Annotated in this window: 56 protein-coding genes, 1 tRNA gene, 2 pseudogenes and 3 other annotated features (2 of these 62 running past the window's edge); of the genes and pseudogenes, 13 read left to right on the top strand and 46 right to left on the bottom strand. The window is 43.6% G+C overall.

All coding sequences use genetic code 11. From position 1 onward, the window contains the following. The 21 genes from IGI77_RS07115 to IGI77_RS07015 form a co-directional block, all read right to left on the bottom strand. On the bottom strand, positions 1-850 hold the 5' portion of the coding sequence (locus tag IGI77_RS07115; RefSeq protein ID WP_081116532.1) for a polyprenyl synthetase family protein. The gene continues 47 nt to the left of window position 1, outside the view; 850 of the gene's 897 nt are visible here — the first part of the coding sequence; its start codon is at positions 848-850; the stop codon falls past the left edge of the window. Then, complete coding sequence (locus tag IGI77_RS07110) at positions 847-1,068, bottom strand: exodeoxyribonuclease VII small subunit (RefSeq protein WP_005225774.1); 222 nt, start codon at positions 1,066-1,068, stop codon at positions 847-849. Before IGI77_RS07110 ends, IGI77_RS07115 begins: the two co-directional genes overlap by 4 nt. Beyond that, a complete protein-coding gene (gene xseA / locus IGI77_RS07105) occupies positions 1,049-2,401 on the bottom strand; it encodes an exodeoxyribonuclease VII large subunit (RefSeq protein ID WP_438769775.1) in 1,353 nt (450 codons plus the stop codon). The genes IGI77_RS07110 and xseA overlap by 20 nt, the downstream gene beginning before the upstream one ends. After that, positions 2,402-3,253: a bifunctional methylenetetrahydrofolate dehydrogenase/methenyltetrahydrofolate cyclohydrolase gene (locus IGI77_RS07100; RefSeq protein WP_438769774.1), complete on the bottom strand. Its 852-nt coding sequence runs from the start codon at positions 3,251-3,253 to the stop codon at positions 2,402-2,404. A 293-nt stretch (positions 3,254-3,546) separates the two neighbouring features. Next, the gene (nusB, locus tag IGI77_RS07095; protein WP_034858046.1) at positions 3,547-4,011 is read right to left on the bottom strand and encodes a transcription antitermination factor NusB; all 465 of its coding nucleotides are present in this window, start codon (positions 4,009-4,011) and stop codon (positions 3,547-3,549) included. After that, the gene (locus IGI77_RS07090; protein WP_005225770.1) at positions 4,004-4,429 is read right to left on the bottom strand and encodes an Asp23/Gls24 family envelope stress response protein; all 426 of its coding nucleotides are present in this window, start codon (positions 4,427-4,429) and stop codon (positions 4,004-4,006) included. The genes nusB and IGI77_RS07090 overlap by 8 nt, the downstream gene beginning before the upstream one ends. Positions 4,430-4,638: 209 nt before the next feature. Continuing rightward, a complete protein-coding gene (locus IGI77_RS07085) occupies positions 4,639-5,703 on the bottom strand; it encodes a M24 family metallopeptidase (protein WP_005225769.1) in 1,065 nt (354 codons plus the stop codon). A 217-nt stretch (positions 5,704-5,920) separates the two neighbouring features. Next, on the bottom strand, positions 5,921-6,160 hold the full coding sequence (locus IGI77_RS07080; protein ID WP_005225767.1) for a GlsB/YeaQ/YmgE family stress response membrane protein: 240 nt from the start codon (positions 6,158-6,160) through the stop codon (positions 5,921-5,923). A 74-nt stretch (positions 6,161-6,234) separates the two neighbouring features. After that, on the bottom strand, positions 6,235-6,600 hold the full coding sequence (locus IGI77_RS07075; protein ID WP_005225766.1) for a DUF956 family protein: 366 nt from the start codon (positions 6,598-6,600) through the stop codon (positions 6,235-6,237). Between the two features lie 114 nt (positions 6,601-6,714). Next, positions 6,715-7,626, bottom strand: coding sequence for a PTS system mannose/fructose/sorbose family transporter subunit IID (locus IGI77_RS07070; RefSeq protein ID WP_005225765.1), 912 nt, complete (start codon positions 7,624-7,626; stop codon positions 6,715-6,717). A gap of 20 nt (positions 7,627-7,646) precedes the next feature. Further along, entirely contained in the window at positions 7,647-8,450 is an 804-nt protein-coding gene (locus tag IGI77_RS07065; protein WP_005225764.1) for a PTS mannose/fructose/sorbose transporter subunit IIC, read from the bottom strand. 30 nt (positions 8,451-8,480) lie between these two features. Further along, on the bottom strand, positions 8,481-9,473 hold the full coding sequence (locus tag IGI77_RS07060; protein ID WP_005225763.1) for a mannose/fructose/sorbose PTS transporter subunit IIA: 993 nt from the start codon (positions 9,471-9,473) through the stop codon (positions 8,481-8,483). A gap of 69 nt (positions 9,474-9,542) precedes the next feature. After that, positions 9,543-10,037, bottom strand: coding sequence for a PTS system mannose/fructose/N-acetylgalactosamine-transporter subunit IIB (locus IGI77_RS07055; protein WP_026008065.1), 495 nt, complete (start codon positions 10,035-10,037; stop codon positions 9,543-9,545). A gap of 230 nt (positions 10,038-10,267) precedes the next feature. Next, a complete protein-coding gene (locus IGI77_RS07050) occupies positions 10,268-13,042 on the bottom strand; it encodes a sigma-54-dependent transcriptional regulator (protein WP_438770516.1) in 2,775 nt (924 codons plus the stop codon). A 230-nt stretch (positions 13,043-13,272) separates the two neighbouring features. Next, the gene (locus IGI77_RS07045; protein WP_005225759.1) at positions 13,273-13,806 is read right to left on the bottom strand and encodes a GNAT family N-acetyltransferase; all 534 of its coding nucleotides are present in this window, start codon (positions 13,804-13,806) and stop codon (positions 13,273-13,275) included. Positions 13,807-13,902: 96 nt separating this feature from the next. Further along, on the bottom strand, positions 13,903-14,811 hold the full coding sequence (locus IGI77_RS07040) for a diacylglycerol/lipid kinase family protein (protein WP_005225758.1): 909 nt from the start codon (positions 14,809-14,811) through the stop codon (positions 13,903-13,905). Positions 14,812-14,957: 146 nt separating this feature from the next. Continuing rightward, entirely contained in the window at positions 14,958-15,749 is a 792-nt protein-coding gene (phnE, locus tag IGI77_RS07035; RefSeq protein WP_010747988.1) for a phosphonate ABC transporter, permease protein PhnE, read from the bottom strand. Continuing rightward, positions 15,746-16,528, bottom strand: coding sequence for a phosphonate ABC transporter, permease protein PhnE (phnE, locus tag IGI77_RS07030; RefSeq protein ID WP_005235330.1), 783 nt, complete (start codon positions 16,526-16,528; stop codon positions 15,746-15,748). Before phnE (IGI77_RS07030) ends, phnE (IGI77_RS07035) begins: the two co-directional genes overlap by 4 nt. Continuing rightward, positions 16,525-17,313 (bottom strand): phosphonate ABC transporter ATP-binding protein, encoded by a 789-nt coding sequence (gene phnC / locus IGI77_RS07025; RefSeq protein WP_311953504.1) that lies wholly within the window; start codon positions 17,311-17,313, stop codon positions 16,525-16,527. Before phnC ends, phnE (IGI77_RS07030) begins: the two co-directional genes overlap by 4 nt. Positions 17,314-17,408: 95 nt before the next feature. Beyond that, entirely contained in the window at positions 17,409-18,344 is a 936-nt protein-coding gene (gene phnD, locus IGI77_RS07020) for a phosphate/phosphite/phosphonate ABC transporter substrate-binding protein (RefSeq protein WP_015509497.1), read from the bottom strand. A 460-nt stretch (positions 18,345-18,804) separates the two neighbouring features. After that, entirely contained in the window at positions 18,805-19,269 is a 465-nt protein-coding gene (locus tag IGI77_RS07015) for a GNAT family N-acetyltransferase (RefSeq protein WP_325815656.1), read from the bottom strand. Positions 19,270-19,703: 434 nt separating this feature from the next. Here IGI77_RS07015 and IGI77_RS07010 point away from each other — a divergent pair, with 434 nt between their 5' ends. Continuing rightward, the gene (locus tag IGI77_RS07010) at positions 19,704-21,191 is read left to right on the top strand and encodes a glucosyltransferase domain-containing protein (protein ID WP_192416033.1); all 1,488 of its coding nucleotides are present in this window, start codon (positions 19,704-19,706) and stop codon (positions 21,189-21,191) included. 246 nt (positions 21,192-21,437) lie between these two features. On the opposite strand, the gene IGI77_RS07005 is transcribed toward IGI77_RS07010, so the two are convergent. Both IGI77_RS07005 and IGI77_RS07000 read right to left on the bottom strand, forming a co-directional pair. Further along, entirely contained in the window at positions 21,438-22,313 is an 876-nt protein-coding gene (locus IGI77_RS07005; protein WP_238696183.1) for an IS3 family transposase, read from the bottom strand. Continuing rightward, the gene (locus IGI77_RS07000) at positions 22,283-22,849 is read right to left on the bottom strand and encodes a transposase (RefSeq protein WP_428214501.1); all 567 of its coding nucleotides are present in this window, start codon (positions 22,847-22,849) and stop codon (positions 22,283-22,285) included. Before IGI77_RS07000 ends, IGI77_RS07005 begins: the two co-directional genes overlap by 31 nt. A 156-nt stretch (positions 22,850-23,005) precedes the next feature. Between IGI77_RS07000 and IGI77_RS06995 the strand changes: the two are divergent. Further along, a pseudogene (locus tag IGI77_RS06995) lies at positions 23,006-24,150 on the top strand (tyrosine-type recombinase/integrase); the annotation flags it as partial. A gap of 107 nt (positions 24,151-24,257) precedes the next feature. Here the strand turns inward: IGI77_RS06995 and rpmA are convergent. The 3 genes from rpmA to rplU are packed head-to-tail and all read right to left on the bottom strand — an operon-like array spanning position 24,258 to position 25,243. Then, positions 24,258-24,551: a 50S ribosomal protein L27 gene (gene rpmA / locus IGI77_RS06990; protein ID WP_003126181.1), complete on the bottom strand. Its 294-nt coding sequence runs from the start codon at positions 24,549-24,551 to the stop codon at positions 24,258-24,260. Between the two features lie 12 nt (positions 24,552-24,563). After that, the gene (locus IGI77_RS06985) at positions 24,564-24,908 is read right to left on the bottom strand and encodes a ribosomal-processing cysteine protease Prp (protein WP_005225752.1); all 345 of its coding nucleotides are present in this window, start codon (positions 24,906-24,908) and stop codon (positions 24,564-24,566) included. A 26-nt stretch (positions 24,909-24,934) separates the two neighbouring features. Continuing rightward, positions 24,935-25,243, bottom strand: a complete 309-nt coding sequence (gene rplU / locus IGI77_RS06980; protein ID WP_005225751.1) for a 50S ribosomal protein L21 — start codon at positions 25,241-25,243, stop codon at positions 24,935-24,937. Between the two features lie 19 nt (positions 25,244-25,262). After that, positions 25,263-25,333: a sequence feature (ribosomal protein L21 leader region), on the bottom strand. Between the two features lie 169 nt (positions 25,334-25,502). On the opposite strand from rplU, the gene IGI77_RS06975 reads away from it, so the two are divergent. Beyond that, on the top strand, positions 25,503-26,156 hold the full coding sequence (locus IGI77_RS06975) for a uracil-DNA glycosylase (RefSeq protein WP_010747984.1): 654 nt from the start codon (positions 25,503-25,505) through the stop codon (positions 26,154-26,156). 17 nt (positions 26,157-26,173) lie between these two features. On the opposite strand, the gene leuD is transcribed toward IGI77_RS06975, so the two are convergent. Genes leuD through IGI77_RS06955 form a run of 4 tightly spaced genes read right to left on the bottom strand, consistent with a single transcriptional unit; the run spans position 26,174 to position 30,705 of the window. Beyond that, on the bottom strand, positions 26,174-26,761 hold the full coding sequence (gene leuD, locus IGI77_RS06970) for a 3-isopropylmalate dehydratase small subunit (protein ID WP_087627315.1): 588 nt from the start codon (positions 26,759-26,761) through the stop codon (positions 26,174-26,176). Continuing rightward, positions 26,761-28,143 (bottom strand): 3-isopropylmalate dehydratase large subunit, encoded by a 1,383-nt coding sequence (leuC, locus tag IGI77_RS06965; protein WP_438769773.1) that lies wholly within the window; start codon positions 28,141-28,143, stop codon positions 26,761-26,763. The genes leuD and leuC overlap by 1 nt, the downstream gene beginning before the upstream one ends. Continuing rightward, a complete protein-coding gene (leuB, locus tag IGI77_RS06960) occupies positions 28,124-29,188 on the bottom strand; it encodes a 3-isopropylmalate dehydrogenase (RefSeq protein ID WP_438769772.1) in 1,065 nt (354 codons plus the stop codon). The genes leuC and leuB overlap by 20 nt, the downstream gene beginning before the upstream one ends. Next, complete coding sequence (locus IGI77_RS06955; protein ID WP_438769771.1) at positions 29,185-30,705, bottom strand: 2-isopropylmalate synthase; 1,521 nt, start codon at positions 30,703-30,705, stop codon at positions 29,185-29,187. The genes leuB and IGI77_RS06955 overlap by 4 nt, the downstream gene beginning before the upstream one ends. Before the next feature lie 574 nt (positions 30,706-31,279). Here IGI77_RS06955 and IGI77_RS06950 point away from each other — a divergent pair. From IGI77_RS06950 to IGI77_RS06940, 3 genes and pseudogenes are all read left to right on the top strand, one after another. Then, the gene (locus IGI77_RS06950; protein WP_438769770.1) at positions 31,280-31,978 is read left to right on the top strand and encodes an O-methyltransferase; all 699 of its coding nucleotides are present in this window, start codon (positions 31,280-31,282) and stop codon (positions 31,976-31,978) included. Between the two features lie 145 nt (positions 31,979-32,123). After that, positions 32,124-32,197: transfer RNA gene (locus IGI77_RS06945), tRNA-Arg, on the top strand. A gap of 223 nt (positions 32,198-32,420) precedes the next feature. Then, positions 32,421-32,666 (top strand): annotated as a pseudogene (locus IGI77_RS06940) (PhzF family phenazine biosynthesis protein); the annotation flags it as partial. A gap of 148 nt (positions 32,667-32,814) precedes the next feature. On the opposite strand, the gene trpA reads toward IGI77_RS06940, so the two are convergent. Genes trpA through trpE form a run of 7 tightly spaced genes read right to left on the bottom strand, consistent with a single transcriptional unit; the run spans position 32,815 to position 39,223 of the window. Continuing rightward, positions 32,815-33,591 (bottom strand): tryptophan synthase subunit alpha, encoded by a 777-nt coding sequence (trpA, locus tag IGI77_RS06935; protein WP_438769769.1) that lies wholly within the window; start codon positions 33,589-33,591, stop codon positions 32,815-32,817. Beyond that, a complete protein-coding gene (trpB, locus tag IGI77_RS06930; protein WP_438769768.1) occupies positions 33,588-34,781 on the bottom strand; it encodes a tryptophan synthase subunit beta in 1,194 nt (397 codons plus the stop codon). Before trpB ends, trpA begins: the two co-directional genes overlap by 4 nt. Continuing rightward, the gene (locus tag IGI77_RS06925) at positions 34,778-35,425 is read right to left on the bottom strand and encodes a phosphoribosylanthranilate isomerase (RefSeq protein ID WP_422704388.1); all 648 of its coding nucleotides are present in this window, start codon (positions 35,423-35,425) and stop codon (positions 34,778-34,780) included. The genes trpB and IGI77_RS06925 overlap by 4 nt, the downstream gene beginning before the upstream one ends. After that, the gene (gene trpC, locus IGI77_RS06920; RefSeq protein ID WP_438712901.1) at positions 35,422-36,180 is read right to left on the bottom strand and encodes an indole-3-glycerol phosphate synthase TrpC; all 759 of its coding nucleotides are present in this window, start codon (positions 36,178-36,180) and stop codon (positions 35,422-35,424) included. The genes IGI77_RS06925 and trpC overlap by 4 nt, the downstream gene beginning before the upstream one ends. A gap of 26 nt (positions 36,181-36,206) precedes the next feature. Then, a complete protein-coding gene (trpD, locus tag IGI77_RS06915) occupies positions 36,207-37,241 on the bottom strand; it encodes an anthranilate phosphoribosyltransferase (RefSeq protein WP_270787575.1) in 1,035 nt (344 codons plus the stop codon). A 16-nt stretch (positions 37,242-37,257) separates the two neighbouring features. Next, positions 37,258-37,836, bottom strand: coding sequence for an aminodeoxychorismate/anthranilate synthase component II (locus IGI77_RS06910; RefSeq protein ID WP_422704389.1), 579 nt, complete (start codon positions 37,834-37,836; stop codon positions 37,258-37,260). Next, positions 37,817-39,223 (bottom strand): anthranilate synthase component I, encoded by a 1,407-nt coding sequence (gene trpE / locus IGI77_RS06905; protein ID WP_438769767.1) that lies wholly within the window; start codon positions 39,221-39,223, stop codon positions 37,817-37,819. Before trpE ends, IGI77_RS06910 begins: the two co-directional genes overlap by 20 nt. 58 nt (positions 39,224-39,281) lie before the next feature. Then, positions 39,282-39,528 (bottom strand) — a binding site (T-box leader). A gap of 66 nt (positions 39,529-39,594) precedes the next feature. After that, positions 39,595-39,807, bottom strand: a binding site (T-box leader). A gap of 862 nt (positions 39,808-40,669) precedes the next feature. Here trpE and IGI77_RS06900 point away from each other — a divergent pair. After that, positions 40,670-42,121, top strand: coding sequence for a helix-turn-helix domain-containing protein (locus IGI77_RS06900; RefSeq protein ID WP_438769766.1), 1,452 nt, complete (start codon positions 40,670-40,672; stop codon positions 42,119-42,121). A 16-nt stretch (positions 42,122-42,137) separates the two neighbouring features. On the opposite strand, the gene IGI77_RS06895 is transcribed toward IGI77_RS06900, so the two are convergent. Next, on the bottom strand, positions 42,138-44,702 hold the full coding sequence (locus IGI77_RS06895; RefSeq protein ID WP_123833876.1) for an HAD-IC family P-type ATPase: 2,565 nt from the start codon (positions 44,700-44,702) through the stop codon (positions 42,138-42,140). Between the two features lie 267 nt (positions 44,703-44,969). Between IGI77_RS06895 and IGI77_RS06890 the strand changes: the two genes are divergently transcribed. Then, positions 44,970-45,308 carry a RidA family protein gene (locus tag IGI77_RS06890; protein ID WP_373192088.1) on the top strand — a complete coding sequence of 113 codons (339 nt, stop codon included), beginning with the start codon at positions 44,970-44,972 and terminating at the stop codon, positions 45,306-45,308. A gap of 74 nt (positions 45,309-45,382) precedes the next feature. Here the strand turns inward: IGI77_RS06890 and IGI77_RS06885 are convergent, their stop codons facing one another. Beyond that, complete coding sequence (locus IGI77_RS06885) at positions 45,383-46,534, bottom strand: glycerate kinase family protein (protein WP_218213058.1); 1,152 nt, start codon at positions 46,532-46,534, stop codon at positions 45,383-45,385. Between the two features lie 170 nt (positions 46,535-46,704). Here IGI77_RS06885 and IGI77_RS06880 point away from each other — a divergent pair, with 170 nt between their 5' ends. Genes IGI77_RS06880 through IGI77_RS06865 form a run of 4 tightly spaced genes read left to right on the top strand, consistent with a single transcriptional unit; the run spans position 46,705 to position 49,784 of the window. After that, positions 46,705-47,895, top strand: a complete 1,191-nt coding sequence (locus IGI77_RS06880; protein WP_159160443.1) for a helix-turn-helix domain-containing protein — start codon at positions 46,705-46,707, stop codon at positions 47,893-47,895. After that, the gene (locus tag IGI77_RS06875; protein WP_431394861.1) at positions 47,888-48,115 is read left to right on the top strand and encodes a PLDc N-terminal domain-containing protein; all 228 of its coding nucleotides are present in this window, start codon (positions 47,888-47,890) and stop codon (positions 48,113-48,115) included. Before IGI77_RS06880 ends, IGI77_RS06875 begins: the two co-directional genes overlap by 8 nt. After that, positions 48,112-49,023 carry an ATP-binding cassette domain-containing protein gene (locus IGI77_RS06870; protein WP_438769765.1) on the top strand — a complete coding sequence of 304 codons (912 nt, stop codon included), beginning with the start codon at positions 48,112-48,114 and terminating at the stop codon, positions 49,021-49,023. The genes IGI77_RS06875 and IGI77_RS06870 overlap by 4 nt, the downstream gene beginning before the upstream one ends. Continuing rightward, complete coding sequence (locus tag IGI77_RS06865; protein WP_438769764.1) at positions 49,020-49,784, top strand: ABC transporter permease subunit; 765 nt, start codon at positions 49,020-49,022, stop codon at positions 49,782-49,784. The genes IGI77_RS06870 and IGI77_RS06865 overlap by 4 nt, the downstream gene beginning before the upstream one ends. Before the next feature lie 102 nt (positions 49,785-49,886). On the opposite strand, the gene IGI77_RS06860 is transcribed toward IGI77_RS06865, so the two are convergent. The 4 genes from IGI77_RS06860 to IGI77_RS06845 form a co-directional block, all read right to left on the bottom strand. Continuing rightward, a complete protein-coding gene (locus IGI77_RS06860; RefSeq protein WP_438769763.1) occupies positions 49,887-50,510 on the bottom strand; it encodes a YitT family protein in 624 nt (207 codons plus the stop codon). Positions 50,511-50,674: 164 nt separating this feature from the next. Then, on the bottom strand, positions 50,675-51,235 hold the full coding sequence (locus tag IGI77_RS06855) for an NAD(P)H-binding protein (RefSeq protein ID WP_086295033.1): 561 nt from the start codon (positions 51,233-51,235) through the stop codon (positions 50,675-50,677). 60 nt (positions 51,236-51,295) lie between these two features. Beyond that, the gene (locus IGI77_RS06850; RefSeq protein WP_034868481.1) at positions 51,296-51,703 is read right to left on the bottom strand and encodes a MerR family transcriptional regulator; all 408 of its coding nucleotides are present in this window, start codon (positions 51,701-51,703) and stop codon (positions 51,296-51,298) included. Between the two features lie 87 nt (positions 51,704-51,790). Continuing rightward, entirely contained in the window at positions 51,791-52,771 is a 981-nt protein-coding gene (locus IGI77_RS06845) for an aldo/keto reductase (protein WP_438769762.1), read from the bottom strand. 211 nt (positions 52,772-52,982) lie between these two features. On the opposite strand from IGI77_RS06845, the gene IGI77_RS06840 reads away from it, so the two are divergent. Then, complete coding sequence (locus IGI77_RS06840) at positions 52,983-53,348, top strand: HIT family protein (protein ID WP_438769761.1); 366 nt, start codon at positions 52,983-52,985, stop codon at positions 53,346-53,348. Between the two features lie 65 nt (positions 53,349-53,413). On the opposite strand, the gene IGI77_RS06835 is transcribed toward IGI77_RS06840, so the two are convergent. The 3 genes in view from IGI77_RS06835 to IGI77_RS06825 are tightly spaced (at most 46 nt apart) and all read right to left on the bottom strand, a layout consistent with a single transcriptional unit that may run on beyond the window. Further along, positions 53,414-54,262, bottom strand: a complete 849-nt coding sequence (locus IGI77_RS06835) for a PRD domain-containing protein (protein WP_438769760.1) — start codon at positions 54,260-54,262, stop codon at positions 53,414-53,416. A gap of 20 nt (positions 54,263-54,282) precedes the next feature. Next, complete coding sequence (locus tag IGI77_RS06830) at positions 54,283-55,746, bottom strand: glycoside hydrolase family 1 protein (RefSeq protein ID WP_438769759.1); 1,464 nt, start codon at positions 55,744-55,746, stop codon at positions 54,283-54,285. A gap of 46 nt (positions 55,747-55,792) precedes the next feature. Continuing rightward, a protein-coding gene (locus IGI77_RS06825; RefSeq protein WP_266166836.1) for a beta-glucoside-specific PTS transporter subunit IIABC crosses the window boundary here: on the bottom strand, positions 55,793-56,906 show its 3' portion. The gene runs 719 nt beyond the window's last position; only the last 1,114 of its 1,833 coding nucleotides appear in the window; its start codon lies off the right edge, out of view — the gene reads right to left on this strand; the stop codon is at positions 55,793-55,795.

The following is a 56,906-nucleotide window of genomic DNA, read 5'->3' as shown; positions in this document are numbered from 1 at the left end:
CATCCTGCGTAAATTGACCGTATTGGCTTAACTGTGCCAGAATTTCTTTGGCTTTGCCCAATTCTTCAGTCAAGGCTTGCTGCGCGCCTGCTAAGCCAAGTAAAGCAGGATAGGTACTTTTCGCCAACTCGTCATCTCGGCGGACAACTTTGCCTAGCTCTTCGGTCGTACTAGTGGCATCTAACAGATCGTCGCGAATTTGAAAGGCTAACCCAATATGCTGGGCAAAGCGATCCAATTCATGCAGAACCTCTTCCGTCTGGTCGGCTAAGACACCACCAGCAATCACCGCAAAGCGGATCAATTCTCCAGTCTTTCGTTCATGGATTGACATCAGCTCCTCAAGACGAAGCGCTTGGTTCTCCCCTTGAATATCAGCTGCTTGGCCGGCAACCATCCCTTGCGTGCCCGCTGCTTTACTCAACTGCTGCAGCAGCAAGACTTTTTGATTGGCTTCGATTTCCGCCATAGCGACTAATTGAAACGCAGCCGTCAAAAGACCATCTCCAGCTAAAATCGCTAAAGCTTCACCAAAAACCTTATGGTTGGTGGGTTTGCCTCGACGCAGATCATCGTTGTCCATTGCTGGCAGATCATCATGGATCAGCGAATACGTATGCACCATTTCTAGGGCTGCTGCACACTGGTACACCGCGGTATTGATGGGTTTGTGAAAAGCGGCGACTGTTGCTGCCAATAAAAGCGGGCGAATGCGTTTGCCGCCAGCTTGGATCGAATACTGCATGCTTTCAAATAGTCGTTGATCAGAAGTGTGTTCTTTGACAAAACGTTCCATAACTTCTTCGATCAATGGGGCGTGTTCTTTCGTAAATTCCTTCAAAGCACTCATTGGCTTTCCTCTTCAAAGGGAACTTCTTCATTGGATTCAGTCATCATTTTTGTTAAGGATTTTTCCGCTTTACTCAAGGTGTCCTTGCATTGCTTGCTCAAAACCATGCCTTTTTGAAAAGCATCTAACGCTTCTTCCAATGGAACATCACCTTGTTCCAAACGGGTTACGATTTGTTCTAATTCTTGTAATGATTCTTCAAATGTTGGATTTGCCATGATTAACTCCTTCTGTACTAATAACTTCGACCAGTGCTTGGCCATCTTGGTAATGGATCGTCAGCTGATCTTCTGGCTCGATCGCATCAATCGATTTGATCACCTGCTCATTTTTCGTGGTATAGCTGTAGCCGCGTCCCATGATTTTTAGTGGGCTTAACAAATCAAGGGATTGGACTGCATTTGCAAATTGATTTTCTTTTGCCGCATAAATATCTTTCATGGCTTTCGTTAAGCGTTGAGAAAGATAGCTGACCTCTTGATTGCTGGCTTGTAATCGCGCTTTTGGTTGTTGCTGGGCCAACCGTGAAATCAATTGCTGTGCCTGGCGATCCTTGTCATAAAGCAAGGTTTGCAAGCCTTGCTGCATCCGCTGCTGCAACTGATCGAGTTTGATCGACTGTGCCTCATACAAGCGCTCTGGTTGTCGAAAAACATACGATCCAATCACTCGCTGATAGCGTTCTTGTTTGTACTGGATCTGGTGCATAAATGCTTGCTCTAATCGGGCTTGTCTTTCTTCGATCCGCAAAATCTCCTCCGACAGCACTGGCACCGCTAATTCGGCAGCGGCGGTCGGAGTTGCCGCCCGTACATCCGCCACTAAATCGGCAATCGTCGTATCGGTTTCATGCCCCACTGAAGAAATAATGGGGGTTTTTGCATCAAAAATGGCTCTTGCCACTCGTTCTTCATTGAAAGGCCAGAGGTCCTCGATCGATCCACCCCCACGTCCGATGATCATAGTATTAAAGGTCCCATCGGCTTCGACTCGTTGGATATTTTTCACCACATCATCCGCAGCTTTATTGCCTTGTACCACGGTTGGATACAAAACGATCTGAGCAATGGGGTAACGCCGCTGTGTCGTCGTGATGATATCTCTGATCACCGCCCCACTAGGACTGGTCAAAACTGCGATGCGTTTCGGGTATTTCGGCAAGGACTGCTTCGGTGCAGAAAATAAACCTTCTGCTGCCAATTTCTGCTTTAATTGTTCATAGGCTTGATAAAGAGCGCCGACACCGTCTGGTTCCATATGATCGATCACCATCTGGTAATTTCCGCTTGCCTCATACAGAGTGATACGCCCAACCGCCATGACTTTCATGCCCTCTTCTGGTTGAAAGCGCAACTTGTCAAAAGCGCCTTTGAACATGACGGTCGAAATTTTTGCACCATCATCCTTCAAACTAAAGTATTGGTGATTGGGGCGACGACGAAAATTGGAGATCTCCCCCGTCAAATAAACCCGCTCTAGATACGGATCGACGTCAAACTTACGCTTGATATATTTTGTTAATGCGGTTACCGTTAAATATTCTTGCGCCATTTAGTTTTTCATTGTCTCCTTTGCTGCCTCGATCGTTTGGGCCATCAACATCGTGATCGTCATTGGACCTACACCTCTAGGTACCGGTGTGATATAGCTAGCGATCGGTTCGACTTCATCAAATTTCACATCGCCGATCAACTTGCCGTTGGCATCACGATTCATCCCAACATCAATCACCACAGCCCCTTCTTTTACGAAGTCTTTTGTGACAAAATGACCGCGGCCGATCGCCACGACTAAAATGTCCGCTTGTTTTGCCAACTCGGGCAGATTTTTGGTTTTTGAATGAGCAATAGTCACGGTGGCATTTGCCCCCAAGAGTAAGTGCGCCATTGGTTTTCCGACAATGTTGCTGCGACCGATCACTAAGGCATTTTTTCCTTCCAATTCGATCCCATACGCAGCAAACATTTTCATGATGCCATAAGGGGTACAAGGAATTCGGTCAGGTACACCTGCGAATAATTTTCCTAAATTGATTGGATGAAAGCCGTCGACATCTTTTTCAGGTTTGATGGCTAACAGTACTTTTTCTTCATTGATATGTTTTGGCAAAGGAAGTTGAACCAAAATTCCATGAAAGGCATCATCGTTATTGAACTGTTCGATTTCTGCTAATAATTCTGCCTCAGTAATGGATTCAGGGTAGCGGGCAACACGGGAATTGATGCCGATTTTCGTCGCAGCTAGTTCTTTATTTTTCACATAAGTCTGACTTGCTTTGTCTTCTCCAACAAGCAAAACAACTAATCCCGGTGTCACACCCTGCTCTTTTAGTGTTGCTGTCTCTGAAAGAAACGCTGCTTGCATTTTTTCAGCCAATTCTTTTCCATTGATTAATGTACCCATTCTGACAACTCCTCCAACCTGATTATACGGACTTATTTTGTAAAAAGAAACGCACCAATCGTTTATCGATATGCTTCTTCATGTTTTCTATCATAGCATTTTCTGAAAAGAAAAACACCGTCTAAGGCTCCCTTTTTTCGGAAAAAACGAGGGTAAACCGACAAAGTGCGTGCAAAAAAACCGAACGATCAAGCAGGACCGTCAAAACAAGGCGGTTGCTCATAAATCGTTCGGTTTCTGACTCGATCGAAAAAAAGCTGATCTCTTTTGATCGATCGTGTTAGGGCTGAAAATTACTCACTTACTTGGTTGGTTTTTGTTTCTAGCTCTTGATTGACTGTCGATAAAATACCGTTGACAAACTTTCTGGACTGATCATCACTAAAAGTTTTCGCTAACTCGATCGCTTCATTCAAAGCCACACGATTCGGCACATTATCCACATAGATCATTTCATACAAAGCAATTCGTAAAATCGTCACGTCCATTTTTGATAAACGCTGGATTTTCCAACCAGCTTTTAAATGATTTTGAATGACTTCATCCAAGGCTTCTTTGTAATGACAGACACCTGCCACTAATTGATCTAAATAAACAGGCACAAAATGCTCTTGTTCTTCATCGATCAATTCATGGTGTTCCAACTCGATGGCATGCATGATGGCATCTTGTTTCGTTAAATCTTTATTAAAGTCTAGTGGAAATAAAGCTTGTAACGCCATTTTCCGTATTTCATGCCGTGATAATTCTTTACTCATTTTCTTCCTCATCGTTTCCAAATAATTCTTCGATGTCTGGTAAATCTACTTTTTCTGGCACGACTGCCACAACATGAACATTTACTTCAGCCAGTTGTACATCTGTCATAAATAAGACTTGCTGTTTGACCCGTTCTTGGATCTCCATTGCCACTTTAGGCACTGACATCCCATAAGTGATATAGCAATAGATGTCCACTTTGATCCCTGTTTCATCGATCGTTAAGTAGACCCCTTTGCCATGAGCTGCGCGACCTAATAATTCAGTGACACTGTTTGCCAGTGTTCCTCGCATCCCATAGACACCTTCCACTTTAGAAGCAGCGATCCCAATAATGATCTCGATCACTTCTGGTGCTATGACGATCTCGCCTAATTCAGGACTTGCATTTAATACAAGGTTTTTATCTTCATTCATACGTTTTTGCCTCCATTCTAAACAGCTGTACCGTATTGTTTGTAAAAAAACCGCTCGTTTTTTCCGTTTGAAGCAAACCAACGCTTGATTCAATCAATAACATCCATGGCACAGTGTTTCTTCTCGCTCTAAGTTTATCATTTTCTGCACTGAGAATCTATAATAACCCACTATTCTCAATGAATTTTCTGAAAAACAAGGTCGATGAATCAGAGAATGATCAATTCTTTCGGTGAATGTGTCAACACTTTATTACCAGTTTCGGTGATCAAAAGATCATCTTCGATACGAACGCCGCCAATTCCTGGAAGATAGATCCCTGGTTCATCTGTAATGACGTTTCCGACAACAAATGCTTTATCAGCGCGGAAGGATACATTTGGTCCTTCGTGGATCTCTAAACCAATCCCATGGCCTGTTGAATGACCAAAGGCATCTCCGTAGCCAAAGGAAGCAATATGATCCCGAGCGATCGCATCTAGTTCAATTCCGGTCATTCCAGGTTTTGCTGCGGCCAAGACTTTTTCTTGCGCTTCAAGTACGATTTGATAGATTTCCTTCAATTTATCGCCAGGATCTCCTACTGCAAAGGTTCTAGTCATATCAGATACATAGCCTTGATAGTAACAGCCAAAGTCTAACGTGATCAGATCGCCTTGTTCGATCACTTTTTCACTGGCAACCCCATGGGGCATTGCTGAACGCAGCCCACTAGCAACGATCGTTTCAAAAGATACGCTTGTGGCACCTAATGAACGCATAAAGAAATCTAACTGATTCGCTACTTCGATTTCTGTCATTCCTGGGCGGACCATTTTCAAAATATGTTCGAATCCTTGATCGGCGATATGACAGGCTTGTTGGATCAATGCGATCTCTTCCTCATCTTTGACTTCCCGCAAAGCCTCGATCATCCCCGATACAGGGGCAAGGGATGATTCCTCGATCAAGTCTTCTAAGACGGAGTATTCAGCAAAGCTGACGAAACTTTCTTCAAAAGCTAAGACATTGATTTCTTCCTTTTGGCAGATGGTTGCAACTTCTTCAAAAATCGGTCCACTATTTTTTACGATCTCAAATCCTTGAGCTTGGGCAGCTGCTTGCTCTGTATATCGGAAATCTGTTACAAAAAAAGCTTTGTCCAACGTAATGACTGCTAAACCAGTTGTCCCAGTAAAGTTTGTCAAGTAACGCAAATTGTATGGGCTGGTGATCAAGAACCCATCAATCGAATCTTTTCTCATTGCTTCACGTAATTTTTCAACTCTTAACATGTATCGTTCCCTACTTTCTTGTTCTATACGATAGTATTATAACAAACTTCCAGAAAAAGCGGAAAGCAAGCGAAAAGTTTTCTAAAAAATCAAGCAATATGAATAAACGATAGAGTACTTTAAAAAGACTGCCGTGTGATCTTTCGTTGTTCTCTTCTAAATGATGGCTTCCGTGCACAAAAAAAGCAATTCAATCAATGAATTGCTTTTTTGATAATTATCTTTTACGTCCCAAAAAGAACGATACGACTGCCACGAAAATGACCGCACCGATAATCGCTGGCACGATGGCCATTCCTGCTACTTGCGGTCCCCAAGTGCCAAAAAGGCCTTGACCAATCGATGCGCCTACAAGTCCTGCAACGATATCAAAAATACAACCGCGTTTTTCGCCTGCAATGGCACCACCGATTGAACCGATGACCGCTCCTACGATCAATGTCCATAAAAAGTGCATACTAACCCCTCCTAAACTTTCTTATAAAAAGGGTACCATATTGAGAATCAATTGGAAAAATATATGCTCTCTTGTTATTTTCTGCGAGTGAAGGCTCGTTTCAATACATCAAAAAAGCCTAATGAATGCACCATATGGTCTGGATCGACGTATTCACGAATCGCTCGCAAGACTTTTTTTGGTTCTTTTGAGGAGAAGGTATACGTGCCATTCTTTTTGGTGCGGATCGCATAGCGTGGTATCCAACGGCCTTTGAACATGACCGAAGCGATCACATAGTCGACATCTTCCCATGGGATCTGAATAAACTTGCGTTTGTCACGGTCATTGTAAAACTCAAAGGCTTTATCGCCGATCATGATTTTGCCGTACTCATTGATCCCTAAAAAAGACGTAGCATCGATCGTCAAATCCACTTTTGTATTAAGAGATTGTACCATTTGCGCTTACTCCATTCTATATCGTCTTATTATCTTATTATACGTGTTTGCAGCAGGTTTGGCGAATAAATAAAAAGGTACTTGGGTTGCCCCAAGCACCTTTCATTGAAAAGATTATAACAATCCGATCAAGTGTCCACCGATACCGACTAAGAATAGACCGATAATAATGATGATTGGAGAAACTTTTTTCTTCAATAACCACATACATAATAAAGTAAGCAATAGTGCAGCTAGACCAGGAATCAATTGATCCAAGTTGTTTTGCAATGTTGTTACTTTTGTATCAGTCAACGCACGGCCTTCAGCAACTTGTTGGAAGGCTTGTTGCAAACCAGCAGAGCCAGAAGGCAAGTTCGCCCAATCGACATAAGCACCTTCATCAAGCGGTACGCTTGAGACAACTGGCGCAAATGAGATCGATACCCAACGCTGAACGAGTGACCCTAATACGAACATTCCTAAAATTGAAGCACCTTTTGTTACATCTTGCAACAATCCGCCTGAAAGGTCATCAGTGATTTTTGAACCAGCACGATAGCCGAATTCTTGTGTGTACCACATAAATGCCCAACGGATGATGTTCCATGCAACGAAGAAGATGATTGGACCTAAGATGTTTCCAGCTAAAGCAAGAGAAGCACCTAGAGCACCTAACATCGGACGTACAGTAAACCAGAACACAGGGTCACCGACACCGGCTAAAGGACCCATCATCCCAACTTTCACCCCTTGGATCGCTACGTCATCAACAGGCGCGCCATTGGCACGTTCTTCTTCTAAGGCTAATGTTACCCCTAAGATTGGCGATGCGATATATGGGTGAGTGTTAAAGAATTCTAAGTGACGCTTCAATGCAGCGGCACGGTCTTCTTTTGTTTTGTATAATTTTTTGATTGCTGGAATCATTGAGAATGCCCAACCACCATTTTGCATACGTTCATAGTTCCATGAACCTTGAATGAAGGTAGAGCGCCATGCTACGGCTAAACGATCTTTTTTATTTAATTGAATTTTTTCTGCCATTTTTTTCTCCTCCTTCGATTCTAATAGTCATTCAAGATATCGCCTAGAGGGTCGCCAGTGTTGCTGCCGCCGCCTCCATTTGATGATCCGCCCATTTTAGTTAGGTTCAAGTAGATCAATGCGATTGCTACTGCCAAAGCACCGATAGCGATCAATGTCAATTGAGAAATAGCTGCGATAACGAAACCGATAATGAAGAATGGCCATACTTCACGAGTTGCCATCATATTGATAACCATTGCATAACCAACGGCAACAACCATACCACCACCGATAGCCATACCATCAGTTAACCATGCAGGCATTGATTCTAAGAAGTTTTGAACAGTTGCAGCAGGAATTGCCAATAATGCAGCTGCAGGAATCGCAATACGAACCCCTTGCATACATACAGCGATCACATGCCACATTTCGATTTTACGAATGTTGCCTTCTTCAGCAGCAGCATCCATAAAGTGAACGATTGGCACAGCCAATGTACGAACGATCATTGTCAAGAACAAACCAGCAACAGCTAGAGGGATCGCAACGGCAATCGCTGTATCAACACCAGCAGTTCCTTGTCCACCTAAAACTAAAATAATTGCAGATGCAACAGACGCCAATGCAGCATCAGGTGCAACAGCGGCACCGATATTTGCCCATCCAAGTGCGATCATTTGTAATGATCCGCCCAAAATGATACATGCTTCCAAATTACCGGTCACTAAACCGATCAAAGTACACGCGACTAGCGGTTGATGGAATTGGAATTCATCCAAGATTCCTTCCATACCAGCTAAAAAGGCAACGAGTACTACTAATACCATAGATATAATAGTCATGATAGACCTCCTATTTAGTTGAATACGTTTCTATTTATTCGCCAATTCATTTTTGGCTTTGCGTAAGATTTCGTCCATGTTGTCTCGAGAGTCATTTGGCACTTTACGAACATCGAATTTGATGCCGCGTCCTTTTAGATCTTCAAATGTCTTCACATCGTCCGTACCCATCGACAATACTTTACTTACAACAACTTTCCCAACAGAGTGAGCCATTGAACCAACGTTCACCTCAGTGATGTCAACGCCACCTTCAACTGCACGCAACACATCTTGTGGGTTTTCAAATAATAGTAAAGCTTTCGTATTCCCGAAACGAGGGTCTTTAGAAACTTCGATCATTTTATCCACTGGGATGACGTTCGCTTTTACTCCTGGAGGAGCTGCTTGTTCGATCAGTTTTTTACGCAAATCATCTTTTGCCACTGCATCAGAAACAACGATGATCCGAGATGGATTGACTGATTTTGTCCAAGCTGTAGCGACTTGACCATGTAGCAAACGAGAATCCACACGCGCAAGCACGATTTTGATTTTGCCATCGCCTAGAACAGTTCCCGGAGGAAGTGATCCTTTAGGTTGATCGTCTTGCACAGCTTTTGGTGCTGTCGCTTCTTCTGGTTCAAGCTCTTCTGGTTTGACCTTAACCCCTTCTTTAGCTGTTTCAACGATGTGCGCAGCGATTTCATGCGCAGTGTTCATTGAAAAACGTGAAGCATAGGCTTCGATCACCATTGGTAAATTCATACCAGCAACGATTGCCCATTTGTCTTTGTGATCTTCAAACAAGCTGTTTGCTTGGTTGAAAGGAGTACCACCCCAAAGATCAACTAAGAATAATACTTCTTCTTGATCGTCAAATGTAGCAATTGCTTCTTGCATTTTTGCCTTGATGTCATCTGGACCTTCACTTGGCATCAATGTAACAGCTTTAACATTTTCTTGTTCGCCGAAGATCATTGAACCAGATTGCAAAATGCCGTTAGCAAATTCTCCATGACTTGCTAGGATAATTCCTACCATCTTTTTACCTCCTATATCAAAATTGAAAAATGTGACACGAATACGAAAGAAAAAACAACATCGAAAAAATTAAGGGTGACTACCTTCTTTTTCCAAAATATCCTTCAAAAAGATTTTACGATCAGCTGGAACTTTGCGTATCTCTACTTCTATGCCTTGATTTTGCAAATAAAGCAGCGAAGCAAGATCTTGATCATTGACTGACACGAAATTAGTGATCATCCGTTTTCCCATTGAAAAGCTCATGCCGCCGATATTGACGGAACGAATGTCAATGCCTCCTTTGACCAGAGTCACGACATCTTGAGGGTTGGTAAATAATAACATGACTTTTTGCGTATTAAATAATGTGTTATGCGCCACCTCAAGCATTTTTGCTACTGTCACCACATTGGATTTGATTCCTGGTGGAGCAGCTTCTTTCAAGAGAAACTTCCGTAATTGGTCATTTGCGACCTCATCACTGACCACGATGATTCGATTGATACCAGTCATTTTCGACCAAGCTGTGGCGACCTGACCATGAATCAACCGATCGTCGATTCGGGCAAGACGTATATCCATTCCCATTGTGCAAGCCTCCTACATCCATCGATCCGCTTTTCATATTGAGGATCTGTTCTTTTTTCAATCACCTCCTGTATCCACTTATATAGAAGCAAGAAGCGTGCCAAGTTTTTTCGATACACTATTCTTGAAAAAACCTTAAGAATCAGCATTCGGACAATACACTAAAAAAGATACACTAAAAAATACTGTATCTTTTTTTAGTGTATCTGTATTATTTGCAGGATTTAAAAATACATTTCTTTTTCGTGATGGTTTTTGATCAGCTCCAACAGGTAATACTCTTCTGTCTTCGGCACTTCGATATTCATCAAGCGCGAAAATGATTGGACATGCACATGCAATTGGCCGTAAAGAGGATTCTCCTCCATCGCTGCTAAATCAATTTCAGAAACAGTCAATGGTTGACGCAATAAGATCCGCTCCAGCATACCTGCGCCATGCATCACAAAATTGATCTGAAAGCCTTGCTGCGCCCCTACCAAATCCAAATCGTGAATGATCTCTTCGCCAAATTTCCACAACGGCTCTACCACTTTTTTCGCATTGATATAGGTAAAGTTTTCCTCTAAATACCGAACACAGATTTCCTTTGCCTGCCGATCATCTAGCTGCACTTCATCTTCAAAACTCAAATCGTTTTCCAATAAGATATCATCCAACAAAAGATCAACATCTTGGTCGATAAAACGTTCTAATGAAATAAACGGTGCATCGATATGCGGATCAATGATCCCCGTTGCGGCAATCAGCTGGTAGCGCTGTTGAATCTGATCCAAGTCCGTTCTCAGATCCGCCACCGATAAGGTCACTACGTCAACATTTTGATTTTGGCGTTTTGACAATGAGCTTTGGATCAATTCTTTGATGCGCTGCGCTGTCCCTTTTCCCGAAGCGCAGACCGCTAGAATCGCTTTAGTGTGGTGGTTTTGTGTCACTGGTTCTTCCACAGTGACCGCTCCGTATCCGCGGAACTTCCGTAATGAATCATAGAGCTGATCGAGGTCCGTGCCGATCACTGATGCTTTACGGACCGTCTCAAGGACGATGGAGGTAGTCACCATATCGACTGTTCGAACAGCCACACCCGTTTCTCGCTGGATTTCATTATTAAAGGTCGCTAAGGACCCCATATCGACTAAGAGTATCACCCCACTGCCGTCATTGACTGCTCGTACACTATCCACGATTTTTTTCAACGCCACAGCCGGTGGCATATCTAATGGCATGTCCACCGCTGTCACTTGATCGACTTCCAACAGCTGCTTGACTACTTGTACCATACTACTAGCCGTACTGTTGCCGTGAGCTGCCACAACGACACCAATTTTCCCAGAGGAATGTGTCGTACGCAGTGAAACCAATAGAACTGCCAAATAATAGGATTCACTTTCAGGAATCGCCACGTGAAAGCTGTCGCCGATGAAGTCGCGGACTTCTTTGGCAACTTCGAACTCTTGGGGGTAATCCGCCACCATTTGACGAATGTTGTCGTTGGTTTGCCGTTCTTCTCCCAAATGGATCTTTTTCAAAAAAGAACTGATATGCAAACTCATCGCGTAAATAAAGTTTTGCTGGAAATCGTAATTTAACCGTTTCCGAACCATCTCATAAATTTGATTTGTTACACTGATCACTTTCTGATCGACAAATTCACTTAGTTTATTAACAGAATTAAAAGAGAAGCCGTGATCTTTATAAAAAGATTTCAAATGAACATTGATATCGGTTGAAATAAAATGATTGATTGCTTCTTGATCCAAACCATCTGCTTTTAATAAGGCTGCTTTATCCCCGATGATGTCGTAGAGATTGTAAGGCAATTCATAGGAATCTGATTGAATATTGTTTAAGTTTTGATTCGGTTGAATGCTGATCTTCGGTTCAAGGATCTTAGAAAGCTCCGCCAGCTCATTGCGGCGATTCCCCAAAACGATCAATCCCGAACGAATCCCTTCTGGCAAATCGATCAAATCGATCTCAATCTCATCTTGTTGCATATGATTCAAAAAGCCTCGGGCACAGACGAGCTGGACATTGGATTTCAATTGACCGATATTCCCAAAACTGACACTGCCGATTAACGCTTTGACTACATCTTCTGTCAAGGTGATCGTCCGCTGAATACGGGACGCCTCTTGCCCGACTAACACCCGAACGAGATCGACTTTTTCTGATGCGGGTCGTTTCTCAAAGAAGGGCAGTTGAATATTGATAGGAATGCGTCGGGTAAAGGTATCTAATAGCGTTGAGTTGGGGTCTTCGGTAGTCGCTCCAACGATTCGGACATTCGCTTGATGATTTTTGCCCGTCTCCCCTAAACGACTAAACGTTCCATGGTCCATAAAGTAAAAAATCATTTCTTGCCCTTCTGGCGGTAATCGATGGATCTCATCGAGAAACAACATACTCTCATCCGCTTGATCAATAATACCGATCTTCTCTTGATCGGCACCCGTAAAGGCCCCCCGTACATAACCAAACAAATGGCTCATCAAAAGCTCTGGGTTATTTGCATAGTCTGCACAGTTAAAGACGATCAATTCTTTGTCATCGGCAATTACTTGATTGCTTTTGGCAAACTGAAACATTGCATGGGCAAAGTAGGTTTTCCCAGAACCAGTAGGCCCTGTGATCAAGCAGTTTAGCCCTTTTGGCGGATACAAGATCGCTGCTTTCGCCTGCTCAACGGCATTTTTCATACTTCCGTTGGCACCGATGATCGTCGCAAAAATATCTCGGTCAGAGGGTTTTCCTTGTACCCGTTGAGGGAAGGCTTTTTCTCTTTGCGGGCGACTTTCTTTGTAGCTTGGCACATACTTTTCCCTACTGCTGGGATCGACCCCTGCCGCCCAGTAGCGAACAGGCCGCGAGTCGCTTTTTTCGACGCGCCCTTCTTTGACAAGCTTATTTAAATCCTTACTGGCATTACTGCGCTGAATGGCTAAATGATCGGCAACTTCTGAAGTAGACAACCCTTTCTTTTCCCCTAAGCCGCTCATCGTATTTTCGACGATATATTGATAAATCCGTTCGATTCGCTTGCCCAACAGCTTCGCCTCCTTGTTTTTTCCACTTGAATACTTTACTCATTTTTCTATAAAAAAGCAACTTTTTTTCCGCACAGAAAAAGCAAAATACTTTGTTCGAAAGAGCAATAGAACGTCCTATCACATGCTACTCTCAGCATAAAGCATTTTGCCAAAAAAAGATATTCAAAAGTCAGGATGCGTTAGGCTTTTTCATTGGGAATGAACGCTGGTACCTTTTCAGGAAACCATTGCAGTTCTTTTTGCATCCAAATCACATCGTGCCATTGATTGAACTTATAGCCGACCTGCGCAAAATCAGCAACTTTCCGATACCCAAGCTTCTCATGAAAAGCCTCGCTTTGTTGATTGCCTCCTGTAATGCAGGCAGTCAGATTGACCACGTTTTGCGCTTTTAATTTTTCTTCAAGCGCTTGATAAAGGGCGGTGCCGAGCCCTTTTGCTTTGGCATCCGGTGCTAAATAAACGGTTACTTCAACGGTCCAATCGTACGCAGCCCGTTCTTTATAAGCTGACGCATAGGCATAACCGACGATTTCACCAGCCTCTTCTGCAACGAGATACGGGTAGCGTTTCAAGGTCTTGGCGATGCGTTCCGCGAATTCTTGAACCGATGGCACCTCCGTTTCAAAGGTAATCGGTGTATTTTCTACATAATAAGCATAGATCGCTGTCAAGGCTTGGGCATCTGCAATCGTGGCAGAACGTATCGTCATAGAATCCCTTCTTTCAGTAAATTTTTTCCCAGTATACTCTTTCTGAACTAAAAAAACAATCCGCTTTTGACGGATCATTCCCTAGTGATAAATGATTTAGCGGGCTTTTTCAGCTCCGCAATACACGGTAAGATGCTGTGGCAGTACCGCTACTGTGATTGGCAATTCAGGTCCTGGATCACCATCGACATTTGTTTCGATCGTTGCCCCATCCGTCAAACGAATCGCAGCTTTATCAAAGGTTTGATAGCCAAGAACATCATTTGATTCTGTCACCCCTTTGAGAAGCTCTGGGACACTTTTGACGGTCTCCCAAAGATTCGTATCCTTCAAGTAGATCAGATGTAATTTGCCGTCATCGGTACTCGCTTTAGGCAAAAGAGATTCGAAACCGCCGATCGTATTGGATGACCCAACGATCATCGTACTGCTTTCCACAGCGATCGTCGTTTTTTCGCCATTATTTTCGGCGGTCACTTCAAACGGATGACTTTCATTTTTCCGCACTTCCCGCAGACCAGAAACAAAATAGGCCATTTTTCCCAGCTTGGTTTTTTCTTCGACCTCTACGTTGTTGATCGCTGCTGGAATCATACCGATCGCCACCACATTGGTAAAATAGTCTTGATTGACCTGACCAATATCGATTTTTCGGGTGTGATCCACTGCAAATGATTCGATGGCTTCCTTAGGATCTAGTGGAATCGCTAATGCTCTGGCTAAATCATTTACTGTTCCCAGCGGGAAGAAACCAAAATTTGGTCGTTTGTCATGAGGGGCTAAGCCATTGACCGCTTCATTGACGGTACCATCACCGCCCATTGCAAAGACACTGTCAAAATCTGCTGCCGCTTCAGAGGCAAAACGTGTGGCATCTCCTTCTTTTTCGGTATGCTTGACCACGACTTCTGAAAAAGCTTCCCGCAGCTTTTCTTCTGCCAGCTGCTCATATTCTTGGGCCTGTTCCCCACCAGAGCTTGGATTGACGATCAATAATGCTTTCATAAAACAGCCTCCTTGTTTGGGTTCATTTTCTATGAATCCAGTATAACAAGTTTCACGAAACCTGTCTTAAACGACCTCCGCCTATCCCCTACAAAAAAAACACAGCCTAATCAGACTGTGTTTTTTCGAGTACTCACTTCATTTTTTTAAACCAATCGTTTACGCAAACGCCCAGAAATAAAATCAATGATCGTGACCGTCACCACGATCCCTAATAAAATGATCCCTACACGGCTCCATGAACGCGCATTGATGGCAAAGATCATTGGTGTACCGATCCCACCTGCCCCTACGATCCCTAAGATCGAAGCTGAACGGACAGCCAGTTCAAATCGATACAAGGTAAAAGAAAGAAATTCTGGTATTAGTTGCGGCAATGTCGCAAAACCTAATACATCCCAGCGACTTCCTCCCGCACTAATGACGGATTCCGAGGGACCATGGTCCATGTTTTCGATTGCTTCGCTGTAAAGCTTTGCCAGCATCCCAATGGAATGGACACTGACCGCCAAGACACCAGCAAAGGAGCCCGGACCTACCGTTTTGATAAACATGATGGCTAAGACGATTTCTGGAAACGTTCGAATCGCCGTCAGCACGATTTTCCCAAATCCCGATAACCAGCGAGGGCTGTTTTTGCTGCGCGCCGCCCAAAAGGCAAAAGGAATACTTAAAATCGATGACAAAAAGGTCCCAACAAAGGCAATCGCGACGGTTTCGATCATCAGACTGATCAAATCTTCGCCATCACCGGTATAAACATAGCCCCAATCAGGATGAATCAGGCCATAAAAGATCGAGCCGACAATTTGACCGACATTTTCTTTAACACCAGCAAAAGGCACGCCAGCAAAAGCCCAGATATAAAGGAGGATAACGACTACTGCGATCAGCCAATTCCGTATTTTTTTCTTTTTCGGTTCTGCTGGCAACATCATAATAATCGCTCCCTTAATCTATTACTAATGGTATCAATCACCAAAACAACTGCAAAAATCACTAAGACGATGATCGACGTCTGGTCATATCGAAATTGGCTTAAAGATCGTTGTAAGAAAACACCGATTCCGCCTGCGCCGATATACCCAAGAATCGTCGATGCCCGCACATTGATCTCAAAGGCATAAAGCAAGTAACTAAGAAAATGACTCATGACTTGCGGTACGACTGCATAGCGGATGATATCAAACTTCGATCCTCCAGAAGCCGTGATCGCTTCGATCGGACCTTCATCAATCGTTTCAATCGATTCATAAAACAATTTGGTGATCATCCCAAAAGAAAACACAGAGATGGAGATCACCCCTGCAACGGGACCAATTCCGACAATGGCAACAAATAAAGCCGCCAGCATCAAATCGGGTACCGTCCGAATGATATTCAAAACAAAACGGAAACAACCACTGATCCAATGATTGGTCATGATATTTCGTGCTGCTAAAAGTGAAAACGGAAAGGCCGCCAGCGCACCAAAGGTTGTGCCGATGATCGCCATTTGTATGGTTTGCAAAATCGGCTCAACAATGATTTTGGCATATGCCCAATCAGGATGAGCCATCTTTTGTAAGATGACATTCATTTGACTGCTATTGCTAAAGAACCGTGCCAAATCAACACCTGAAATAGAGCCGCTAACGAACAATACCACTAAAAAAATGACGAGCCAAAGAACATTTTTCCATAGTCCGCTGCGTTTCGGCAACGTATTTGTCGTCATTGTCCCGCCCCTTCCTGCTCTTCCATGATCTCGCTGCCATAAATCTGTTTCAATCGCTGATCGGTCGCTTCACTGACAGGGCCATCAAAAACCAAGCCTCCGTCTCGTAACCCGATGATCCGCGTGCCGTATTCTCTTGCCAATTGGACAGAATGTAAATTGACTACGATGGTGATCCCCAGATCTTGATTGATCCGTTTTAAGTCATTCATGACTTTTTCAGTGGTTAACGGATCCAATGAAGCAACTGGTTCATCCGCTAAAATAATCTTCGGTTCTTGCGTCAATGCCCGGGCAATCGAAACTCGCTGCTGCTGACCGCCAGACAATTCATCGGCTCGGGTATAGACTTTTTCTGCTAAATTGACCCGCTGCAGTGATTGATACGCCAACTCTTTGTCCGCTTGCGGAAACAGACCCAGCAGCATTTTGAGCGTGGGATGATAAGCCACTCGCCCCGTTAAGACGTTTCGCAAGACACTCGAACGTTTCACCAAATTGAAGCTTTGGAAAATCATGCCAATGTCTCGACGAATCAAGCGCAGCTCTCTTCCTTTTGCTTTTGTGATCGACTTTTTATCGATTAAAATCTCGCCGCTTGTGATCTCGTGCAGTCGATTGATGGAGCGCAGCATCGTCGATTTACCTGCACCGGATAAGCCCACTACGATGACAAATTCCCCTTTTTTGATATCGATGTTCAAGTCCTTCAACCCCAACACCCCATTTGGGTATTGCTTGGTCACATTCTGAAATGAAATAATCGTTTCGTTCTCTAGAGCCATGATTCTCCTACTTTCTTTCCATTAGGTAAAAATTGCTGTCCATTCGAAAAGGGTACCTCAACTACCGGTACCCTCCCGATCTATTCATCTATTAATTATTGACCGACTTGTTCCGCATACTCTCTTACGATGTCGAAATTGCTGTCTTGTGAAACAACGTATCCTTCATGAGAGTAAATATCAGAGATGATTTGTTTTCCTTCTTCATCTTTTCCGATCGCGATAAAGGCATCTTGGATTTTTTTGTCCCACTCTTCACTCATATCGCTGCGAACACTGATCGTATCGTTCGGAATCGGTTCAGTAAAGTACATTGGTTCTACCTCATCCATGATTTCTGGGTAATCATTTTTGACCGTGTTACGGGCATCTTCAAAAACGAACGCCGCATCAACGTCGCCATTCAAGACTGATAAGACCGCTTGGTCATGGCCTTTGACTTGAACAGTCGTCACATCCGTATTGATATCGATGCCTGCTTTTTTCATTTCTGCTACTGGCCAAACATAACCGGCAGAAGAAGTAACATCTTGCGTGGCAATCGTTTTGCCTTTTAAATCTTCCAACTCTTTGATGTCGCTGCCGCTTTTTACGACGATCATTGAACGATAGCTATCAACCAATTCATCCGTTGATTCGCCACCAGGCTGCTTGATGCCATAACGCTGTGCTTGCAATAACACCTTTACATTGCTTTGTTCATTTGCTAAAACATAGGCATTCGGCGGTAAAAAGCCGACATCTACTTGTTTCGAAGCCATTGCTTCGACGATTGTATTGTAGTCAGTGGAAACACTTACTGTGACTGGAATCCCCAATTCATCACTTAACAATTGCTCAAGTGGTTTTGCTTTTGCTTCTAATGTTTCTGCTGCTTGTGATGGAACAAATTGAACGGTCAACTTTTCTGGTACATATCCTGCGTCCTCAGCCGCCGAGTCAGTACTTGCTCCACCTGAGCCACATGCCGCCAGCGTAACTGCTGCCACCAAACCTAAACCAAACATTGCCGTTTTCTTCCAAACTTTCATCACTTTTTCTCCTTTTCATTAAAAAAATCGAACTCATGGAATTCCGAACTTTCCTTTTTGATTATAAAAAACCACCGAATTAAAAACAATCTTTTTCGAATTACGAACGTTTTCTTTTTTGACAATGTTCGTGTTTTGACCGAAATCATTCGTGAGCACATTCTCAATAATCAACGTTTTTCGAAAGTTTCTTTCCATTTGTTCTACTTCCTCAGAGTATCAAATGAATATAAGGTTTGTGTTGTCAACGTGTAAAGATTCTGTTAACAGCAAAAGGAACTTTGTGAACAACAAAGCATGGACATACTCGTCATTCTTACCCCGAGTGCACAAATTTTCTTGAAACGTCTAACCAGAAGATGACCGCACACTTTTTTTTACGAAACAATACAAAAAAAGCAGAGGATTCCCTTAAGAACCTCTGCTTTTGACCTCATTCTCTTACTGTAAAAAGAGTCATTTACCCTTGATCCGTTGGCATCTGCAACAAGAGTACATGCTCGTTCTCAATCATTTCACCCGTCAAAACAAAGCCATTGCGTTCGTAAAGCTTCGTTGCGATCTCGTTGCCATCCACAGCGGAGATCCTTAATTCTTGCGCTTGGATATGGGTTTTGAACCAATCTAACCCAGCAAGAAACGCCTGAGTGCCTAACCCTTGATTTTGGAAATTTTCTGCGATCATAAACCGCTCGATCCACCACGAAGCTTTTGGATAATCCTCATCCGCCTCGTAAAAACTAAATAGGATAAAGCCGACCATTTCCTCACCATTGTATAGGGCAAATGCCTGACGAGGTTCCTCATAGATCGCCTCTAACATTGAGTACCAATTGGGCGCAACAAAGTCTTCTTGCTCCTTCGTTGTCTTCAAATTCATGCACGCACGATAGTTTTCCTTCGTGATTTCTTTTAATTGAATCATTGCTTCTCTCCTTATCTAAGCCATTATAAATAACTATTTCGTTAAAACGGTTTCATCGGTGTATAAAAAAACACCCAGGTTACATTTACGTAATCTGGATGTCATTTTCTTATGCTTCTTGCGCTACTGGATAAACAGATACAATCATATAGCCAGTATTCCACAATCACCCACATTAGTTATAAGCTTATTTATCAATGTTTTGATTGTACCTGAATTGTCCTCCGTCTTCAACAATAATTCAAAAGTATGGTCAAAGTATGGTCATTTTGAAATTCATTTTAGTGTTCTGTTTTTACGGTTGGGAAAATACAGCCAAAACAAGAAGACTCTAAATTGACGACCATTTAATTTAAGGTATCTTTTTATGTCAGAATATTTTAAAATAAGAATTGAGACACTTTATATAAAACAACAGAATCGAAGGAGAAGTTATGAAAAAAACAAGTCATTCTTTTAACAATTCTAATTTTTATCGTTTTTTAAGCGAAAACAAGTATCCTTTTTTACTAATTTTATTCATCTATAGCCTCGTTGCTTCTGTAATCAGTTTGGCAAATTATCCATATATTGATGATATTGGGAGACAATTACAAGGCTATACTGGGTTTTCCGCCCATTACTCACGCTACTTAAGCGAACTATTTGCAGTGTCTATTCAAGGAAGTCGTCATTTAACAGACACCGGGTTGACCTCATCTATTATTTCAGCGAGTATTCTATCCCTGGCCAGCATTCTCGTGCTGTATATTTTTTTTGGTAAGACAAAAATCAAATGGTCAGCTGCAATCAGTTCTGTTTTTATCGGTTTAAATCCTTGGTTTTTGGAGGCATTAAGCTTTCGTTTTGATAGTCCATTTTTAAGCCTAAGTATTCTAGTTGTCGTCCTTCCCTTTTTATTCTGGAAGTCTCCACTGCTGCATTTCTACCTAGCTGGTTCTTTCGGCGTCTTTTTAATGTGCAATTCCTACCAAGCATCATCTGGGATTTTTATTTTGATGACAATGACCTTAGTGATTTTGAATGTCACCAGTCATGCCACATTGAACATGTTGTGGAATAGAATTTTTGTTTCGATGGCTGCCTTTGTTACCGGATTGCTTGTGTACTTCGTTCAAGTAAAGATTTTTCCCCCAATTTTTTCAGAATCGACTGATTTGGGAAATCTGTTCGATATTCCTAAAAATATGCTTACAAATACAGTCAGCTATCTAGGTGTCATCTGGAAGCAGAGTACAAATGTTTGGTTAGTATTATTTATACTGATATTTATATTATTAGGTGCCCTTTTCTTGACTTCCTCAACTAAAGGGAAACTTCCAACCAGCCTTTATTTTGTTCTGTATCTCATTTTAGGAGGCGTTTTAAGTTATGGGGTATACATGGTTTTCCCTATTGCTTACGCAGAAATGCGTCCTAGATATTCTTATGGTTTTGGCGTCTTCATATCCTTTGCGATGATTTTGCTTACACAAAAAGAAACTACACTGAGTTGGTTAAAAATAAAAACACCAATCGCTATGCTACTTTCTTTTTATCTTCTTTCTTTCAGCTTTATTTTTGCTAATTCACTAAAACTGGAAAACGATTATTTTATCAGTCAATCAACTATTCTAGGTTCATCTTTGAATGAGGTTTTGGATAATGAGAATCGTACGGTAAAAATGAATCGCTTCGTTGGTGATGCTCCCGTTTTTCTAAATACCATTGCGAACTATCCGATACTTCCCGCTTTGATTATTTCACAAGCGAATATCTCCTGGGACTATACGATGAGGTTTAATAGCATTACAAATCTGCAGCTGAATTTTGAAGCTTATAATCCTGCTGAGATAACATTTACAAATTCCGAACTGATTGAAGCAAGTCTGCTTTTTAATATTTATAAACGAGAGAATCAGATTTACGTTCAACTTAATTAATCACCTCGCGCTTTTGATGCACGGATAAATCAGTAGCCTCTATGAATTCTTTTGACCACTCAGGCTCATTGCTAAGCAGAAGTTTCATTATTATATTTTGGTCAAGCCTATCTATTTTTAATCTCTCTTCTAAAACAAATCGTCTCCACCTCTTTATGTACAAGCCCGCCTATGTAGTGACCCCAAAAAGTTAGACTTTTATGGAGTGGAGAAATCCACTCCTTTTTTGTACGATAAAATTAACTGTTAGACAGCTGTTTTTACAGCTTCTCGAAACTGAACCGGACTTCGCCAATTTAATTTCTTTTTGATGCGTTTATGGTTGTAATAATAGATATATTGGTCAATTTTTGTTTTCAATTCATCTAAACTCCGATAGACTTCTCCATGAAAAATCTCTTGCTTTAATAAACCAAAGAAGTTTTCCATAGGTGAGTTATCTAAACAATTCCCTTTACGAGACATACTCTGGAAGATTTTATGCTGCTTCAATTTATTCTTATAAGCATTCATTTGATAGGCCCATCCTTGATCTGAATGGAAGGTTCTACGAAATGGACAATCATTTGTCATCTGGATTGCTTCTTCTAATCCTTCCATTATGGCTAGTGCGTTTGGTTTTTCAGAAATCCGATAAGATAGAATTTCACTATTGTAGAAATCCATGAAAGGATCTAAATACAGCTTTTTCTGACGAACGACACCTGTGGTGTCTACTTCATAATACTTAAACTCTGTGGTATCAGTTGTAATTTTTTGGTGACAGATATTTGTATAAAACCGACGATGAATACGATTTTTGGCGACAGTGCCAACCTTCCCACGATAAGAATTGTACCGTCGAGATTTTCGAGTGTAAGACTTTACTTCGATACCTAGTTTTTTTATCAGACGTTGAATCTTCTTTTTATTGACATGAATCCCTTGATTCTCTAATTCTTTTTTTAGTCGCAGACAGCCATAATCTTTATGATCTTTGCGAATTTCAAGCATTTTTTCTTCAATTTCTTGGTCTGGGTTTGGTCTGTCAAACCGTTTCTGCCAATACATATAGGTTGCTTTAGGAAATTTCAATGTTTCAAGAAGCTCAACTAGTTTGAATGATCCTCGGAGGCTGGCGATGATTCGTGCGATTGATTCTTGCGTCTTTGCTGGGCTTCCTGTTTTCGCAGCTTCCTCAACTCTTTTAAAAAGGCATTCTCAATTTGAAGGGATCGGACTTGCTTTTCTAATGCCTTGATACGATCGCGTTCTTCAGTTGTTGTATTTTCTTTTTTGTTTTCTTTTTTTCTAGTCAAAGTAAGTGGTCGCCCTTTCTCTTTTGAGAGCCCCTCAATACCTGCTTCTCTGAAACTACGCATCCAATTGGCAATAAGCGCAGGGTTGTTCATTTCTAAAGTGCTAGCAACTTCTCGGTAGGACATCTCACTTGTTTGATATAACTCTAGCGCATTTAACTTAAATTGAACAGAATATTTCTGATTTTGATGTTTTCTCAATAGACCTTCCTCTCCGTATTCACGATAGGCATTCACCCAATTACTTACTTGAGACTTGCTTGAAATACCGTATTTGTTGGCAAGATACCGATATCCGCCCACGCCACTAAGATATTCTTTAACGATTTTTAGTTTTAATTCAAAAGGATATTTTGCCATACAAATAACGACCCCCAAAAGTTAGATTTTTGGTCTAACTTTTGGGGGTCGCTTCATTAGAAAGTTGTTGTACCATTATATTTTTGAGGCTATTTACGCCTAATTATTATTTTTTAATAAAAAGAGAACATACATTCGCTAGAGGAGCGACAAATTATGGCTATGATAAAACAGTACATGAAGAAAAATGGAGAAAAAGCTTGGTATTTCAAAACTTATCTTGGGATAGATCCTCTCACAAGAAAGAAGAAGTATACGACTAAGAGAGGATTCAAGACCCAAAAAGAGGCAAAACTAGCGCTGTCTCGACTAGAACTAGAAATTGAAACGAACGGCGTTTCAGATAAATCTAGTAGTGCGACATTCAAAGATGTTTACGATTTATGGATTGAGCACTATAAATCCGATGTAAAGGAAGTACATTATCGCGAACCGAACTGCTTTTTGACAAACATATTCTGCCAAAATTTGGTAATTTACCCATCAAAGAAATTACAGTTGCATATTGCCAAAAAGTTGTAACTGAATGGAGTAAAACAGGAACTTCCAAGCAATATCCTTTATTTGTAAACTATATTTCTAAAGTTTTTGAAATGGCGATTAATTTAGAAATTGTTGAAAATAATCCAGTTACCAATGTAATTATCCCTAAAAATAAATCTGCTGAAAAAAAATTAAAAATAAAATACTACACTAAAGCAGAGCTGCAAATATTTTTAAATACGATTAATAAAGAAAAAAATGAATTTTTCAAGATAAGAGATTATGCAACGTTTCGCCTACTTGCATTTAGTGGCTGTCGAATTGGTGAAGTACTTGCTTTAAATTGGAGTGATTTAGATTTTGAAAACAGAGAACTTAATATCTCCAAGACAGTTACCAAAGCAAAAGATTATTATGTATCAGAAAAGCCTAAAACTATGTCGTCAAATAGGAGGATAATATTAGACGAAAAAACTATATATAGTTTAAAGGAATGGAAACTGTTGCAGATGAAATATCTATTTAAATTAGGTTTTAATAAACCATCGTTCATTTTTACTAATGATGAAAATAATTTTACTATTAATCAGGCGGTTACGGAAAGATTTAAAATATATTCGGAACGTGCGGGCCTGCCCAATATAGGGTTGCATGGTTTTAGGCATACTCATGCCAGTTTGTTATTTGAATCAGATGCAAGCATGAAAGAAGTTCAAGAAAGGTTAGGTCACGCTAATATAAAAACAACCATGGATACCTATACTCATATGACAAAAGATAAGAAAATAGAGACTACGAATAAGTTGATAAGTTGGTTAATTATGTCAATTTTTAAAAGTATGGTCAGAAGTATGGTCAAAAAATATAAGAGCAAACAAAAAAACACCCAACCCCTTGAGTACCAAAGGATTGAGCGTTTTAATTATTATGCTTCTTGCGCTACTGGATAAACAGATACTTGTTTTTTGTCGCGGCCTTTACGTTCGAAACGAACAACGCCATCAACTTTTGCAAACAATGTATCATCTCCACCGATACCTACGTTTACCCCTGGGTAAATTTTAGTACCGCGTTGGCGATAAAGGATTGATCCGCCTGAAACGGTTTGACCGTCAGCACGTTTCGCACCTAAACGTTTTGATTGAGAGTCACGTCCGTTAGAAGTAGAACCCCCACCTTTTTTGTGAGCGAAGAATTGCAAATTCATTTTCATCAACATGAGATGCACCTCCTAGTTTTCTTTAGTAGTTTTGATTTGGATATAATCGTTGTACTCTTCTTGAACTGATTGCAAGCCGATCAACAAATTTTCTAAAAGAATTTGTGCGATATTCGACTGCTCTTGGGTTAAACGAGAAGGCAGTGTGACTAATAAGTACCCACCATTTTCGTTATCTGCTTCAACTTTTGGCGCAACGCCAGCCAAAGCATCGATCCCATTGACTGCACTGATCGCTAAAGCGGATGCTGCAGCACAGACGATGTCTTTGCCGTATTCTCCTGCTTGTGCGTGTCCAGCTAGTTCAAAAGAAACAATCCGACCAGAGTCATTTCGTTTGAATGTCCCTTTGATCATATTCGTTACCCTGCTTTTCGTAAGAATTAAGCGTTGATCGCGTCAATAACAACTTTTGTGTAAGGTTGACGGTGACCTTGTTTACGGTGTGAATGTTTTTTAGGTTTGTATTTGAAAGTTACGACTTTCTTTTGTTTGCCGTGTTTTTCAACAGTCCCTTCAACAGTTGCTCCTGCAACGATTGGGGCACCTACTTTTGTTGATTCGCCACCTACTAAGATAACTTCATCAAAAGTAACCTTTTGTCCAGCTTCAACGTCTAATTTTTCAACGTAGATTGCTTGACCCACTTCAACTTTTACTTGTTTCCCACCAGTTTTGATAATTGCGTACATGCTCTACAGCACCTCCTTATAATATACTTAGACTCGCCATCCCAAGTGACTTTCGTACTTACTACTTGTTCTGTGCGGTTGTAGCTGTGGAGTCCACAATTACAACAGATTAACTTTATCAAAATGTTTTCCTAAAGTCAATCACTAATTAAGGAAAAGACAGAATTCTTTTGCTACTAGTCATTTCCTTTTGTGCATTTTTTATTTTCTATTACTATAGAAGAAAGAGCACAAGTGAAACAGAATTGGAGGAGTTTTCATGCAATACCCCAAAGAATTAGCCACTGCCGTTCAACAGGCGTCCCGCAGTTATCCGTTGGAAGGATTTGTTCCCGGTCAAGGACCGCTGCAGCCCAAATTGATGATCGTTGGGGAAGCCCCTGGACGAACCGAAATCGAGAATTTTATTCCTTTTAGCGGACAAGCAGGAAAAGAATTGATGAAATCGTTGGCTTTAGCCGGTTTGACCCGTGAGGATGTCTACATCACCAGCGCTGTTCGCAGTCGCCCATACTCCGTCAAAGAACGGATCAACAAGCGCAGCGGTGCCCATGAGATCGTCCATCCCAATCGGACACCTACCAAAAAAGAAGTCTTGCTACACGCACCGCTGCTTGACTACGAGTTGTCCGTTGTAGATCCGCCTGTCATTGCAACTGTTGGCAATATCGGACTGCAGCGATTATTAGGCAACGCCTATTATATCAAAGATCACCATGGCGAAGTGATCCGTTCCAAAATACAAGAAAGCAATCCAACAAAAGATGGCTATCAATGGTCGGAAAAAGAATATTTGATCGTGCCGATGTATCATCCCGCTGCGATCTTTTACAATCGAACGTTGACTCCGCAAATCGAAGCCGATTGGCGAGGGTTAAGAAACATCCTCTCACAAATACCAGCCGACGAATAACGACCAGTCCCCTAGCCCTACTGCCAATACGCTGGAATCGTCTGCTCATAGGCGGTGATTTTCGCCTCTTCCTGCAACGTGATACTGATCTCATCGAGACCGTGGATCAATTTGTGTTTCCAGGTAGCATCGATTGCAAAGAAATGCTCCTCCCCGGCAACGGTCACACATTGCCTTGGCAAGTCAATGCTGATTTTTTCTGAAGCAGGCAGCGAAGCGATCCTTTGGCGAACAGTCAAAGGCAGCTCGATGGGCAGCAGCCCGTTTTTGGTGGCATTCATATAGAAAATATCACCGAAGCTGCCAGCAATCACGGCTTTAAAGCCGTAATCCAACAGCGCCCATGCCGCGTGCTCTCGAGAAGAGCCAGAACCAAAATTATCACCAGTGACGAGGACTTGAGCGGTCTGATATGCTGGATCATTCAAGATAAATGCTGGATTAGGCTTGCGTTGCGGCAAATAGCGCCAATCGTCAAATAAAAATTCGCCAAAGCCCGTTTTTTCAACGCGTTTCAAATAATTTTTCGGTAGGATTTGATCGGTATCGATATTGTCATTCATCAAAGGCAGCGTCGTACCTTCAAATTGCGTAAAAGCTTCCATTAACCAACACCTCCAACCACTTCTCGTACATCGACAAAGCGCCCATGAATCGCAGCTGCTGCCGCCATCGCTGGACTACAGAGGTGCGTCCGCGCGTTTTTCCCTTGCCGTCCAACAAAATTGCGGTTTGATGTGGAGGCACAGTGGACGCCTTCTGGTACTTTATCAGGATTCATTCCTAAGCACATGGAACAGCCAGGATCCCGCCATTCAAAACCAGCGTCAATAAAGACTTTGTCTAAACCGATCGCTTCCGCTGCTTTACGAACAGGGCGTGAACCAGGAACGATAATACCAGTGACCCCTTCTTTGATGGTCTGGCCTTTCAAAATCGCCGCTGCCTCTTGCAGATCAGACAAACGACCATTGGTACACGATCCAATAAAAATGTATTCAATGGGGATATCAGCAGCTGTCTGTCCAGGTTGCAGCGCCATATATTCATAGGCTTGCTGATCATTGTGATCCCGCACTTCAGGAAACGCTTCGCTGACTGGTACCCCCATTTCTGGATTGGTTCCCCAAGTGATATAGGGTTCTAAGGTTGTTGCGTCTAGGGTGATCAGGGCATCATAGTTAGCATCTTCATCGGTATAAAGGCTTTGCCAATCAGCCACCGCACTGGCAAATGCTTGTGGCGCAAAGCGTCGATCCTTCACATAAGCAAAGGTCGTTTCATCAGGGGCGATCAAGCCCATTTTCGCCCCACCTTCGATCGACATATTGCAAATGGTCATGCGTTCTTCCATCGTCAGGCTACGGATCGTTTCGCCAAAGAATTCTACGGCATAGCCACCACCAAAATCAGTGCCATGGGTCGCGATCAATGCCAAAATAATATCTTTGGCGTACACTCCCGGCTGCAGGTGACCGGTAATCTCAACTCCCATGCGTTTCGGTTTTGTCTGCCAAATCGTCTGTGTCGCAAAGACATGCTCTACTTCACTCGTACCGATCCCAAACGCGATCGCACCGAAAGCACCATGGGTGGCAGTGTGGGAATCCCCGCAAACGATCGTTTTCCCTGGTTGGGTCAAGCCAACTTCTGGGCCAACCATGTGGACGATTCCTTGGTTGGCAGAGCCATTGTCACACAATTCGATCCCAAAATCTCGACAGTTTTTACGTAACGTGTCCATTTGCTTTTTTGCAACCAGATCAGTGATGGTAAAAATATCTTTGGTAGGCACGTTGTGATCCATCGTTGCGAAGGTTTTTTCGGGACAACGGACGGTCCGTCCCGCTTGCCGTAATCCTTCGAAGGCTTGCGGTGTCGTCACTTCATGGATCATATGCAGATCGACATAAAGCAGCTGCGCTTGCCCTTCTTCTCCTGTGATGACATGCCGATCCCATAGTTTATCAAACAGCGTTTTCCCCATAATTGCTCACTCCTAACTGTGCAATAACCGCTTCTGTAAAGGCAGTTGTCGTTGCTGTACCACCTAGATCACGGGTCAAGATCCCCGCATTCATTACCTCGTAACAAGCACTTTCGATGGTATCCGCCAGCTCTTCCTCTTGAAAGGACTCTCTTAGCATCATGACGACAGATAAAATCATGGAAACCGGATTGGCGCAATTTTGCCCAGCGATATCAGGTGCAGAGCCATGAATCGGTTCATATAAAGAAACCCCTTCTGCGCCATGACTTGCGCTGGGCAGCACCCCTAATGACCCTGGCAAAACCGAGGCTTCATCACTTAAAATGTCGCCAAAGAGATTTTCTGTCACGATTACATCAAAGTCTTTGGGATTTTGGATGATTTTCATAGCGGCGGAATCAACATATTGATGAGTCAACTGACAATCTGGGAATTCCTGTGCCGTTTCTTCCGCTAATCGGCGCCAAAGTCGGCTAGTCGCCAACACATTTGCTTTATCGACAGAGAGAACCCGCTTCTTCCGCGTGCGGGCGATCTCAAAAGCTTTACGCAAAATCCGTCGAATCTCTGCTTGATGATAATGATTGATGTCGTAGGCTTCTTCAGTTTTTTCTGCTTTTTCGCCAAAATAAATACCGCCAGTCAACTCACGAACGATGACAAAATCTGTCCCCCGAAGGATCGCTTCTTTAATGGGAGACAAAGCAATCACCGCATCAACTACTTTGATGGGTCGAATATTGGCGTATAGCCCTAACGCTTGACGCAAATTCAAAAGTCCTTTCTCGGGTGTTATCGGTGCGTTTTCCCAAACTGGATCACCAATGGCTCCTAAAAGGATCGCATCCGCCTGCTGGCAAGCTTGTAGTGTTTCTTGCGGCAATGGCTCTCCAGTAAGTGCCAGCGCCGCACCACCAAATGGCCGCTGGTCAAAATGAAAGCGTTGGAGATGGTCTGGACAAGCCGCTTTCAATACCGCAAGCGCACTGGCCATAATTTCTGGTCCGATGCCATCTCCTGCTAAAACCACGATCTTTTTCAAACAAGGACACCTCGATTCTTTAGAGCTGCGCTAGCCTGTACATAGGCTTTGGCTGACGCCTGCAAGACATCAAAGTCTAAGCCGATCCCACTGATTTTTTCATTGGTTTCCTGGCATTCAATAACCACGTGCACTTCCGCTTGCGCATCTTCCCCACTGGTCAAGGCAGTGATCTCATAGTTCAACAACTTCGGCTGCTGCTGGAAAATCTGATCGATCGAGTTGTAGATAGCTTGGATACTGCCGGCACCGATAGCTGATGCCACTTGTTTTTCCTCGTCTTTGATGATAGAAACCACCGCTCCTTGATGGCCATTGGACACGTATTGTAGCTGAACGGCGTCCAACTCACAGCCACCTTCTTGGCTGCGGCCTTGGTCAGCCACCAACGCTAACAAATCTTGTTCGGTCACTTGCTTTTTCTTATCTGCCAACTCTTTGAAGCGTTTAAACAATTCATTGGTTTCTTCTTGGTCAAACTGGTACCCCAGCTGCTGCATTTTATCGACAAACGCATGGCGGCCAGAAAGTTTGCCAAGAGGCAGTGAGTTGGTTTGTACGCCTACCAGTTGCGGGGTAATGATTTCGTAAGTTTCAGGATTTTTCAAGACGCCATCTTGATGAATCCCAGATTCATGAGCATAGGCATTGCCGCCGACGATCGCTTTGTTTTTCGGTACCGTGATCCCAGACAAACGTGCCACCAGATCGCTGGTGCGTTTTGTTTCGTTTAACTTGATGTTGGAGGTAGCCTGATAGAAATCATTGCGAATATGCAACGCCAGCGCCACTTCTTCTAGTGCGGTATTGCCCGCTCGTTCGCCGATCCCGTTGATCGTTCCTTCCACCCGATCAGCACCATTTTCGATAGCTGCCAGCGCATTGGCTGTCGCCATTCCCAAGTCATCATGACAATGGGAAGAAAAAATGATCGGCTGCTCACTCTTGATATTGGCGATCAAATAGGCAAAAAGCGCACCATATTCCGTAGGATTGGTAAACCCTACTGTATCGGGCACATTTATGATCGTCGCGCCGGCATCAATTGCTGTTTGAACCGCCTCAAGCAAGAAGGGCTTATCGGTGCGGGTGGCATCTTCTGGCGAGAATTGGACTTTTTCAAAGCGTTCACGGGCATAAGCCACATGTTCTTTGATGGAAGCGAGTACTTCTGCTTTCGTCATATTCAGCTTGTACTGGCGATGTACCTCACTCGTTGCTAAAAAGACATGGATCTGGGGATCGACGGCTTGATGAAGAGCTTCATAGGCACGATCAATGTCTTTTTTCTGACAACGGGCAAGTCCTGCAACGGTCATTTTCGTCACCGCCCCAGCAATCGCTTGGACTGCTTGAAAGTCTCCTTCTGATGCAATCGGAAAGCCTGCTTCGATCGTATCGATCCCCCATTTTTCTAATTGCAGCGCCAGTTGAACCTTCTCTTTTGTATTGAAGTTGACTCCCGGCGTCTGTTCACCGTCTCTCAATGTGGTGTCAAAAAACTGGATTTTTCTCATCACTATTTCCTCCTTGGCAGTGGTAGGGGCACGCTTGGCGCGACCTCATTCAAACAAATTGAAAAAATGGTATAAAAAAAGCACTCCATAAAGGGTTTCCTTCATGCAATGCGAATAGGACTCTTCAAATGATGCCTTAAAAAGGCGGGTCATAGAAAAAGAGTCCTTACGATAATAATAATAAAAATGCAGCTGTTTGTTTCAATCGTTTATCCATCGTCGTCACCTATCACTTTTTTTATCTTGTTATGAAGATACCAAACAGCAGGTTCCTCTGTCAACACTTTTCCCTGAATTTTCTGAATATTTCGATAAAAAATTCGTTTTCGCCCTGATGATGGGTTGCTTTTCTTCCTTGATGAAAATTTAAGCAGAACCTGACGAGATCTTCACAGGATTTTAACCAAACCTCCACATAACACCGTTATGATAGAAATATCCCAAAAATATTTTTCACCCCTTTATCCTGCCAGTCGTATGACTGGTTTTTTTGTTGTTCCAAAGACTCGAAAAGATTGAACTTAAGGTGAGTTATTCGTATAATAAGGGGCAGCGATAAATGAGGAGGATGAAGATGCGCAACGAAATGATGCATCGTCCAGTAGTCAAACCAGAACTAGTGGCGTTTATGCGTGAAAAACAAAAACAATTACCCGGCGAACTTGGTGAAATCGAGCAAGCCGCTCATGAAAAAGAAGTGCCAATCATCCCACATGAAACTGTGGTCTTTTTGCAGTTTTTATTGGGACAGCTTCAGCCAAAAGAAATCCTTGAGATCGGCACAGCGATCGGTTTTTCTTCAAGCTTGATGGCGCAATGTGTGAAAGAGGTGCATGTCACAACGATCGATCGCTTTGACGTCATGATCCGCAAAGCCAAAGAAACCTATGCTCGCTTAGGAAATGAAGACAAAATCACGCTTTTAGAAGGACAAGCGGCAGATGTCCTGCCTACATTGAGTGGGCCTTATGATTTTATCTTCATGGACAGTGCCAAATCGAAATACATTGAATTTTTGCCAGAATGTCTACGTCTGTTACGCAAAGGTGGCGTGTTGATGGTGGATGACGTGTTCCAAGCTGGAACGATTCTACAACCCATCGAAGACATCCCTCGCAACCAGCGAGCGATCCATCGCAAGTTGAATCTTTTCTTGGATACCGTGATGAACCATCCTCAGCTGACCTCCACCCTCGTCCCTTTAGGAGATGGCGTGATTCTCATTACGAAAGAAGCAGATAGCGTAATCCTTGAGGAACCTGAGAAAGGTTGAGGGCAGCTGCGCTTCCTTTTTTCAAAGAAAAAATAAGAAAAGGGCGAAAAGAGATTGACATTGCTGCGCCCTTTTTCTATAATGTTATTTGTTGCTGATTGATTTCAACAGCTTAGGCGAAGTGAGCATTCGCTGAAAATTATTTGTTCCAGTAGCTCAGCCGGATAGAGCATTCGCCTTCTAAGCGAACGGTCGGGGGTTCGAATCCCTCCTGGAACGTTATTTAACCGTCGAGAACCCTTGTTCTTGGCGGTTTTTGTTTGTTCTTGTGCCAAATGTGTGCCAAATTGATTTAGATTTTTTGCCATAGCAATTTGGTGAATAATCAATAGCCTGTTCCCTTCCTCATCAAAAGAAATCAAACGATCGCTTCCCATCCGCTTCAATCTTCAGCAAATTTCTTTCATTGGCATCATCGTTTCCGTGTTTATTCTATTATTAGCTGTTTGACATCAATGAAGAATCTGCCACAGGTACTTCCAATGCCGCTTTGGCTTGCTTCTTGCATCAAAAATGTTCCCTTGAAAAAGAAGTGTATCGCTTTGAACAAGGCAGCAATTTAGGCGAACCTTCTGAAATCTTTGTCAAACTAGCTACGTCCTCGCGAAAGGAAATCCAACGTGTTTATGTTGGGGGCAGAGGGCATTTTTGCGAGACAGTCACCATCGACACCGATACACTGGCATAATCACAACAATTTAGGCTGATCTTCCATCAGCCTTTTTTCCTCTTCACACATCGTGTTCTTTTTCCATAGCAGCCCATCAGTATCTCGAATACTAGTTTTCTCATAAAAAAAAGAACCCAACTCGGGTTCTTTCCTTCACCTTGATTTTCTATGAAATACCAACAAGTTCTGCTAACAACTCACTGACTTTAGGCAGTGGCTCGTTCTGTAAGGCTGCTACGATTTTTGAACCGATCACTACCCCATCGCACACTTTGGCAAAACGCTGCACGTCTGCGTGGGTCGAGACCCCGAAGCCAGCTAGTACTGGAATCGGACTTTTTTCCGAAATGGCTTGCAAATGCTGATCGAGCTGTTCGTTGTATTGGCGATCTTCTCCAGTGACACCGTTCACTGTCACAGCATAAACGAATCCTTCCGCTTCTTCGATCAGCGTCTGAATTCTGTCTGGAGGACTGGTCAAAGAGACCAGTGTGAGCAGCGCGAGATCCGCCGCATCAAACGTAGGCGTTACTAGCGATCGATGTTCAAAAGGCAAATCTGGAATAATCAACCCTTTCACATTTGTCGTTTTTAACTCATTTGCTAACTGTTCAATCCCATAATGGTAGAATGAATTGGCATACCCCATCAATACCAGTGGAACCTCAGAATGGATCGTTTGCAGCGCAGCAATGATCTTTTTTAAAGTGGTGCCATTGGCTAATGCCTGCATTCCAGCTGCTTGGATGACCGCTCCATCTGCGACTGGGTCTGAAAAGGGCACGCCGATTTCAATGGCGGCTGCGCCATGTGTCGTTAACAGTTCGATTTCTGCTGGCAGGCGTTCCAGTCCGTTGGCACCCGCCATGATATAAGGTACAAACAAAGGCTTGCCTTGTTTTTGGCGCTCTTTTAGTTTCATCGTCAATGTTTTGCTGGTCATTTCGCTTCCCCTTTCCGATCTTTGATTTGTTGAACATCTTTGTCCCCTCGCCCAGACAAACAGATCACTAAGCGTTCTTCTGCTGTCATCGTTGGCGCTAACTTTAAAGCATAGGCAACGGCATGAGCACTTTCCAAAGCGGGAATAATGCCTTCGATTTGAGACAAGAGATAAAAGGCGTCAACAGCTTCTTCATCAGTGACCGCGAAATACTCCGCACGTGCAATTTCCTTCAAATAAGAATGCTCGGGACCGACCCCTGGATAATCCAAACCAGCTGAAATCGAATAGGGTTCAATCACTTGCCCATCATCGTCTTGCAGCAAATGCATTTTGGTACCATGTAAAATACCGATACTGCCTTTCGTCAAAGTCGCCGCATGCTCGGTAGTATCCACGCCTTTTCCAGCTGCTTCAACGCCAATCAAACGAACGGTTTGATCATTGACGAAAGGGTAAAACATTCCCATCGCATTGCTGCCGCCGCCAACACAAGCAACGACTGTCGTTGGCAGTTGTCCTTCTTTTTCTAATAGTTGCCGCCGTGTCTCACTCCCAATCACACTTTGAAAATCTCGAACGATCTCTGGAAAAGGATGCGGACCGAGTACCGAACCCATCACGTAATGAGTGTCCTCGACGGTTGCGACCCAGTAGCGCAGCGCTTCATTGACAGCATCTTTCAATGTCTGATTGCCTGATGTGACTGAAACCACTTTTGCTCCCAACAATTCCATTCGAAAGACGTTTAGTGCTTGCCGCTGAACATCTACCGCGCCCATAAAAATCGTGCATTCCATACCGAACAACGCGGCCGCAGTTGCTGTGGCGACGCCATGCTGCCCAGCACCGGTCTCTGCTACCACTTTCTTTTTCCCCATCCGTTTTGCTAATAAGACTTGGCCAAGTGCATTATTGATTTTATGGGCACCCGTATGATTCAAATCTTCTCGCTTCAGATAAATTTTGGCACCGCCTAAGTGTTGTGACAAGCGCTGGGCATGATAAAGGGGGGTCTCTCTTCCTACATACTCTTGTAAATATTCCTGTAATTCAGCTTGAAAATTTGCGTCCGTTTGTGCTTCACGATAGACAGTTTCCAATTGCTTGACTGCATACATCAATGTCTCTGGCACAAACTGTCCGCCAAAAGAACCATAAAATCCTGTTTTTGTGGGATACTGAGTCATCTTTTTTTCTCCTTTACTAAATGAATAAATTGTTCGATTTTCCGACTGTCTTTCTTGCCCTGGGTTTCAACGCCTGAAGAAACATCGACAGCATAAGGCCTAAAAAGCTGGATCGCCTCTTCTACATTTTCCGCGTGCAACCCGCCAGCAATAAAAAATCGCTCAGACAACGGCAACGGTTCTCTCGCCGCTTTTTGCCAATCAAAGGACTGGCCGTTGCCGCCAGCATAAGGGTGATCTCTTACTGGAGCGTCCAATAAACCAAAATCTGCATCGCAGCTCAGGAAATCTTGCTTTAAAGTTTCTGCTTCTCCATCAAAGGCTTGGATCACTGCGATCTTTTGATGAGCAAAAACGCCCTTCTGAATGGCTGTTTGCAAAGATGGCAGAACCTTTCCATGGAGCTGAATCGCTGTTAGTTGGGCGACTTGAATTGCCGCTTGCACTTCTTCAACACTTGGAGAAACGAAAACCCCGACTTTCCCTACATTTTCGGGTACTTGCTCCGTTATCTTGCGGACTTGGGTCGGATCGATTCTCCGACGGCTTTCGGCAAAAACAAAGCCAAGGTAATCTGCTCCTGCATTGATGGCAGTTTCGACATGCAGGCGTTCGGTGAGTCCGCAAATTTTCACTTTGGTCATCGACGGCTCACCTGCAAATCTGCCGCTGTTTCAGCAATTCGATGGCTTCTCATCAACGTTTCTCCAACGAGGACTCCATGATAAAACGGTGCAAGCTGCAGCACATCTGCGGCAGTTCGAATACCAGATTCACTGATATAAACCGCCTCTGATGGCTGAGGTGCTAAAGCAACACTGATATCCAAGGAAACGTCAAAAGTTTTTAGGTCACGATTGTTGACGCCGATGATTTTGGCACCTAATGCTTGGGCTTGTTGAAATTCAGCCGCATTATGAGTCTCAACGAGTACTTCCAACCCTAGTGCTTCGGCTTCTTGATACAGCGCGACGAAACGGGCTGGCTCTAACGCAGCCACGATCAATAAAACGATACTGGCACCTGCATTCTTGGCGCGAATCAATTGTTTTTTGTCGATAATGAAGTCTTTGCATAGTATAGGCACCGAAACAGCCTTACTGACTGCTTCAAGATCTGCCAGCGAGCCTTTGAAAAATTGCTGGTCGGTCAAAACGGAAATCCCGCTGACACCCGCGGCTTCATAAGCTTGCGCTTGCGTGACTGGGTCGATCGCTTGATTAATGTCTCCTTTTGAAGGTGAAGCTCGCTTGATTTCAGCAATGAGGTGCATCTTTTGTGGTCGTTCCTTGACTTGCTGATAAAATGATGGGCGTTTCGCTACGACCTTTTCGGTTTCTTGTGGCATCGCGGCAACTTCTTTAACTTTTTTCTGGATGATCGTTTCTAAAAAATCCATGATTCTCCTCCTAACAGCTTTCGTAGTTATTGGCTATTTGACTGGCGGATCAACACCTGCAGTTTGTCATAGGCGGCACCCGAAGCGATACACGCCCGTGCCATCGCAAACCCTTCTGCTAGCGTGGTGGCTTTGCCGTTAGCGTAAAAGCCTAACCCTGCATTTAAGACCACCGTTTCTAGATAAACGGAGGGTTGATTTTTCAACACCGCAGTTAAGATCGCCGCATTTTGAGCGGCATCCCCGCCGACGATCGCCTCGATCGGCGCTGGCGTAAAGCCGTACGCTTGTGGATCCAAAGAAAAATTGGCTACCTCTCCTCCTTGATAAAAGCTGATCGCAGTTTCACCTGCCAAATTGGCTTCATCCATTCCATTGCATCCATGGATCACCATTGCTCTTTGCCGACCAAGACTGCCTAACGCCTGAGCGGTGTCGGCCAAGCTCTCGCCTGCGTAAGTCCCAATCAGTTGCGTAGTCAACGGAACAGGATTGATCAAGGGGCCTAATAGATTAAAAATCGTTGGCGTCGCTAATTCTTGCCGTATCTTCATCACTGCTTTCATGCCGGGATGCAACGAGGGAGCGAAGAGAAACGCGATGCCGACAGTCGTTAATAGCTCAGCGATTTTTTCTGGTGATGCTTGGATCGATACCCCCAAGCAGGCTAAGACATCGGCACTGCCTGAACGACTAGAGATACTGCGATTGCCGTGTTTTGCCATCGTGATTCCCCCAGCTGCTAACACGAAGGCCGCCGTAGTGGAGACATTAAAACTATTGGAGTGATCGCCGCCAGTACCGCAATTGTCCATGGCGTCTCCTCCTTCATAAGGGATCGCAACGGCATGCTCTAACATGATTTCCGCTAAAGCGGTCAATTCGGCGGCTGTGATGCCGTTGATCTTCATCGCAACTAACGCTGCCCCCAATTGACTTTCTGAAAACATCCCGCTTAAAATTCCTTGAGCAAAGTGGCGCATCTCCTGATAACTTAAATGACTGCCATTAAAAAGCTGCTGGGTGATTTGCTGCGGCTGCTGTATTTTGACTGCTTCCATAAATGTTCCTCCTTTTTCATTTGCTGCTTTTTGCTGAGTTTTCTGGAATGAGTTCAAGAAACCGTTGGATAAAAAACGCCCCTTCGTTTGTCCCCATTGATTCAGGGTGGAATTGGAGTCCTACGATCGGCTTTTGTCGATGCTGGATCGCCATGATGATCCCTTTTATTTCAGCCAATACCTCAAATTGTGCAGGAAGGGTCGCTGGCTCAATGACCAGCGAGTGATAGCGCATGACAGTCATGTCTCCTAGGTAGGTTTCGAATACGCCTTTTTTCTGATACGTAAGGCTCGATTGCTTGCCGTGCATAATGGCTGGTGCTTGGACCACTTTGGCACCAAACGCTTCTCCAATGGCTTGATGACCTAAGCAGATCCCTAAAAGCGGCTTGCTATCATGGTGTGTTTTGATCAAAGGAATCATGAATCCTGCCTCTGCGGGACGTCCTGGTCCTGGGGAAAAAATGATGGCATCTGCTTCTTCAGCAACAAGGAAAAGGTCTGGATCATCATTTCGCAAGACGACTGTTTCTTCTGGACAGAGCTGGAGAAGATTGTAAGTAAACGAATCATAGTTATCGACGAGTAAGATCATTGGCTGACACCTCCAATAGTGCTTTGGCTTTGTGTAAGGTTTCGTGGTATTCAGATGAGGGATCAGAATCATAAACGACACCCGCCCCTGCCTGGACATAAGCGATCGCGTCTTTCAAAACCATTGTCCGAATCCCGATGGCAAAATCCGCTTGATCGTTTCGAGAAAAATACCCAACAGCTCCCGCATAGACCCCTCTTCGAACAGCTTCCCATTGATAGATGCGAGTCATGGAACGAATCTTTGGTGCCCCGCTGACCGTGCCTGCTGGCAGGGTTGCTTTCAAGGCATCCATTGCCGTCACACCTGCTCTGCGCTTGGCAGCCACAACCGAAACGATATGCATGACATAGCGGTATTTCTCAATCACCATGTATAAAGGAACATGAACCGTGCCATGTTCAGCGATTCGGCCCAAATCATTGCGCCCCAGATCGATCAGCATTTGGTGCTCTGCACGTTCTTTTTCATCTGCTAATAGTTCCGCCGCCAAAGCTTCGTCTTCTGCTTTGGTTGCCCCTCGTTTGCGGGTACCAGCGATTGGATTTGTGGTGATCGTTGTTCCTTGAACCCGAATCAAGCTTTCAGGTGAACTGCCGATCACTTTGAATCCGTGATCGAAATCAAGATAATAGAGGTAGGCAGACGGATTCGTCACTCGCAGTTTTCGGTAATAGTCAAAAGGATCTTGCGTAAATGCTGCTTGCAGACGTTGGGAAGGAACCACTTGAAACATATCCCCTGCCGTAATTCGGGCTTTTGCCTCACGAACGATCATTTCATAGGCATGTTGAGTAACATTACTTGTAAAATGCAGCTTTTCATTCGATAACCCACGGGTCTCAGCTGCGACTGGTGTCCTTAATTGCTGCTGCACCGCTTGGAGTACCTGCTCCATCTCGGCGGTCCCCCTTTGGCTGTAGCAATTTTCAAGGATGATCGTCAAGGTTTCCCTTTGATGGTCCAGAACGAGAAAGGTTTCAAAAAGCCAAAAGGCCATATCAGGCACCTGCAATTCATCTGCTGGCAATTGTCCAATGTCTTCATAGCAAGCTGCGATATCATAGCCCGCATACCCGATCGCCCCACTTTGCAACGGCAGATCCGATAAAGCGGTGATTTCTTTTTTGACTACATACCGTTCCATTTCTTTTAAAGGGTCCTGACAGGGATACTTGTTGATCGTTTTTTCCAAAAGATCCTCTACTTGAAAAACACCATCCTTAAAGGTTAGTTTCTGAACAGGATCAAAGGTGAGGATCGAATAGCGTCCCGTATCTTCTTCTCTGGGAATACTTTCCAGTAAACATTTATGCGCCCCTTGAATCCGTAAAAACACTGAGACAGGTGTCAAACAATCGCTGTTGATTCGTTCCATTCGATACATAAGCTGCTCCTTTCTTTGTAAACAAAAAGCCCTCAAGCAAACATCATAAAAACGTCTGCTTGAGGGCGAATGACCGCGGTACCACCTCAATTGAAAGTTGCCTAAAAAAGCAACTTCTTCTCTATCAACCGTCTAACAACGGTCTTCCTCTATAACGGGAGTTCCCGCATTTTCCTACTGCCAAAAAAGGGTTCAAAAAATGATCGGCTAAGGCCATTTCCTTGATTTCTTGGTATCGGACTCTCATCACCGCCGACTTTCTGTAACCAAAAAGGACTCAAGTACTTCTCTTAGTTTGATTTTACGTTTATTTTTCTATTGGTTGAAGGGCAAGAAAAACAAAAAAGCCCTCATGCAAACAAATTCGTCTGCATGAGGGCGATTACTCACGGTGCCACCTCAATTGGTTCTCTAGATCGTCTATCAACGATCGTTCTCTGTAACGGGAGATCCCGAAAAAAGCCTACTGATTTCAGCCTTTCGACACAAAAGTCCATTTCTGAAGCGTCAATCTGCTGATTTACACCACCATCAGCTCTCTGCAAGACGAACGTCCTCATACTTCTCTTTTGTTTGGTCTTTACTAGTTATTGGTAGCTATATTACGTGGCTTTTGCTGATCTGTCAACAGAAAAAAGCGAATTTTCTTTTTTGTCTCCTTTTGACAATACAAGAAAACAACCTACAATGGGTTGCCTTAACCAAAATAAATAGACATTCTTTTGGACAAAAATCGCCTTCACTTCTTTCAGCGTATTTAATTATAGCTGCTACTCTATTTAAATAATATTTGTTTTTTTATAACCCTTACGTGAAGATCAAAGAGTGAAAGCTTTGCTATAATTTTGCCAAAAAATCGACATTTATCCAAAATTTTCATAACATCATGAAAAAACAGAATTGTTATTTGAAATATTCTTCTATATGATTGAACCGAATGTAAGAAAGGGTGATTAAATGCACATAGACAAATTATATTTTTCCACCTTTATTTATAAAATGAGCTGCTTAGAATTTACTTACTCTCTCATTCAATCCAATGAGAAAAAAGTCGAATTATCCGAGGAAGAACAAGCAGAAATTGAATGGATCATCAATTCTGCGCTCCATCGAAAACTCTACGCCTCTCGCAAAAAGAGTCTTTTTTCCTCAAAAATAAAATTGTCGAAAGAAAGTTATTCTATGTATTTGCGTATGAAGAAATACGAACACATGATAGACCTCTAACCGTTAAAACACATAAAACAAACGCATTCCTTTAGACAGTTACTCAGAAGGTTGCCGATCCCATCTTTTTTAATAAAAAAAAACATCATCCAGTGAATTGGAAATAGCAAAACTTGCCTTTTTCGTATAAAATCAAAAAGAACACGAAAGAGTTGTCTTTCATCAAAACAGTCAATGTGACTCTTTTGACCTTCAAGACTCGGAAAGGAAGTTTTTGTCATGGATGGGATGATGAAAAAAATCATTACGGAGAAGGATTTATTACGTCAGATCCTTCTCTTGGAACAACTGGCGAATCACAAAATGATCACTGCCAAGCAACTAGCAAAATTGATCGATACGACGGAGCGAACCGTTTTTTCCGATCTAACCTATATTCGCCAACAATTGCCTGATGGTTGGCAGATCGAAGCTGCCAGTAGTGGCTTTGCTCTGACCCATGATGGGCCATTGTTGATGAGTCAGCTCTGGGAAACGTTTTTCCCTCAATCGATCGGTGTTTCTTTGATGAAAGCATTGCTTTTTTCCAGCGAACTCCGTACGCAAGATATTCTTAACCAAACAGGGACATCCTATGAGACCTTGCGACGACATGTGACAAAATTAAACAAAAGTCTCACTGATTTTTCGTTGCGGATTCGGATCACCAATCGCATGATCCGCTTTGAAGGAAGTGAGATCAACATCCGTGTTTTTTTTCATCGCCTGTTACTGCCATACACCCATAACAATTACTTTTTTGAGGAATATACGATTCATGAGTCCCACTATTATCATTTCTTGGATCGCTTAGCAAAAGCCAAGCTGCAGATCGAAGTGGAACAAATCTACGGTACCTGCTGGTTTTTTATCAATACGATTCGCATCAAAGCCAATTGCCGTATCGATTCCTTTGAATTTCAGGGGGACGATCCCCTTTATAGCCTTTTCCAACAGCCATTAAGCCAGCTGTATCAAAAAGAAGGCGTTTATTTAGAATGCAGCGAACACTTCTTTAGCTTCTACTGCTTCTTAGAAAGTTGGAACTACAATAACGACTGGTCCGCAACGATCCAAGCAATTCTTGAATCCTACAAAACTATTTATCAGAAAACGACCCATTTTGTTGGAAAACTAGACCGCTTGTTGCAGTTGTCTTTAGCTAGTGATACACAACTGATTGAGAATCTACTGTTGCTTTTGATCAAATCGCAAGAGTCAGCCAAGCTCTCAGAACTGTTCGGGCTCGAATTTCACGAGATCCAACGGTTAAATCAACCCTATTCGCTATCGATCGAAGCGACGATCCATGACTTTTTAGAAGAGCAAACAGCCAGTCAATCGGAAATGAGTTTTCCATTATGGTCAACCACCACCTTACTGATCCAACAAGCGATTTTACAGATCAATCCCATTCGCGCAAAAGGGTATTTTGTTTTCCAAGGTGAGCCTGCTTGGAAAGCTTACCTCCTGCAAGAATTGAATGACTTCCTCGGTGCCCGCATCCTTTTATCGGCGATCGAGCCTGGTCAACTAGAAGCGTTGGCGGAAATCGAGGTTGATTTTATTCTCTCAAATTTCCCTTTAGAGGAAGTATCTGTTCCAGTTTTTTACTTATCGATGGTACCAACGAAAAATGAGCTCAATCAAGTGACTGAGCTCATCCAAACCTATTATTTAAGCTATCGCTAGAATCATCAAGCTGCCGCTACTGCTTCACTGGAGCGGCTTTTTGCCGTCCTTGCAGCTTATTCGTAATAAATTTCTCACCCTCAACGACTGCGAAAAGGAGTGCGCCGTTAGCAGCGATACTCAACTGCTGCATCAAGGTCAAAGAACCGATCCCTAAAAGCTGGTGTCCTAGAGGGGTTAGGAAAATCGCTGCCTGTAATACGATCAGCAGTGAAAGAGAAACGAATAGCGCTCGGTTGGCAAACAGTTGGCGATTCAAGGCTGGCTTGACCAGCTCCCGACAGTTCAACAAGTAGACCGCTTGGGCAAAGACGATACTTTGTAGCAGCATGCTTTGCTGAAGGACCGTTCCCTCAAATTGAACCGCTAAGACGTAAGAAGGAATCATGATCAACAGCGAGACGTAGAAGATGCGGAACAAGCTGTACCAAGACAAGATGCCTTCTTTGATTGGCCGTGGTGGTCGATTCATGACATCCGCACTTGCCTTTTCAAAACCGAGTGCGTAAGAAAGCGTGATCGTTGTCACCATATTTACCCATAAAATTTGGACAGGTGTCAGTGGCAGTGGTCGGTTCAACAAGAGTGCCGCAATAACGATCAATCCTTGAGCAACCGCAGTTGGTAAGAAGAAGTTGATGGTTTTCTTCAAATTATCGTAGATTCGACGACCCACTCGGACGGCATTGGCGATCGTATGAAAATTATCGTCTGCCAAAACCATATCGGCTGCTTGCTTGGTTACTTCACTGCCTTTGATCCCCATAGCGATCCCAATATCGGCTTTTTTCAGCGCTGGTGCATCGTTTACGCCATCACCGGTCATTCCGACGATCTCTTCATTCGCCTGCAAAGCACTAACGATCCGTAATTTATGCTCAGGGGTCGTTCGAGCAAAGATGTCTGTCTTTTGAACTGCTTGCTGCAATTCTTCCTCCGACAATAGATCGATTTCTAGCCCTTCCAACACGTGATTCGTGTGCTTCAAGCCAATTTGCTTGCCGATGGCTTGAGCGGTCTTGCCATGGTCTCCTGTGATCATTTTGACTTGGATGCCCGCTTGCAAGCACTCTTTTACCGCTTTGATGGCACTGTCTTTCGGAGGATCAATGATACCAGCGATCCCGACAAAGGTTAAATTGGTTAGCCCTTCGTGGGACAAGGACTCCTGCGCCGACAGCGTCAGATGCGCAAAGCCGATCAGCCGCTGCCCTTTCGCTGCTAATTTTGCACTTTCATCTAACCACCATTGCTTTTGATCTGAAGTCAGTTGGCTTTTCTCAAGCAACACTTCGGGCGCACCTTTGACAAAAACTACCGAGGCATTCGGCTCTTCTTGATTTTGATGGCGTGTTGCCATGTACTTGTAAGAGGAACTAAAAGGAATCTTATCGACTGTTTTACGCAATGGTTGCTGCGCTGATTCTGCGTATTGTAACAAGGCTTTTTCGGTTGGGTTCCCAACGAGATCCGCAGCCTTTTGTCCTTCGTCTTGCTTCAAGTCTTGACAATTTGCCATGATATCAAGCACCGTTGCTTTATCCACGTTTGACTCAACTAAAACATCGACGACCGTCATTTCATTTTTGGTCAAGGTTCCTGTTTTGTCTGAACAAATCACCGTCATGGCACCTAGTGTCTCCACTGATGGCATCGTTTTGATGATTGCTTGCTCCTCAGACATTTCCTTGACACCCATCGATAAAATCATGGTCAGCACGGCTGGCAAGCCCTCAGGAATCATCGCTACCACTAAGGCGATACCTGATGAGAACAAGAGATCAAGATCAAAGCCGTAGCGGAAGGTAGTAAAGAAGATCAAGAAAACCACTAATCCGATAATGCCTTTAAAGATTTGGTGATTCAATTGCTTCATTTTTTTGATCAACGGGGTTTCTTGCGCTTTCACAGACTGAATTGCTTGATTAATCTGGCCGATTTGTGTATCGTCGCCTGTTTCAACGACGATCCCGCTGGCAGTTCCGCTTTCTACATGGGTACCAGAAAACGCCATGTTCCGCTGGTCACCAATTGTACTTTCTTGAGTAATAGGCTCGGTCATTTTTTGAACAGGCTCAGATTCGCCAGTTAAAATCGACTCTTCAATCACAAGATCATGGGTTTCGATCAAGCGCATATCTGCTGGTACAACATCTCCTGGTCCTAAAACGACTAAATCTCCATTTACTAAGGAAGAAACAGCAATTTTCTTTTTGCGGCCGTGAACATAAATCGTTGCTTCTTGCCCCATGAACTGCTTCAATCCATCCAGTGATTCTTGGGCTTTGCGCTCTTGCCAGTAGCCGACGAATCCATTGATGACGACGACCGCCATAATAATGCCGCTTTCGATATAATCACCAGAAATCCCTTTTAAGACGGCTGCGACGATCAAGACCAACATCAGTAAGTCGGTAAAGTGCTTGCCGACTTTCTTCCATGTGGGGATCTGCGCTGCCTCAGTAATTTTATTTTCACCTTGCTTTGCTAAACGCTGGTTGCGTTCTTCGGAGGAAAGGCCCTGCCGTGTTGTTTGCAATGTGTGTAATAGTTCTTCTGTTGTGTTTTTGTACCAATTCATATTTTTTTCCTCCTTGTTTATTTATTTGATCTGAACATAGTATAAGACATTGAAACCATAAAATTCTGGCGATAATTTCAGCGGGGCCTGAAAAAAATGAGTGCTTTTCTTAAAGGGGAAGAGCGGCTTGGTCGCGTGGCTTCACACAACCAACTGAAAACGTCCGTTGATTGTTTTTGCAGGTGGAATCAAGTAAACTAGGACACACCCAATCAATTTCTATCTGTCCATCATCCAAAGGCAAGATAGACGAAAGGAGCCAAAGAAATGGCAATCTATACCGATACAAAAATCGCTCAAGGACCTTTTCTTTTCATTTCTGGTCAAACGCCGTCGCAAGACGGAGCCACACCTGAGGCCCCGCAAGAGCAAACAACCATCGTTTTGAAAAAGATCGAACAGCTTCTATCAGCCAATCAACTGTCCTGGTCATCAGTGGTCAAAATGACCGTCTTTTTAACAGATGCTGCCTACTTAGCTGCTGTCCGTACGGCGTTTACAACTATTTTGGCAGAAAACAAACCAGCCATGAGTCTCGTCATCGTTGCCGGCTTGGTTGCCCCTGAATTTAAAGTAGAGATTGATGCACAAGCTACCTTGGCTTAAGCACAGAGAAAAACACCAAAAAAACTTCGTACAAAAGGCAGTAGCCAATACGAAGTTTTTTTGGTGTTATCTTCTTATTCAGTCCTATTTGAAGCGTCTGATTCAGTCTTTTTTTGCCACTGTTCCACAAAACCAGCGATGGCTTGAGCAGTCTGTTGAGCATTCACTAAGGTTCGCTTTTTCTCCATCGCTTCTGTCAACGAAATCGGACCTTGCTGGATACAAAAGACGGCAGATAGTAGTTGCGGCAGTTTTCCTAGATCGTCGCTTCGGGAGCCGCAGATGGCAACAACCGGGACCTGATGTTTGTGGGCGAGCAACGCGACGCCATAGGGTACTTTTCCCCCAGCGGTTTGCCCATCGATGCGTCCTTCACCCGTGATCAACAAATCTGCTTCTTTGATTTTTTCCTCAAACCCAACCAATGAAGCGATCGTCGCAAATCCAGGAACCAATTGACCACCTGCCAAACGAACAGCACCACCAAGCCCACCTGCCGCACCAGCACCAGGGACTTCCAGATCGATCCCCGTGGTCCGCTTGATGTGCTCAGCCAAGCGCTTTGCCTGCTGATCCAACTGCTGGATCGTTTCTTGGGATGCCCCTTTTTGCGGACCAAAAACCTGCGCAAATCCCTGATTGCCAAAATAGGGATTCGTTACATCGGCCAATGCAAACAGGTCAATTTGTGCAAGCAGAGGGTTCAACTGGCTGAGCGCCAGAGATTCTGCTTGCAGCAAAGGATTGTTTTCCATCCGCTCGTTTCTTTGAATGGTTGCTCCTAGCGCAAGTAAAAAGCCTACACCCCCATCAGAAGTGCCGCTACCGCCAAGGGTCAGGTAAATTTTTTTCACACCTTGCCTGCAAGCTGCTAAGACCATTTGGCCTAAACCAAAAGAAGAGCTATTGCGGGTGGTCTCGTCACTAGGTTCCACGAGTTGCAACCCAATCACTTCTGCAGATTCAATCAGGGCAATTTTTTCTTCCTTGATTTTGGTGACCAACATACGGGCTTGCAACTTACCGCCTAATGGAGCGGTCACTGAAACCGTTTCGTAATTGCCTCCCAGCGCAGCAATGACTGCTGCCATTGACCCTTCTCCCCCATCAGCGATTGGGATACTGCGTGTTTCCCACTGGTCTGAAAACCCGCTTAAGACCGCTTGATTTAGTTCTGCGGATGTGGCACTTCCTTTGAAGGAATCGATCGCTGCTACAACTTTCATTTTTCTACCTCTCATTTACGATCATCTCTTTCCCAAAAGTTGGAATACTTCGCCTTATAATCAACTTGTAGTTAATTAAATCAACCAAAAATTAACTAGTAATCCATTGTAAGTCATCTCTTATCCTCTTATGATAGAAGTATACCAAACAAACCTATCGGAGGTGCACTATGGACTTACCAATTGGCGAGGAAATCGCTCGGAGAAGAAAACAACGAGGTATTACCCAGCAAGAATTAGCAGTGTTTATGAATGTGTCCAAAGCATCCGTTTCGAAATGGGAAACGGGGCAGTCTTATCCAGATATCACCTCGCTGCCCTTATTAGCAGCGTATTTTGATTGCAGTGTCGATGAATTATTGATTTTGGACTCGCAGCTATCTCCTAAAGAGATCCAGCGCATCTATCAATTACTAAAAGACGCCTTTCAAACAAAAACACCAAGCGAAGTCCTCGCGCTGGCACAAAGTTTTACCAAACGGTATTACTCTTGTTACCCGTTCTTATTACAGATGGGCTCCTTTTACTTAAATCATTGGGATCTTTTGCCAGATGTCCCTGTAGCAGATAGCTCAGAAGGACACCCCTCTGAAGAAGCCTTGATGGAAGCGAAGAAAACTACCTATTTGAAAGAAGCAGAAATCCTTTACCAACGGATCATTGCGCATGGTGACAATGCGTTGGCACAACAAGCGCAACAAATCGAAGCCTATTGTCTGTTGATGAGAAACAAACCCGATGAGGTCTTGGCGATCCTTGGCACGAAAACGCCGACTTTATTACCTAGCGAACCACTGATTGCTGCCGCATTTCAGCAAAAAAATCAGTTGCAACAAGCTGAGATCGTGACGCAAAGTGCGATTTACCAATACTTGATTCTTTTTATGAGCTTACTGACAAATTATTTGGCAATGCTCACACAAGACGAGGAGCAACTGGAAAAAACCTTTGCACGTGGGCTGGCACTCAGCGAGAGCTTCCAACTGGCCCAGCTGCATCCTATTTCTTTACTGAATTTTCTAGCCGCTGGGATGGTTTCTTTTGCCGCTTTGGGAAAAGAAAGCTTATTGCTGCAAGCATTAACGCTGTATGTGAAAACATTAGCAGACACGCCTGAGGAAATCGTTTTGAAAGGAGACGATTATTTCAACAGCATCGATGAGTGGATCAGCGAATTAGAATTAGGCAGTCAGATCCCGCGGAACTCAGACAATGTCAAAAAGCAATTTCTCGAAATCGCGCAGTTCACACCATTATTTGAACCTTATCTGAAGCAACCACTATTTGAAGAATTATTTCAGCAGCTGCAAAAACTGTCCGAACAAGAAAATGAGCCACAAAGGAGGGCTTCACATGAATAGTGTTTCACTAAATATACCAGAAAATATATCTGATTATTTGCCCGTACTGATCCCCTTGATTGTTTTGCAATTGGTCCTGATCATCTTGGCGGTTCGCGATATTTTAAAACAAGAACAGTTTAAATTCGGCTCCCGCCTTCTTTGGCTTTTCATCGCCTGTTTTGTTAGCCTGATCGGTCCTATCCTTTATTTTGCTTTCGGAAAAGAGGGCCAACAATGAAGATGATCGAGATCAACCATTTATCCAAGCGTTTTGGGCGCAAACAAGTGCTGCAAGACCTAACCTTTTCGGTTCCAAAGGGCAGCGTTGTGGGGTTTGTCGGGGAAAACGGCGCTGGCAAAACAACGACCATGAAGGCGATTTTAGGATTGCTCCCCATTGATGAAGGCGAAATCATCGTTTGCGGCGAGCCGGTGCAATTCGGCTCAGCCAAGACCAATCGCTGGATCGGCTATTTACCAGATGTACCGCAGTTTTACTCGTTTATGACAGCTGTAGAATATTTGACTTTTTGCGGAAAGATCCAGCCCAATCAAGAATCTTTTCAGCCTCAGCGGGTGATGGAAGTTTTAGCGTTGGTAGGCCTGGAAGCTTCGAAACAAAAAATCGCTGGCTTTTCTCGAGGCATGAAGCAGCGTCTTGGATTAGCTCAAGCATTGATCAACCGACCAGCTATCTTGATTTGTGATGAGCCGACCTCTGCACTCGATCCTTTAGGTCGCAAGGCCTTTCTTGATGTATTGGCTAAAATCAAAGAAGAAACGACAGTTCTTTTTTCATCCCATATTCTCGCAGATGTCGAGCAGCTGTCAGATTACATTGCGATTTTGCACAAAGGCCAGATCCAGGCGTTTGAACCGATGGATTCCTTAAAAAAACGTTATCGAAAAACCGCCTTTGGGATCGTCTTTACCAACGAAGGTGAGCATGTGAAATTTGCCAATCTGTTAGCATCCCACGGCATTGCGGCAGAAAGAAAGAACAATCAATTACTGATCGACGAAACTGCCGACACGAATGTTGGAAAGCAGTTGCTGCGATTGCTCAATGAACAACAGATAGTACCTGAATCCTTTCAACGGATCGAACCGACTTTAGAGGCGATTTATTTGGAGGTGATCAAATGAAGGTGTTTCTTGTTTTCTTAAAAAAAGAATTTCTCGGTGGTCTTCGCAGCAAAAAACTGCTGATTTGTTTGATTCTGTTTGCGCTGATTGGTATGCTCTCTCCCTTTACCGCGAAAATCATGCCCGATTTGATGGCCAGTATGATGCCAGAATCGATTGAGGTCACGATCGCTGATCCGACTGCGATCGATGCATGGCTGCAGTTTTACAACAATATTGGAACGATTGGTCTGTTGGTATTTGTAGTTCTTTTTACCGATACGCTCTCTGCCGAAATAGCCCAAGGGACCTTTATTCAGCTGATTACGAAAGGATTACCGAAAACGACGATCGTCTGTGCCAAAGCTGGCTATTTAACGATTCTGTGGTCTTTGAGTTACCTCCTAAGTGCCAGTGTCAGTGCTTTTTATACCTTGATCTATTTCGATGATTCCAGCGCTGCTCAAGTCCCTAGCGCATTGTTCAGCTATTGGCTGTTTGGTTTACTAGCAATCAGCATCCTGCTGCTAGGATCCAGCTTTGCTAAAAGTATCTATCAAGGTTTGTTGTTTATTGGCGTCTGTTATCTGATGGGCATGTTAGGCAACCTATGGAGTCAAGTAACAAACTGGAATCCTTATTCCCTTTCCAGCCAATTTCCTAACTACTTAACCGACCAAATCAAACTAGGGGAACTGCTGCCAGCGCTGCTGCTGAGTTGCTTATTGATCATCAGCTGCCTAGCGGGGGCTATTGCTGTTTTGAGAAAAAGAAACTATTAAAAAACCATCGGTGCAAATGTTGTACTGACCTCCTATAGGTAGACGTTTCGTCTAACTCTTGGGGGTCACTACCTGTTGCACCGATGGTTTGCTTCTGCTAGTTTATTCTAGTTCTGCTGTTTCTTGAACGTTCACTGCTTTTTTTGCCTGTGTTTTTTGCTCGATCCGCATAAAGAAGCGCATGAAGAAGGCAATCAAATAGATAGAGAAAGCGGAAATGAGGGCTTCTTGCCAAGAAAAAATCAGGAGATTCAACAAGATGATGATCAGATTGGTTAAAAAGACACCACTAGATTTTCGAATGCCATAGTATTTTTCAAAAATCAGCGGCGGAATCGTGACCCCACCATTGGAAGCACCGATTTTATAAAGTGAAAAAATACCGAAGCTAAAGAAGAAACTACCTAAAATCAAGGAAACAGAATAAAAACGCAAGAGCATGATCTCTGGTAAAAGCGCCAGAAGAACGGGAAATGCCAGACTGCCGATAACCGTATTGACAAAGACCTCTCGCTTTAAAAGCAAAAATGCCAACGCCAGCATCAATAAATTAATCCCCCAGACAACGATATGACGATTGATCGACCAGCCGGTTTCGATCAGGTAGCCGATCGACCCGACACCAGCAGAAGCAATACTGTGAGGCAAAAGGAAAAAGTTTAATGCGATGCAGATCCACAGCACCCCAAGCAATAAAGCAAGATTTTTTTTGATAAGTGATTCCATCAACGTTCTCCTTTCAATCTGGCAACTAATTTTATGGATAAAAGCTTCTGTCTATTCTATCAAAAAAAGCTCAAAAGAAAGAACCATTTTTTTCATGAAAACATGAAAAAAATGATTCTGAACTTCAAGAAAGCATGTTGGTTTTCATCACAAATGCACAGGCTTTAGGCTGTATAGCAGTGATACATCGCAAGCATTTCTTCTGCGACTGCTTCTTGCCATCCCCCTGGCTGTAACATGCATTCTTCCATTGATGGCAAATGAACAAAGCGAACAGCCAACTCTGAGCCTACAATCAATTGGTAGGACATTAAGCGATTTTTTTGCTGCAAGAGCAGCTGATGCTTTTCAGGGGCAAGAAAAGGCGCTGTTAAGTCTGCCAATTGCTTCAATGCCTCCGATGTACAAAGTCTTTTTTCGGGTGCGACACTGATCAATTGGTTGACCTCTGCTAATTTCATTGCCTCGATCACCCGCAGCGTTGCTCGAGGATCATGGATATCCGTCAAAAAAACCGACTGGCAGCCTTGCAATGCCCGAACGAGTCGTCCTAAATCGAGAAAGTCACCATCAATGATCGTCTCACGCGCAGCATCGATCTCATGCAAACGCTCCGTTGCACGGCGGGCATAGAGTACGAGTGGTCGATTGGTTCTTTCCAAAAGTTTTTGCCGTGATCGCTGACCGATCGTGCCAGCAGCACCTAAAATCGCAAGTCGTTTCATAAGCTCCCTTTCATTTTTGAAAAATTCAAGCCTCGTTCTTTGAGTAGAAAAAATGGCTTGTCATAAAGTCTGGTTGACGAGATTGGCTTTGCGTTGACGCAGTCGTTCTTCAGTCGGCAGAACATGCTCGTCGTAATGTTCCAATTTGTATTCTAAACGTTCAACAGCTTCCGTCATATCTGAGATTTTCTCCCGCAAAACTGCAATTTGTTCGGCTAACAGCTGCTTGCGCTCAGGAACCGTCCCTCGCCCTTCTTCAAATAAAGCCAGGTAATGACTCAGCCCATCAATCGATAGTCCAGCGTTGCGCATTTGCCTGGTAAAGGTGATCCATTTTAAGTCGTCATCATCAAATTCACGAACACCGTTTTTATTGCGTTTGACCGGCGGAATCAGCCCAATCTTTTCATAGTAACGGATGGTATCAGCTGAGACGCCGCTCAGTTCACTGACTTTTTTGATATTCATGGCTTCACTTCCTTGTTTTGCATTTTTTCTTCCTCACTCGTGGTGTATTCTCTCTTTAATCAAGGAACCACTTTTGACTGTGTCTGATTATTCCGCTCCTACCACTGCATGAGGCAAGTAAGGCTCTTCCAAATACGCAATCTCTTCGGCAGTCAGCTTTAGATCAAGGGCAGGTAATGCATCTAATAAATGGCTTTCTTTTGTTGCGCCGATAATTGGTGCGACCACTTGTTCTTTTTGTAATAACCATGCCAAGGCGATTTGCGCCCGTTTGCTTTGGTGTTTGTCAGCGATCTGTGCGACCCGCGCCACGATCTCTCGGTCTTGTTCCATCGTTTTGTCGTACTTTTGATTGGCGGTTTTATCCGTTAAGTACCGTTTGGTCTCTGCACCCCAATCTCTTGTTAACCGTCCGGCAGCCAATGGGCTATATGGCGTCACGGCAATTTTTTGATCGGCACACAAGGGCATCATTTCTCGCTCTTCTTCTCGATAAAGCAAGTTCAAGTGATTTTGCATCGAAACAAATTTGGTCCAGCCATTTTTTTCAGCGACTGCTTGTGCTTTGGCAAATTGCCAAGCGTACATCGCAGATGCGCCGATATAGCGTACTTTTCCAGAAACTACCAAATCATGTAATGCCTTCATGGTTTCTTCAATTGGCGTGTGGTAATCCCAACGATGGATGATATACAAATCAATGTAGTCCATTTGCAGGCGTTTTAAGCTTTGTTCGACTTGATAAAAAATCGCTTTTCGGGACAAGCCTCCACTGTTAGGTCGCTGTTTCATTTTAGAATATAGTTTTGTGGCAACCACGATCTCATCTCGTGGCGCAAAATCATTCAATGCTCGACCGACGATTTCTTCGCTCGCTCCATAAGAATAGACATTTGCCGTATCAAAAAAGTTGATACCCAGATCCAAGGCTTTTTTGATGACTTCACGACTGTCGTCTTCTTCTAACACCCACTCATGAAACCCGCTGTTGAGATCGCCAAATCCCATTGTCCCTAAACACAAAGGTGACACATCAAGTCCTGTATTGCCAAATTTTACATAGTCCATTTGTACGTCCTCCTGTTTTTTTTAAGTTACACTAAGCATACAGGTTGAAGTGCACTCTAAGTCAAGCGAATCTATAAACTTTTTTTTATTTTACTGTCAATTGACTCAAAAGGACATGCTTTTTGTCGTGCGTTTCATTTCAAATCAGCTTTTGGTACACTAAAGATAAGTATTGATACGCTATCTAGCCGAGAAAAAGGAGCGAAAGATTTTGACTTGTATTTTTTGTACTGCCTCAAAACATGCGATCATTGAAAACGAACGCTTTTATGCGATCGCTGATAAGTACCCCGTCACCCCTGGACACTTGCTATTGATCCCCAAAGCGCATCGCAGGGATTATTTTGCTCTCACCCAAGAGGAATTACAAGACTTGCAGGCTTTGTTGCAGGAAGGCAAAGCTTATTTATTGGAAACCTATCGACCAGACGGCTTCAACATCGGCTTCAATTGCGGGGAGGCTGCTGGAAAGACGGTCTTTCATTGCCATTGTCATTTGATCCCACGCTACCAAGGCGACGTGGAGCAGCCAAAAGGCGGCGTTCGAGGCGTGATTCCTAACAAGCAAGCCTACTAAACACAAACAAGCGGTTTCTCCAGCAAAGGGAAACGGCTTGTTTATGTTTGTTAAAATGAGGACACTTAGGAATTGATCGCTGAATGATTCATCAATCGATTGATATGAACGCCTAGATAGACGATTTCATTGACAGGGATCTTCGTTTGGTATTCTTTATCGATATAGGCTTTGACTTTTGTCGCGATCTCCATAGCATTCGGATAAAGAGCCCACATTTGACGGTATAGTCCTTCATCTTCTTCTTGCAGCAGCCCATCCAAAAAGAATCGGTCAACGAAGAAACGCACGTGGGTGATAAAGCGATTGTAATGGATCGAATTGGTGTTGACGTCTTGCTGGATCGAGTAGCGCACCATATTGACGATCAACCCGATCAATTTGGCCTTTTTCAACCCATCTTGATTTTCCTCGGTGTTCGACTGGGCATTGATCAAATGAAACGCGATATTGGAGGCTTCTTCTTCTGGCAGCTCAATTTGATACTTCTCTTTCAACAAACGTAGTGCCTGTTCGGCGGCTCGAAATTCATCTGTATAGTAATTCTTGATTTCCCAATAGAGCCGATTCGTCACACTCAAGCCTCTTTGCTGACGTTCTACAGCAAAGTGCAAGTGATCCGATAAGGTGAGGTAAATCGTTGAATTTAGCGGATATGGCAGCATTTTTTGCGCCAGCTGGACGATTTCTTTGGTCATTTCAAAATAGTACAACGGAATCTCATCCACTAAATCGGCAAACTGACCTGATTTTTTTTCATCGATTGGCAGAAAAACTTGATCGATCTGGGTATCGGCTATGCTGTCGCCGACTTTCTTTCCATAGCCGATGCCTTTCCCAAGTGCAATCATTTCTTGGCCTTCCTTATCAACAAGTACGACACTTGAATTTAAGACTTTCTTGATGTAAATCATGCACTCTCGCTCCTCACTGTTTATTCTGCCAAACTTGCGCCATTGGTGGCGATCACTTCTTTGTACCAGTCGAAGGAATCTTTTTTCAAACGGTCATAACTGCCGTTTCCTTCATCATCGGCATCCACATAAATGAAGCCATAGCGTTTCGTCACTTGTGACGTACCAGCACTGACCAGATCGATCGGTGCCCAAGAAGTATAACCAATCAAATCGACCCCTTCATCGATGGCTTCCTTCATTTGTTTGAAGTGTGCCTTGAAATAATCGACCCGATACGGATCATGCACTTGGCCGTCTTCAAGGACATCCACGGCGCCCATACCATTTTCAACGATCATTAATGGCACTTGATACCGATCATACAATGAAAGCAAGGAGATTTTCAAGCCTTTAGGATCGATCTGCCAGCCCCATTCAGTTGATGGCAGCTTGGGATTTTTTACCCCTAAAACCGTATTGCCCGGTGTCCGTTCGGCATTTGGATCACCTGATTCGGCCATAGACATATAATAACTAAAGGAAAGAAAATCAACGGTGTGATCTTTCAAGTTTTGGCGGTCTTCTGGTGCCATTTCAATCTTGATCCCGCGTTTTTCCAGATCTTTTTCAATCATTCGCGGATAAGCCCCTTTGACTTGAACGTCCGCATAAAAATCATTTTCCAAGTTTTTCTTTAAGGTCAATTCAACATCCAATGGGTCACAAGTCAATGGATACGTCATTAGTTTCGTTAACATACAGCCAACTTTATTGTTTGGGTTTTTCTCATGAGCGATTTTGGTCACTAATGAGCTGGCAACAAATTGGTGATGAAGGGCTTGATAAACCTCTTGCTCTTCTTTGCCTGCTTCTGATTGTTCTGGAATGATGCCTGCTGTTGTAAAGGGATGACGATGGATACTGTCGATTTCGTTAAAGGTCAGCCAATACTCCACATACTCCCCAAATTCTTCGAAACAGACGGTTGCAAAGCGGACAAAGTCATCGATCACTTTGCGTTCCACCCAGCCATTGTACTTCAAGCTAAGGGCTAGCGGCATTTCATAGTGAGACAACGTTACGATCGGTTTGATCCCCAAGCGCTGCATTTCTTGAAAGACATTGCGGTAAAAAGCGATCCCTTCTTGATTGGGTGTCGTTTCTTCCCCGGTTGGGAACAAACGGGTCCACGCAATCGACAATCGCAACACTTTAAAGCCCATCTCCGCAAACAAAGCCAAATCTTCTGGATAGCGGTGATAGAAATCGATTCCTCGCCGTTTTGGATAGATGGTATCTGTTGGATCTGCCATCGCTTCTTTGACGGCTTCTACGGTCACGCTCATGTGCGCCGCATAATCTTTGTTATCGACATGAGGTTTGTAGGTCGCCACATCCGCCACCGACAAGCCTTTGCCGCCAAGATTCCAACCTCCTTCTACTTGATTTGCGGCGATAGCGCCACCCCATAAGAAGTCCTTTGGAAAAGTTGTTTCAGTCATTTTTTCAATCCCCTTTTACATTGTTTTTATTGCATTGCTCATTTGTTTAGACGAGTGGTGCGATCGATAGGACACCTTGGTCGCTTTGCTCATCGGTTGATTCGATCGTTTTGACTGTAAAGTTTTCTTGATTGGTGACCACACAGATCACGATTGGATCAAAACCAGCTGCTTTGATGGCATCTAGATCAAATTGGATCAGCGGTTGCCCTTGTTTCACTTGATCCCCCGCTTTTACGTAAGGGGTAAAGTGTTTGCCTTCTAATTGGACGGTATCCAACCCGATATGAAAGAGCAGTTCTGCGCCATTACGGGTTTTTAACCCGATCGCATGGTTGGTTTCAAACAACATCGTGATCTCGCCATCTTCTGGTGCGATCAATTCGCCAGACGTCGGGATGATCCCGAACCCTTCTCCGATCATACCGCTTGAAAAGACTTCATCGTTGACTTCAGATAAAGCTACCACTTGCCCATCTACTGGTTTGCTCAATACTTCGGCTTTGGGATCGGCAACAGTCGTCTTATTTTCTACCACTTTGTCTTTGAATAAGAAAAGGACAAGGACAAAGGAAACAGCAAAGGATACCCCTAACGTGACCAATGCCCACACAAGATTCATCGGGTTGGCTTCATCCACGAACATAGTGATACTTGCTAGACCAGGGCCAACTAATGCGAAGGCCTTGATGGCAAACAAACCAGCCACCGCTCCACCAACTAGGCTGGAAGCCATCACGCCGTAAAGCACTCGTTTATGCAGGATCGTCACCCCATACAAAGCAGGTTCGGTGATGCCAAAAAGGGCGGAGATGCCTGCAGAAACAGCGGTTGAACGAAGTTTTTGGTCTTTGGTCCGAACACTCACCGCAAAACAAGCACCAGCTTCTGCAATGTTATGTGCCAATGAGGCAGGCAAGTATAACAGCTCTGCCCCCATCTCACTCATGGACGAAACAGCATAGGGAATCATGGCTTTGTGCATACCAGTAACCACCATCAATGGTAAAACAGCGGCTAAAATCCCTGTTGCCACCCAACCTAAATGGGCATACAGCCAAATGATCGCTGCTGAAAAAATCGTTCCGACTTCAAAGCCTAATGGGCCTAAAATCAATAAAGCAACTGGAACCGTAATAACTAAGCTCATCATTGGAACA

Source organism: Enterococcus sp. DIV0213h (assembly GCF_051711285.1).
Classification (GTDB): Bacteria; Bacillota; Bacilli; order Lactobacillales; family Enterococcaceae; genus Enterococcus_D; species Enterococcus_D casseliflavus.
The sequence above is the reverse complement of the archived record's forward strand: the minus strand, read 5'-3'. Positions and strand labels throughout refer to the sequence as shown.

Bases quoted from the DNA above. Each gene is read 5' to 3' on its own strand.
- trpD (WP_270787575.1), bottom strand. From the start codon at position 37,241: ATGGAAGCAGTCAAAATACAGCAGCCGCAGCAAATCACCCAGCAGCTT.
- IGI77_RS06925 (WP_422704388.1), bottom strand. From the start codon at position 35,425: ATGACCAAAGTGAAAATTTGCGGACTCACCGAACGCCTGCATGTCGAA.
- xseA (WP_438769775.1), bottom strand. From the start codon at position 2,401: ATGGCGCAAGAATATTTAACGGTAACCGCATTAACAAAATATATCAAG.
- leuC (WP_438769773.1), bottom strand. From the start codon at position 28,143: ATGGGGAAAACGCTGTTTGATAAACTATGGGATCGGCATGTCATCACA.
- IGI77_RS07045 (WP_005225759.1), bottom strand. From the start codon at position 13,806: ATGACGATACGTTCTGCCACGATTGCAGATGCCCAAGCCTTGACAGCG.
- IGI77_RS06835 (WP_438769760.1), bottom strand. From the start codon at position 54,262: ATGATTTACATCAAGAAAGTCTTAAATTCAAGTGTCGTACTTGTTGAT.
- trpC (WP_438712901.1), bottom strand. From the start codon at position 36,180: ATGGATTTTTTAGAAACGATCATCCAGAAAAAAGTTAAAGAAGTTGCC.
- IGI77_RS07050 (WP_438770516.1), bottom strand. From the start codon at position 13,042: ATGAGCGGCTTAGGGGAAAAGAAAGGGTTGTCTACTTCAGAAGTTGCC.
- IGI77_RS07070 (WP_005225765.1), bottom strand. From the start codon at position 7,626: ATGGCAGAAAAAATTCAATTAAATAAAAAAGATCGTTTAGCCGTAGCA.
- IGI77_RS06950 (WP_438769770.1), top strand. From the start codon at position 31,280: ATGCGCAACGAAATGATGCATCGTCCAGTAGTCAAACCAGAACTAGTG.
- IGI77_RS06870 (WP_438769765.1), top strand. From the start codon at position 48,112: ATGAAGATGATCGAGATCAACCATTTATCCAAGCGTTTTGGGCGCAAA.
- IGI77_RS07015 (WP_325815656.1), bottom strand. From the start codon at position 19,269: ATGATTCAATTAAAAGAAATCACGAAGGAAAACTATCGTGCGTGCATG.
- IGI77_RS06850 (WP_034868481.1), bottom strand. From the start codon at position 51,703: ATGAATATCAAAAAAGTCAGTGAACTGAGCGGCGTCTCAGCTGATACC.
- IGI77_RS06900 (WP_438769766.1), top strand. From the start codon at position 40,670: ATGGATGGGATGATGAAAAAAATCATTACGGAGAAGGATTTATTACGT.
- IGI77_RS07110 (WP_005225774.1), bottom strand. From the start codon at position 1,068: ATGGCAAATCCAACATTTGAAGAATCATTACAAGAATTAGAACAAATC.
- IGI77_RS06890 (WP_373192088.1), top strand. From the start codon at position 44,970: ATGGCAATCTATACCGATACAAAAATCGCTCAAGGACCTTTTCTTTTC.
- IGI77_RS06910 (WP_422704389.1), bottom strand. From the start codon at position 37,836: ATGATCTTACTCGTCGATAACTATGATTCGTTTACTTACAATCTTCTC.
- leuD (WP_087627315.1), bottom strand. From the start codon at position 26,761: ATGGAAGCTTTTACGCAATTTGAAGGTACGACGCTGCCTTTGATGAAT.
- IGI77_RS07040 (WP_005225758.1), bottom strand. From the start codon at position 14,811: ATGAAAGCATTATTGATCGTCAATCCAAGCTCTGGTGGGGAACAGGCC.
- IGI77_RS07065 (WP_005225764.1), bottom strand. From the start codon at position 8,450: ATGACTATTATATCTATGGTATTAGTAGTACTCGTTGCCTTTTTAGCT.
- IGI77_RS06885 (WP_218213058.1), bottom strand. From the start codon at position 46,534: ATGAAAGTTGTAGCAGCGATCGATTCCTTCAAAGGAAGTGCCACATCC.
- phnD (WP_015509497.1), bottom strand. From the start codon at position 18,344: ATGAAAGTTTGGAAGAAAACGGCAATGTTTGGTTTAGGTTTGGTGGCA.
- phnE (WP_005235330.1), bottom strand. From the start codon at position 16,528: ATGACGACAAATACGTTGCCGAAACGCAGCGGACTATGGAAAAATGTT.
- IGI77_RS06880 (WP_159160443.1), top strand. From the start codon at position 46,705: ATGGACTTACCAATTGGCGAGGAAATCGCTCGGAGAAGAAAACAACGA.
- rplU (WP_005225751.1), bottom strand. From the start codon at position 25,243: ATGTACGCAATTATCAAAACTGGTGGGAAACAAGTAAAAGTTGAAGTG.
- IGI77_RS06985 (WP_005225752.1), bottom strand. From the start codon at position 24,908: ATGATCAAAGGGACATTCAAACGAAATGACTCTGGTCGGATTGTTTCT.
- IGI77_RS07060 (WP_005225763.1), bottom strand. From the start codon at position 9,473: ATGGTAGGAATTATCCTAGCAAGTCATGGAGAATTTGCTAACGGCATT.
- IGI77_RS06855 (WP_086295033.1), bottom strand. From the start codon at position 51,235: ATGAAACGACTTGCGATTTTAGGTGCTGCTGGCACGATCGGTCAGCGA.
- phnC (WP_311953504.1), bottom strand. From the start codon at position 17,313: ATGGCTCTAGAGAACGAAACGATTATTTCATTTCAGAATGTGACCAAG.
- IGI77_RS07090 (WP_005225770.1), bottom strand. From the start codon at position 4,429: ATGAATGAAGATAAAAACCTTGTATTAAATGCAAGTCCTGAATTAGGC.
- IGI77_RS06975 (WP_010747984.1), top strand. From the start codon at position 25,503: ATGCAATACCCCAAAGAATTAGCCACTGCCGTTCAACAGGCGTCCCGC.
- IGI77_RS06845 (WP_438769762.1), bottom strand. From the start codon at position 52,771: ATGGACTATGTAAAATTTGGCAATACAGGACTTGATGTGTCACCTTTG.
- trpA (WP_438769769.1), bottom strand. From the start codon at position 33,591: ATGACCAGCAAAACATTGACGATGAAACTAAAAGAGCGCCAAAAACAA.
- IGI77_RS06955 (WP_438769771.1), bottom strand. From the start codon at position 30,705: ATGAGAAAAATCCAGTTTTTTGACACCACATTGAGAGACGGTGAACAG.
- IGI77_RS07010 (WP_192416033.1), top strand. From the start codon at position 19,704: ATGAAAAAAACAAGTCATTCTTTTAACAATTCTAATTTTTATCGTTTT.
- trpE (WP_438769767.1), bottom strand. From the start codon at position 39,223: ATGTATCGAATGGAACGAATCAACAGCGATTGTTTGACACCTGTCTCA.
- IGI77_RS06830 (WP_438769759.1), bottom strand. From the start codon at position 55,746: ATGACTGAAACAACTTTTCCAAAGGACTTCTTATGGGGTGGCGCTATC.
- IGI77_RS07055 (WP_026008065.1), bottom strand. From the start codon at position 10,037: ATGGATATACGTCTTGCCCGAATCGACGATCGGTTGATTCATGGTCAG.
- IGI77_RS07000 (WP_428214501.1), bottom strand. From the start codon at position 22,849: ATGGCAAAATATCCTTTTGAATTAAAACTAAAAATCGTTAAAGAATAT.
- IGI77_RS07085 (WP_005225769.1), bottom strand. From the start codon at position 5,703: ATGTTAAGAGTTGAAAAATTACGTGAAGCAATGAGAAAAGATTCGATT.
- IGI77_RS06865 (WP_438769764.1), top strand. From the start codon at position 49,020: ATGAAGGTGTTTCTTGTTTTCTTAAAAAAAGAATTTCTCGGTGGTCTT.
- phnE (WP_010747988.1), bottom strand. From the start codon at position 15,749: ATGATGTTGCCAGCAGAACCGAAAAAGAAAAAAATACGGAATTGGCTG.
- nusB (WP_034858046.1), bottom strand. From the start codon at position 4,011: ATGAGTAAAGAATTATCACGGCATGAAATACGGAAAATGGCGTTACAA.
- IGI77_RS06895 (WP_123833876.1), bottom strand. From the start codon at position 44,702: ATGAATTGGTACAAAAACACAACAGAAGAACTATTACACACATTGCAA.
- IGI77_RS07100 (WP_438769774.1), bottom strand. From the start codon at position 3,253: ATGGGTACATTAATCAATGGAAAAGAATTGGCTGAAAAAATGCAAGCA.
- IGI77_RS07080 (WP_005225767.1), bottom strand. From the start codon at position 6,160: ATGCACTTTTTATGGACATTGATCGTAGGAGCGGTCATCGGTTCAATC.
- IGI77_RS07075 (WP_005225766.1), bottom strand. From the start codon at position 6,600: ATGGTACAATCTCTTAATACAAAAGTGGATTTGACGATCGATGCTACG.
- trpB (WP_438769768.1), bottom strand. From the start codon at position 34,781: ATGACTCAGTATCCCACAAAAACAGGATTTTATGGTTCTTTTGGCGGA.
- IGI77_RS06860 (WP_438769763.1), bottom strand. From the start codon at position 50,510: ATGGAATCACTTATCAAAAAAAATCTTGCTTTATTGCTTGGGGTGCTG.
- IGI77_RS06875 (WP_431394861.1), top strand. From the start codon at position 47,888: ATGAATAGTGTTTCACTAAATATACCAGAAAATATATCTGATTATTTG.
- rpmA (WP_003126181.1), bottom strand. From the start codon at position 24,551: ATGTTGATGAAAATGAATTTGCAATTCTTCGCTCACAAAAAAGGTGGG.